The organism is Streptomyces venetus (assembly GCF_039540295.1).
GTDB classification, from domain to species: domain Bacteria; phylum Actinomycetota; class Actinomycetes; order Streptomycetales; family Streptomycetaceae; genus Streptomyces; species Streptomyces venetus.
In genome coordinates this window covers 230,686-287,028 of sequence record NZ_BAABET010000003.1, presented here as the reverse complement: position 1 = coordinate 287,028, position 56,343 = coordinate 230,686, and the positions used below count along the sequence as shown (strand labels likewise).

Annotated in this window: 54 protein-coding genes (1 of these 54 only partly in view); 39 read left to right on the top strand and 15 right to left on the bottom strand. The window is 71.7% G+C overall.

What is annotated here, in order from left to right; translation table 11 throughout:
- Window positions 1–270 precede the first annotated feature (270 nt).
- Window positions 271–687, top strand: coding sequence for a hypothetical protein (locus ABEA82_RS11055; RefSeq protein ID WP_345661216.1), 417 nt, complete (start codon window positions 271–273; stop codon window positions 685–687).
- Between the two features lie 129 nt (window positions 688–816).
- Here the strand turns inward: ABEA82_RS11055 and ABEA82_RS11050 are convergent, their stop codons facing one another.
- Window positions 817–3,129, bottom strand: coding sequence for a (Fe-S)-binding protein (locus ABEA82_RS11050; RefSeq protein ID WP_345661215.1), 2,313 nt, complete (start codon window positions 3,127–3,129; stop codon window positions 817–819).
- A 305-nt stretch (window positions 3,130–3,434) separates the two neighbouring features.
- Between ABEA82_RS11050 and ABEA82_RS11045 the strand changes: the two genes are divergently transcribed.
- The 7 genes from ABEA82_RS11045 (at window position 3,435) to ABEA82_RS11015 (ending at window position 11,396) form a co-directional block, all read left to right on the top strand.
- Window positions 3,435–4,466 (top strand): MraY family glycosyltransferase, encoded by a 1,032-nt coding sequence (locus ABEA82_RS11045; protein WP_345661214.1) that lies wholly within the window; start codon window positions 3,435–3,437, stop codon window positions 4,464–4,466.
- Window positions 4,467–4,560: 94 nt separating this feature from the next.
- Entirely contained in the window at window positions 4,561–6,402 is a 1,842-nt protein-coding gene (gene dnaK, locus ABEA82_RS11040; RefSeq protein ID WP_345661213.1) for a molecular chaperone DnaK, read from the top strand.
- Window positions 6,399–7,055 carry a nucleotide exchange factor GrpE gene (gene grpE, locus ABEA82_RS11035; protein ID WP_142161421.1) on the top strand — a complete coding sequence of 219 codons (657 nt, stop codon included), beginning with the start codon at window positions 6,399–6,401 and terminating at the stop codon, window positions 7,053–7,055. The genes dnaK and grpE overlap by 4 nt, the downstream gene beginning before the upstream one ends.
- A 36-nt stretch (window positions 7,056–7,091) precedes the next feature.
- A complete protein-coding gene (gene dnaJ / locus ABEA82_RS11030) occupies window positions 7,092–8,276 on the top strand; it encodes a molecular chaperone DnaJ (protein ID WP_345661212.1) in 1,185 nt (394 codons plus the stop codon).
- A gap of 5 nt (window positions 8,277–8,281) precedes the next feature.
- On the top strand, window positions 8,282–8,734 hold the full coding sequence (locus ABEA82_RS11025; RefSeq protein WP_003991778.1) for a heat shock protein transcriptional repressor HspR: 453 nt from the start codon (window positions 8,282–8,284) through the stop codon (window positions 8,732–8,734).
- 272 nt (window positions 8,735–9,006) lie between these two features.
- Window positions 9,007–10,116, top strand: a complete 1,110-nt coding sequence (locus ABEA82_RS11020; protein WP_425588507.1) for a sugar ABC transporter substrate-binding protein — start codon at window positions 9,007–9,009, stop codon at window positions 10,114–10,116.
- 242 nt (window positions 10,117–10,358) lie between these two features.
- Window positions 10,359–11,396 carry a helix-turn-helix transcriptional regulator gene (locus tag ABEA82_RS11015; RefSeq protein ID WP_345661210.1) on the top strand — a complete coding sequence of 346 codons (1,038 nt, stop codon included), beginning with the start codon at window positions 10,359–10,361 and terminating at the stop codon, window positions 11,394–11,396.
- On the opposite strand, the gene ABEA82_RS11010 is transcribed toward ABEA82_RS11015, so the two are convergent.
- Both ABEA82_RS11010 and ABEA82_RS11005 read right to left on the bottom strand, forming a co-directional pair.
- A complete protein-coding gene (locus ABEA82_RS11010) occupies window positions 11,359–12,345 on the bottom strand; it encodes a helix-turn-helix transcriptional regulator (RefSeq protein WP_345661209.1) in 987 nt (328 codons plus the stop codon). The genes ABEA82_RS11015 and ABEA82_RS11010 overlap by 38 nt on opposite strands.
- Complete coding sequence (locus ABEA82_RS11005) at window positions 12,342–13,361, bottom strand: helix-turn-helix transcriptional regulator (protein ID WP_345661208.1); 1,020 nt, start codon at window positions 13,359–13,361, stop codon at window positions 12,342–12,344. The genes ABEA82_RS11010 and ABEA82_RS11005 overlap by 4 nt, the downstream gene beginning before the upstream one ends.
- 301 nt (window positions 13,362–13,662) lie before the next feature.
- On the opposite strand from ABEA82_RS11005, the gene ABEA82_RS11000 reads away from it, so the two are divergent.
- Window positions 13,663–13,998, top strand: coding sequence for a hypothetical protein (locus ABEA82_RS11000; protein WP_345661207.1), 336 nt, complete (start codon window positions 13,663–13,665; stop codon window positions 13,996–13,998).
- 167 nt (window positions 13,999–14,165) lie between these two features.
- Here the strand turns inward: ABEA82_RS11000 and ABEA82_RS10995 are convergent, their stop codons facing one another.
- Window positions 14,166–14,582, bottom strand: coding sequence for a pyridoxamine 5'-phosphate oxidase family protein (locus ABEA82_RS10995; RefSeq protein WP_345661206.1), 417 nt, complete (start codon window positions 14,580–14,582; stop codon window positions 14,166–14,168).
- 139 nt (window positions 14,583–14,721) lie between these two features.
- Between ABEA82_RS10995 and clpB the strand changes: the two genes are divergently transcribed.
- Window positions 14,722–17,319 carry an ATP-dependent chaperone ClpB gene (gene clpB / locus ABEA82_RS10990; RefSeq protein ID WP_345661205.1) on the top strand — a complete coding sequence of 866 codons (2,598 nt, stop codon included), beginning with the start codon at window positions 14,722–14,724 and terminating at the stop codon, window positions 17,317–17,319.
- A 21-nt stretch (window positions 17,320–17,340) separates the two neighbouring features.
- Here the strand turns inward: clpB and ABEA82_RS10985 are convergent, their stop codons facing one another.
- A complete protein-coding gene (locus ABEA82_RS10985; RefSeq protein ID WP_345661204.1) occupies window positions 17,341–17,772 on the bottom strand; it encodes a hypothetical protein in 432 nt (143 codons plus the stop codon).
- Window positions 17,773–17,980: 208 nt separating this feature from the next.
- On the opposite strand from ABEA82_RS10985, the gene ABEA82_RS10980 reads away from it, so the two are divergent.
- On the top strand, window positions 17,981–18,508 hold the full coding sequence (locus ABEA82_RS10980; protein ID WP_053670429.1) for a YbjN domain-containing protein: 528 nt from the start codon (window positions 17,981–17,983) through the stop codon (window positions 18,506–18,508).
- An 80-nt stretch (window positions 18,509–18,588) separates the two neighbouring features.
- On the opposite strand, the gene ABEA82_RS10975 is transcribed toward ABEA82_RS10980, so the two are convergent.
- Window positions 18,589–19,899 (bottom strand): pyridoxal phosphate-dependent aminotransferase, encoded by a 1,311-nt coding sequence (locus ABEA82_RS10975; RefSeq protein ID WP_345661203.1) that lies wholly within the window; start codon window positions 19,897–19,899, stop codon window positions 18,589–18,591.
- A 128-nt stretch (window positions 19,900–20,027) separates the two neighbouring features.
- On the opposite strand from ABEA82_RS10975, the gene ABEA82_RS10970 reads away from it, so the two are divergent.
- From ABEA82_RS10970 to ABEA82_RS10880, 19 genes are all read left to right on the top strand, one after another.
- Window positions 20,028–20,321: a hypothetical protein gene (locus ABEA82_RS10970; RefSeq protein ID WP_345661202.1), complete on the top strand. Its 294-nt coding sequence runs from the start codon at window positions 20,028–20,030 to the stop codon at window positions 20,319–20,321.
- A 580-nt stretch (window positions 20,322–20,901) separates the two neighbouring features.
- A complete protein-coding gene (locus ABEA82_RS10965; protein WP_345661201.1) occupies window positions 20,902–21,429 on the top strand; it encodes a DUF2617 family protein in 528 nt (175 codons plus the stop codon).
- A gap of 122 nt (window positions 21,430–21,551) precedes the next feature.
- Window positions 21,552–23,210 carry a polyamine aminopropyltransferase gene (locus ABEA82_RS10960; protein WP_345661200.1) on the top strand — a complete coding sequence of 553 codons (1,659 nt, stop codon included), beginning with the start codon at window positions 21,552–21,554 and terminating at the stop codon, window positions 23,208–23,210.
- A gap of 115 nt (window positions 23,211–23,325) precedes the next feature.
- Window positions 23,326–24,738 (top strand): SRPBCC domain-containing protein, encoded by a 1,413-nt coding sequence (locus ABEA82_RS10955; protein WP_345661199.1) that lies wholly within the window; start codon window positions 23,326–23,328, stop codon window positions 24,736–24,738.
- 67 nt (window positions 24,739–24,805) lie between these two features.
- Window positions 24,806–25,594 carry an aldose epimerase family protein gene (locus ABEA82_RS10950; RefSeq protein WP_345661198.1) on the top strand — a complete coding sequence of 263 codons (789 nt, stop codon included), beginning with the start codon at window positions 24,806–24,808 and terminating at the stop codon, window positions 25,592–25,594.
- 10 nt (window positions 25,595–25,604) lie between these two features.
- On the top strand, window positions 25,605–26,153 hold the full coding sequence (gene pyrE / locus ABEA82_RS10945) for an orotate phosphoribosyltransferase (protein WP_030245666.1): 549 nt from the start codon (window positions 25,605–25,607) through the stop codon (window positions 26,151–26,153).
- Window positions 26,154–26,289: 136 nt separating this feature from the next.
- Complete coding sequence (gene fbaA, locus ABEA82_RS10940; RefSeq protein ID WP_345661197.1) at window positions 26,290–27,321, top strand: class II fructose-bisphosphate aldolase; 1,032 nt, start codon at window positions 26,290–26,292, stop codon at window positions 27,319–27,321.
- Window positions 27,322–27,386: 65 nt separating this feature from the next.
- Window positions 27,387–28,853, top strand: a complete 1,467-nt coding sequence (locus tag ABEA82_RS10935; protein WP_345661196.1) for an MFS transporter — start codon at window positions 27,387–27,389, stop codon at window positions 28,851–28,853.
- Between the two features lie 168 nt (window positions 28,854–29,021).
- Window positions 29,022–29,435 carry a DUF3151 domain-containing protein gene (locus ABEA82_RS10930; protein WP_003991808.1) on the top strand — a complete coding sequence of 138 codons (414 nt, stop codon included), beginning with the start codon at window positions 29,022–29,024 and terminating at the stop codon, window positions 29,433–29,435.
- 151 nt (window positions 29,436–29,586) lie between these two features.
- Complete coding sequence (locus tag ABEA82_RS10925) at window positions 29,587–30,417, top strand: tryptophan 2,3-dioxygenase family protein (protein WP_345661195.1); 831 nt, start codon at window positions 29,587–29,589, stop codon at window positions 30,415–30,417.
- The gene (gene kynU / locus ABEA82_RS10920) at window positions 30,410–31,606 is read left to right on the top strand and encodes a kynureninase (protein WP_345661194.1); all 1,197 of its coding nucleotides are present in this window, start codon (window positions 30,410–30,412) and stop codon (window positions 31,604–31,606) included. Before ABEA82_RS10925 ends, kynU begins: the two co-directional genes overlap by 8 nt.
- 126 nt (window positions 31,607–31,732) lie before the next feature.
- On the top strand, window positions 31,733–32,599 hold the full coding sequence (locus ABEA82_RS10915) for an alpha/beta hydrolase (protein WP_345661193.1): 867 nt from the start codon (window positions 31,733–31,735) through the stop codon (window positions 32,597–32,599).
- A 209-nt stretch (window positions 32,600–32,808) separates the two neighbouring features.
- Window positions 32,809–33,825, top strand: a complete 1,017-nt coding sequence (locus ABEA82_RS10910; RefSeq protein WP_345661192.1) for an alpha/beta hydrolase — start codon at window positions 32,809–32,811, stop codon at window positions 33,823–33,825.
- A complete protein-coding gene (locus tag ABEA82_RS10905; protein WP_345661191.1) occupies window positions 33,818–35,038 on the top strand; it encodes an acyltransferase family protein in 1,221 nt (406 codons plus the stop codon). Before ABEA82_RS10910 ends, ABEA82_RS10905 begins: the two co-directional genes overlap by 8 nt.
- Window positions 35,031–36,410, top strand: coding sequence for a sensor histidine kinase (locus ABEA82_RS10900; RefSeq protein WP_345661190.1), 1,380 nt, complete (start codon window positions 35,031–35,033; stop codon window positions 36,408–36,410). Before ABEA82_RS10905 ends, ABEA82_RS10900 begins: the two co-directional genes overlap by 8 nt.
- A complete protein-coding gene (locus tag ABEA82_RS10895; protein ID WP_345661189.1) occupies window positions 36,407–37,090 on the top strand; it encodes a response regulator in 684 nt (227 codons plus the stop codon). The genes ABEA82_RS10900 and ABEA82_RS10895 overlap by 4 nt, the downstream gene beginning before the upstream one ends.
- A gap of 98 nt (window positions 37,091–37,188) precedes the next feature.
- On the top strand, window positions 37,189–38,532 hold the full coding sequence (locus ABEA82_RS10890) for a sensor histidine kinase (RefSeq protein ID WP_425588506.1): 1,344 nt from the start codon (window positions 37,189–37,191) through the stop codon (window positions 38,530–38,532).
- The gene (locus ABEA82_RS10885; RefSeq protein WP_345661188.1) at window positions 38,529–39,194 is read left to right on the top strand and encodes a response regulator; all 666 of its coding nucleotides are present in this window, start codon (window positions 38,529–38,531) and stop codon (window positions 39,192–39,194) included. The genes ABEA82_RS10890 and ABEA82_RS10885 overlap by 4 nt, the downstream gene beginning before the upstream one ends.
- A gap of 64 nt (window positions 39,195–39,258) precedes the next feature.
- Window positions 39,259–40,461 (top strand): cytochrome P450, encoded by a 1,203-nt coding sequence (locus ABEA82_RS10880; RefSeq protein WP_345661187.1) that lies wholly within the window; start codon window positions 39,259–39,261, stop codon window positions 40,459–40,461.
- Here the strand turns inward: ABEA82_RS10880 and ABEA82_RS10875 are convergent.
- The 3 genes from ABEA82_RS10875 to ABEA82_RS10865 are packed head-to-tail and all read right to left on the bottom strand — an operon-like array spanning window position 40,445 to window position 43,246.
- On the bottom strand, window positions 40,445–40,669 hold the full coding sequence (locus ABEA82_RS10875) for a hypothetical protein (RefSeq protein ID WP_345661186.1): 225 nt from the start codon (window positions 40,667–40,669) through the stop codon (window positions 40,445–40,447). The genes ABEA82_RS10880 and ABEA82_RS10875 overlap by 17 nt on opposite strands.
- A gap of 49 nt (window positions 40,670–40,718) precedes the next feature.
- Window positions 40,719–42,353, bottom strand: coding sequence for an ABC transporter permease (locus tag ABEA82_RS10870; protein WP_345661185.1), 1,635 nt, complete (start codon window positions 42,351–42,353; stop codon window positions 40,719–40,721).
- On the bottom strand, window positions 42,350–43,246 hold the full coding sequence (locus ABEA82_RS10865) for an ABC transporter ATP-binding protein (RefSeq protein WP_345661184.1): 897 nt from the start codon (window positions 43,244–43,246) through the stop codon (window positions 42,350–42,352). The genes ABEA82_RS10870 and ABEA82_RS10865 overlap by 4 nt, the downstream gene beginning before the upstream one ends.
- A gap of 74 nt (window positions 43,247–43,320) precedes the next feature.
- Here ABEA82_RS10865 and ABEA82_RS10860 point away from each other — a divergent pair, with 74 nt between their 5' ends.
- A complete protein-coding gene (locus tag ABEA82_RS10860; protein ID WP_345661183.1) occupies window positions 43,321–43,818 on the top strand; it encodes a GbsR/MarR family transcriptional regulator in 498 nt (165 codons plus the stop codon).
- A gap of 53 nt (window positions 43,819–43,871) precedes the next feature.
- Entirely contained in the window at window positions 43,872–44,471 is a 600-nt protein-coding gene (locus ABEA82_RS10855) for a Uma2 family endonuclease (RefSeq protein WP_345661182.1), read from the top strand.
- Between the two features lies 1 nt (window position 44,472).
- Here the strand turns inward: ABEA82_RS10855 and ABEA82_RS10850 are convergent, their stop codons facing one another.
- The gene (locus tag ABEA82_RS10850) at window positions 44,473–45,336 is read right to left on the bottom strand and encodes a diacylglycerol kinase family protein (RefSeq protein WP_345661181.1); all 864 of its coding nucleotides are present in this window, start codon (window positions 45,334–45,336) and stop codon (window positions 44,473–44,475) included.
- Between the two features lie 184 nt (window positions 45,337–45,520).
- Between ABEA82_RS10850 and ABEA82_RS10845 the strand changes: the two genes are divergently transcribed.
- Window positions 45,521–46,804: an adenylosuccinate synthase gene (locus ABEA82_RS10845; protein WP_345661180.1), complete on the top strand. Its 1,284-nt coding sequence runs from the start codon at window positions 45,521–45,523 to the stop codon at window positions 46,802–46,804.
- A gap of 237 nt (window positions 46,805–47,041) precedes the next feature.
- On the opposite strand, the gene ABEA82_RS10840 is transcribed toward ABEA82_RS10845, so the two are convergent.
- From ABEA82_RS10840 to ABEA82_RS10830, 3 genes are all read right to left on the bottom strand, one after another.
- Window positions 47,042–47,692 carry a phospholipase D-like domain-containing protein gene (locus ABEA82_RS10840; RefSeq protein ID WP_345661696.1) on the bottom strand — a complete coding sequence of 217 codons (651 nt, stop codon included), beginning with the start codon at window positions 47,690–47,692 and terminating at the stop codon, window positions 47,042–47,044.
- Between the two features lie 121 nt (window positions 47,693–47,813).
- Complete coding sequence (locus ABEA82_RS10835; RefSeq protein WP_345661179.1) at window positions 47,814–48,515, bottom strand: GntR family transcriptional regulator; 702 nt, start codon at window positions 48,513–48,515, stop codon at window positions 47,814–47,816.
- A 118-nt stretch (window positions 48,516–48,633) separates the two neighbouring features.
- Window positions 48,634–49,989 carry an aspartate aminotransferase family protein gene (locus tag ABEA82_RS10830; RefSeq protein ID WP_345661178.1) on the bottom strand — a complete coding sequence of 452 codons (1,356 nt, stop codon included), beginning with the start codon at window positions 49,987–49,989 and terminating at the stop codon, window positions 48,634–48,636.
- Window positions 49,990–50,158: 169 nt separating this feature from the next.
- Between ABEA82_RS10830 and ABEA82_RS10825 the strand changes: the two genes are divergently transcribed.
- From ABEA82_RS10825 to ABEA82_RS10815, 3 genes are all read left to right on the top strand, one after another.
- Window positions 50,159–50,764 carry a type 1 glutamine amidotransferase family protein gene (locus ABEA82_RS10825; RefSeq protein ID WP_345661177.1) on the top strand — a complete coding sequence of 202 codons (606 nt, stop codon included), beginning with the start codon at window positions 50,159–50,161 and terminating at the stop codon, window positions 50,762–50,764.
- A complete protein-coding gene (locus ABEA82_RS10820; protein ID WP_345661176.1) occupies window positions 50,761–51,237 on the top strand; it encodes a MarR family winged helix-turn-helix transcriptional regulator in 477 nt (158 codons plus the stop codon). The genes ABEA82_RS10825 and ABEA82_RS10820 overlap by 4 nt, the downstream gene beginning before the upstream one ends.
- A 79-nt stretch (window positions 51,238–51,316) precedes the next feature.
- Window positions 51,317–53,269 (top strand): serine/threonine-protein kinase, encoded by a 1,953-nt coding sequence (locus tag ABEA82_RS10815; protein ID WP_345661175.1) that lies wholly within the window; start codon window positions 51,317–51,319, stop codon window positions 53,267–53,269.
- 89 nt (window positions 53,270–53,358) lie between these two features.
- On the opposite strand, the gene ABEA82_RS10810 is transcribed toward ABEA82_RS10815, so the two are convergent.
- Window positions 53,359–54,111: an SLATT domain-containing protein gene (locus ABEA82_RS10810; protein ID WP_345661174.1), complete on the bottom strand. Its 753-nt coding sequence runs from the start codon at window positions 54,109–54,111 to the stop codon at window positions 53,359–53,361.
- A gap of 303 nt (window positions 54,112–54,414) precedes the next feature.
- Between ABEA82_RS10810 and ABEA82_RS10805 the strand changes: the two genes are divergently transcribed.
- The 3 genes from ABEA82_RS10805 to ABEA82_RS10795 all read left to right on the top strand — a co-directional run bounded on the left by ABEA82_RS10805 (window position 54,415) and on the right by ABEA82_RS10795 (window position 56,101).
- On the top strand, window positions 54,415–54,756 hold the full coding sequence (locus ABEA82_RS10805; protein WP_003991834.1) for a YbaB/EbfC family nucleoid-associated protein: 342 nt from the start codon (window positions 54,415–54,417) through the stop codon (window positions 54,754–54,756).
- A 93-nt stretch (window positions 54,757–54,849) separates the two neighbouring features.
- Entirely contained in the window at window positions 54,850–55,449 is a 600-nt protein-coding gene (gene recR / locus ABEA82_RS10800; protein ID WP_003991835.1) for a recombination mediator RecR, read from the top strand.
- Window positions 55,442–56,101, top strand: a complete 660-nt coding sequence (locus ABEA82_RS10795) for a DUF5063 domain-containing protein (protein WP_345661173.1) — start codon at window positions 55,442–55,444, stop codon at window positions 56,099–56,101. Before recR ends, ABEA82_RS10795 begins: the two co-directional genes overlap by 8 nt.
- Window positions 56,102–56,130: 29 nt before the next feature.
- On the opposite strand, the gene ABEA82_RS10790 is transcribed toward ABEA82_RS10795, so the two are convergent.
- Window positions 56,131–56,343, bottom strand: the 3' portion of a protein-coding gene (locus tag ABEA82_RS10790) for a PhzF family phenazine biosynthesis protein (RefSeq protein ID WP_345661172.1). 624 nt of this gene lie beyond the right edge of the window; the window shows 213 of its 837 coding nt (coding positions 625–837); its start codon lies beyond the right edge, outside the window; it ends in the stop codon at window positions 56,131–56,133.

Below are 56,343 nucleotides of genomic sequence, written 5' to 3'. Positions count from 1 at the left end.
CTTCGAGACCTCCCTGGCGGACCTCGTGCAGTGCGGGAAGTGGACGCCTCCGCAGGTGCCGGCGATTACCTGGCCCTCCGCGAGAACAGTGCGTCTGAGTACCCGTGCTCATGTGCAGCGCTCGCCAGATCCGGGCCGCACGAGACGCCATGGGTTCTGCCTCGGTCGTTTTCAACCAAGTGACGCGGTGTCCCGGTCATCGCGAAATCCCAGGCCCGCGCCTTCCCTACCATCGCTGTCCCCTGCTGTCGCTTCAGGAAGGGGGCTGGAATGGCCGGCCACAGGCCTCGGGAGTCGGGTCGACGTTTCTCCACGCCCGGGAAGGCGGAACAGTCGTCGGCGCGGCATCGCCCGGGCCGGGAGGAGGACAACGAGGACAAGGTGCTGATGGCCCTCTTGTCCTTCCTGCAAAGGCTGCCCAAGCCCTACCGCGGGATTCCGCAACCATGGCACTTCATCGCCAAACTGGTGACGGTTGCCGTCTTCGCCTACGTCTTCTGGAACGTCATCGCCGCTGTCGTCAGCGCGATCGTGTCGTTCGTCCTCGTGGTGGCCTTCTGCGGCCTCACTCTGGCGGTACTCGTCGGCACGATCAAGTACTCCATGAGTGAGGAGGGCCGACGCGAGGAAGAACGCTGGTACGAGGAGAACGACCCCCGCGGGAACGGCCCTCGGGGCGCCCTCTAGACCACACACCGCCCCACGCCGACGCCCCAACGCCGACGCCCCTTGTCCCGATGGCTCGGGACAAGGGGCGTCGGAACAGACGGAACAGTCGGAGCGGTAGGAGCGGTCGCGACTACCCGCGGGAGTCGCCTACTTCACCGGCTCAGGCTCCGGCGCGTTCGCCGAGTCCGCCGTGCCCGCCGGCGGCTCGCCGTCGTCGTCGGCGTCCTCCGCCGGGACCGGCGTCTTCACCGAGTCCAGCAGCAGCTGGGCCACGTCCACCACCTGGATGGACTCCTTGGCCTTGCCGTCGTTCTTCTTGCCGTTGACGGAGTCCGTGAGCATCACGAGGCAGAACGGGCAGGCCGTGGAGACGATGTCGGGGTTGACCGACAGGGCCTCGTCGACGCGCTCGTTGTTGATGCGCTTGCCGATGCGCTCTTCCATCCACATCCGGGCACCACCGGCGCCGCAGCAGAAGCCGCGCTCCTTGTGGCGGTGCATCTCCTCGTTGCGGATGCCCGGGACGCTGGCGATGATCTCGCGCGGCGGCGTGTAGATCTTGTTGTGGCGGCCCAGGTAGCAGGGGTCGTGGTACGTGATGATGCCCTCGACCGGCGTGACCGGGATGAGCTTGCCCTCGTCCACCAGGTGCTGGAGCAGCTGCGTGTGGTGGATGACCTCGTAGTCGCCGCCGAGCTGCGGGTACTCGTTGCCGAGCGTGTTGAGGCAGTGCGGGCAGGTCGCGACGATCTTCTTGGCCGACTTGGGCTTCGCGGTCTCGGGGACGACCTTGCCCTCGTCGTCCGTCTCCTCGCCGAACGCCATGTTCAGCGCCATGACGTTCTCCATGCCGAGCTCCTGGAAGAGGGGCTCGTTGCCCAGGCGGCGGGCGGAGTCACCCGTGCACTTCTCGTCGCCGCCCATGATGGCGAACTTGACGCCCGCGATGTGCAGGAGTTCGGCGAAGGCCTTCGTGGTCTTCTTCGCGCGGTCCTCCAGGGCACCGGCGCAGCCGACCCAGTACAGGTACTCGACCTCGGTGAGGTCCTCGATGTCCTTGCCGACGACCGGGACCTCGAAGTCGACCTCCTTGAGCCACTCCAGGCGCTGCTTCTTCGCCAGGCCCCAGGGGTTGCCCTTCTTCTCCAGGTTCTTGAGCATCGTGCCGGCCTCGCTGGGGAAGGCGGACTCGATCATGACCTGGTAGCGGCGCATGTCGACGATGTGGTCGACGTGCTCGATGTCCACCGGGCACTGCTCGACGCAGGCGCCGCAGGTGGTGCAGGACCACAGGACGTCCGGGTCGATGACGCCGTTCTCCTCCAGCGTGCCGACCAGGGGGCGCTCGGCCTCGGCCAGGGCTGCCGCGGGCACCGAGGCGAGCTGCTCCTCGGACGCCTTCTCCTCGCCCTCCATCGTCTTGCCGCCGCCGGCCAGCAGGTACGGCGCCTTGGCGTGCGCGTGGTCCCGCAGGGACATGATCAGCAGCTTGGGGGAGAGGGGCTTGCCCGTGTTCCAGGCGGGGCACTGCGACTGGCAGCGGCCGCACTCGGTGCAGGTGGAGAAGTCCAGCAGGCCCTTCCAGGAGTACTGCTCGACCTGGGAGACGCCGAAGACGTCGTCCTCGCCCGGGTCGGTGAAGTCGATCGGCTTACCGCCGGACGTCATCGGCTGCAGGGCGCCGAGGGCCGTGCCGCCCGTCGCCTCGCGCTTGAACCAGATGTTCGGGAAGGCGAGGAAGCGGTGCCAGGCCACACCCATGTTGGTGTTCAGGCTGACCGTGATCATCCAGATCATGGTCGTGCCCAGCTTGATCATCGCGAAGAAGTAGACCAGGTTCTGCAGCGCCGTGACGCTCAGGCCCTTGAAGGCCAGGACCAGCGGGTACGAGGCGAAGTACGCGGCCTCGTAGCCCTCCACGTGGTGCAGTGCGCCCTCCAGGCCCCGCAGCACGTAGATCGCCAGGCCGATGGTGAGGATGACGTACTCGACGAAGTACGCCTGGCCCATCTTCGAGCCGGCGAAGCGGGACTTGCGGCCCGGGCGCGACGGCAGGTTCAGCAGGCGGATGACCATCAGCGTGGCGATGCCGAGGGTCGTCATCGCGGCGATGAACTCGATGTAGAGCTCGTAGGGCAGGAAGCCGCCGAGCACCGGCAGCGTCCAGTCGGCCTGGAAGAGCTGGCCGTACGCGGTGATGATGGTCGGCGGCAGCGTCAGGAAGCCGATCGCCACGAACCAGTGCGCGACGCCGACGATGCCCCACCGGTTCATGCGCGTGTGGCCGAGGAACTCCCTCACCAGGGTCACGCTGCGCTGGTAGGGGTTGTCGGTCCGGGCACCGGCGGGCACGGGCTGGCCCAGCTTGAAGTACCGGACGAACTGGCCGATCGCGCGTGCGAGCAGTGCGACGCCGACCACGGTCAGTACCAGCGACACGATGATCGCGGCGAGTTGCATGGGGGCTCCTCGGGCCTGCGAGGGGTTTCGTCGGGGCGACCTCTCGTTCCCGAAGGTTCCCCGAAATTACTAAGCGGTAACTTATGCAGTCCGTCTGAGACTACCCTCATCTTCTGTCGCACTGTAGCCAGCCCTGCGGTGATCTGCGTCGCTGAGGGTTGCCTGAGTGCCCGGACCTCGGAGCAGCGGGTCGAGGAGATTCGTGAAGGCTGCGGGGGCGTGCAACGGGCGTTGTTCCTGAGGCGATGTCCAGGATGATCGTGTTATTCCCGGCTGATCCCCTCATTCACCCCTATTTTGGAGCGGTGCTCTACGGGATCGCCGCCGCCGCAACCGCCCTCCTCCTCACCGCCCTGCTCACGGCCCTCCTCCGGGCCCCCGCCCGCCGGCTGCGCCTGTTCGACCGGCGGCGGCAGCGGGAGGTGCCGTTGTCCGGGGGGCCGGCCGTCGTGCTCGTCACCGGGGCCGTCGTGGGTGCGGGGCACTGGATCGGCATCGCGCCGCCGCTGGACGACGAGGTCCTGGAACTCCTCGTCGCCGGGGGCGTGGTCGCCGTGCTCGGGTTCGTCGACGACGTGTGGCGGCTGCGGCGCCGGGTGCTGGCCGTGGGTACGGCGGTGGCGGCGGCGTGTGTCGTGCCCTACGGGGAGACGGGGATCGGGAGCGGGCTGCTCGCCGTCGGGTGGGTGGTGTGTGCGACCTTGGGTTTCCGGGGGCTCGATCACGCCGACGGGCTCGCGGGAGCCGTGGGAGTGGTGACGGCCTTCGGCGCGGGGGCCTGTGCCGCCATCGAGGTGATGGACGGCATCGCCGTGCTGATGAGCGCGCTGGCCGCGGCGCTGACCGGGTTCCTCGTCCACAACTGGCATCCCGCGCGGGCCGCGCTCGGGGCCTCTGGGTCGATGTCCGCCGGATTCGTGCTGGCCGGGGGAGTCGTGTACGCGCGGGCCGGGCAGGGGCTCGGGGAGAGCGCGGGGGTGCTGTGCGCACTCACCGCCGTGGTGGGTGCCGACGCCGTACTGGTCCTGGTGGCGCGGCGGCTGGACGGGCGGGCCGTTCTGCGGAGCGGGCCGGACCATCTCGGGCACCGGCTGCGGCGGCTCGGGCTGACCGTGCACGGGGCGACGCTGCTGCTGGTGTTCGGCGCGTTCTCCGGCGTGCTCGTCGGGGTACTCGCGCACGCCGGCTGGGTCGGCACGGACGCCCTGTGGTGGGTGGCGGGTGTGGCTCTCGCCGTCGTACTCGCGCTGTCACGCGTTCGCGTGTACGGTCCCCGAAGCCCACGGCGTCCGGTATCGCCGCAGGTCAGCGCCCCGTTGCGTGTAAGGAACGGATAAGAGTTGAGCCTGCTCGACTCAGCTCTGTTGACCGGTCGGGGGCCGTCGTGCACACTTGAGTCCGTTCCACTCAAGTCAGCTGGAGGAATCAACCATGGCACGTGCGGTCGGCATCGACCTGGGCACGACTAACTCCGTCGTCAGCGTTCTGGAGGGCGGCGAGCCCACCGTCATCACCAACGCCGAGGGCGCCAGGACCACGCCGTCCGTCGTCGCCTTCGCCAAGAACGGTGAGGTGCTCGTCGGAGAGGTGGCCAAGCGCCAGGCGGTCACGAACGTGGACCGGACCATCCGCTCCGTGAAGCGTCACATGGGCACGGACTGGAAGATCGAGCTCGACGGGAAGCCTTTCAACCCGCAGCAGATCAGCGCCTTCGTGCTCCAGAAGCTGAAGCGTGACGCCGAGTCCTACCTGGGCGAGAAGGTGACCGACGCGGTCATCACCGTCCCGGCGTACTTCAACGACTCCGAGCGCCAGGCCACGAAGGAGGCCGGCGAGATCGCCGGTCTGAACGTGCTGCGCATCGTCAACGAGCCCACCGCGGCCGCCCTGGCGTACGGCCTCGACAAGGACGACCAGACCATCCTGGTCTTCGACCTCGGTGGCGGTACGTTCGACGTCTCGCTGCTGGAGATCGGCGACGGTGTCGTCGAGGTGAAGGCCACCAACGGTGACAACCACCTCGGTGGTGACGACTGGGACCAGCGCATCGTCGACTACCTGGTCCAGCAGTTCCAGTCCGGCCACGGCGTGGACCTGGGCAAGGACAAGATGGCCCTGCAGCGTCTGCGCGAGGCCGCCGAGAAGGCGAAGATCGAGCTGTCCTCGTCCACCGAGACCTCGATCAACCTGCCCTACATCACCGCCTCCGCCGAGGGCCCCCTGCACCTCGACGAGAAGCTCACCCGCGCCCAGTTCCAGCAGCTGACCGCGGACCTGCTGGAGCGCTGCAAGACGCCGTTCCACAACGTCATCAAGGACGCCGGCATCTCCATCAGCGAGATCGACCACGTCGTCCTGGTCGGCGGCTCGACCCGTATGCCCGCCGTCGCCGAGCTCGTCAAGGAGCTGACCGGCGGCAAGGACGCCAACAAGGGCGTCAACCCGGACGAGGTCGTCGCCATCGGCGCCGCCCTCCAGGCCGGTGTCCTCAAGGGCGAGGTCAAGGACGTCCTGCTCCTCGACGTCACCCCGCTGTCCCTCGGCATCGAGACCAAGGGCGGCATCATGACCAAGCTCATCGAGCGCAACACCACGATCCCGACCAAGCGGTCCGAGATCTTCACCACGGCCGAGGACAACCAGCCGTCCGTGCAGATCCAGGTCTACCAGGGCGAGCGCGAGATCGCGGCGTACAACAAGAAGCTCGGGATGTTCGAGCTGACCGGTCTGCCCCCGGCGCCCCGCGGCGTCCCGCAGATCGAGGTCTCCTTCGACATCGACGCCAACGGCATCATGCACGTGACCGCGAAGGACCTGGGCACGGGCAAGGAGCAGAAGATGACCGTCACCGGCGGCTCCTCGCTGCCGAAGGACGAGGTCGACCGCATGCGCCAGGAGGCCGAGCAGTACGCGGAGGAGGACCACAAGCGCCGCGAGGCCGCCGAGTCCCGCAACCAGGGCGAGCAGCTCGTCTACCAGACCGAGAAGTTCCTCAAGGACAACGAGGACAAGGTCCCGGGCGAGATCAAGACCGAGGTCGAGGAAGCCGTCGGCGAGCTGAAGGAGAAGCTCAAGGGCGAGGACACGGCCGAGATCCGCACCGCCACGGAGAAGGTCGCGGCCGTCTCGCAGAAGCTGGGCCAGGCCATGTACGCCGACGCGAACGCCGCGCAGGCCGCGGGCGGCCCCGCCGGTGACGCCGGTGCCAAGGCCGACGACGACGTCGTCGACGCCGAGATCGTCGACGAGGACCGGAAGGACGGTGCCGCGTGACGGAGGAGACCCCGGGCTTCGACGAGCAGCAGCCCGACGTCCCTTCCGGCGCCACCTCCGACGACGCCGAGCCGAAGGCCGCCTCCCCCTCCGCTGAGGAGGGGGCGGCCCCGGCCGGGGACACGGGCCAGGACGTGGCTCTGGTGGCCCAGCTGGACCAGGCCCGCACGGCGCTCGGCGAGCGCACGGCGGACCTCCAGCGCCTCCAGGCCGAGTTCCAGAACTACCGCCGCCGGGTCGAGCGTGACCGGATCGCGGTCAAGGAGATCGCCATCGCGAACCTCCTGACCGAGCTCCTGCCCGTGCTCGACGACATCGGCCGCGCGCGTGAACACGGCGAACTCGTCGGCGGCTTCAAGTCCGTCGCCGAGTCGCTGGAGAGCACCGCGGCGAAGATGGGTCTGCAGCAGTTCGGCAAGGAGGGCGAGCCCTTCGACCCGACGATCCACGAAGCCCTGATGCACAGCTACGCACCGGACGTCACCGAGACGACGTGCGTGGCGATTCTGCAGCCCGGGTACCGGATCGGCGAGCGCACCATCCGCCCCGCGCGGGTGGCCGTGGCCGAACCCCAGCCGGGGGCACAGACGGTCAAGGCGGACGAGTCCGCCGACGCCGACGACAAGGAGAGCGGTGGCCCGGACGAGGGCTGACGACATAGCGGACGAAGGGAAGGAGGGGCGTCGAGGATGAGCACCAAGGACTTCATCGAGAAGGACTACTACAAGGTCCTCGGCGTCCCCAAGGACGCCACCGAGGCCGAGATCAAGAAGGCGTACCGGAAGCTCGCCCGCGAGAACCACCCGGACGCCAACAAGGGAAACGTCAAGGCGGAGGAGCGCTTCAAGGAGATCTCCGAGGCCAACGACATCCTCGGCGACCCCAAGAAGCGCAAGGAGTACGACGAGGCACGCGCCCTCTTCGGCAACGGCGGCTTCCGCCCGGGGCCGGGCGGCGCGGGCGGCTCCTTCAACTTCGACCTGGGCGACCTCTTCGGAGGCGGCGCCCAGGGCGGCGGCCAAGGGGCCGGCGGCTTCGGCGGCGGTCTCGGTGACGTCTTCGGGGGCCTGTTCAACCGCGGTGGCGCGGGCGCGGGGACGCGCACGCAGCCGCGGCGCGGCCAGGACATCGAGTCCGAGGTCACGCTGAGCTTCACGGAGGCGATCGAGGGCGCGACCGTCCCGCTGCGGATGTCCTCGCAGTCGCCCTGCAAGGCCTGCTCGGGCACCGGCGACAAGAACGGCACGCCCCGGGTGTGCCCGACCTGCGTCGGCACCGGGCAGGTCGCCCGGGGCAGCGGCGGCGGTTTCTCCCTGACCGACCCCTGCCCCGACTGCAAGGGCCGCGGCCTGATCGCGGAGAACGCCTGCGAGGTCTGCAAGGGCAGCGGCCGGGCCAAGTCCTCGCGGACCATGCAGGTGCGCATCCCCGCGGGCGTCAGCGACGGCCAGCGGATCCGGCTGCGCGGCAAGGGTGCGCCGGGTGAGCGCGGCGGCCCGGCGGGCGATCTGTACGTCGTCGTGCACGTCGACTCCCACCCGGTGTTCGGCCGCAAGGACGACAACCTCACCGTCACCGTCCCGGTCACCTTCGCCGAGGCGGCCCTCGGCGGAGAGGTCCGGGTGCCGACGCTGGGCGGCCCGCCCGTCACGCTGAAGCTCCCGCCGGGCACCCCCAACGGGCGTACCATGCGCGCCCGGGGCAAGGGCGCGGTCCGCAAGGACGGCACCCGCGGCGATCTTCTGGTCACCGTCGAGGTGAGTGTTCCGGCGGACCTGACGGGGAAGGCTCGTGACGCACTCGAGGCGTATCGCGAGGCGACCGCGGGTGAGGATCCGCGGGCGGAGCTGTTCCAGGCCGCGAAGGGAGCATGAGTCAGATGGACGGTCGTCGACGCAATCCGTATGAACTGACCGAGGAGACCCCGGTCTACGTCATCTCGGTGGCGGCCCAGCTGTCCGGCCTGCACCCGCAGACTCTGCGCCAGTACGACCGCCTGGGCCTGGTGTCCCCGGACCGCACCGCCGGCCGGGGCCGCCGCTACTCGGCCCGTGACATCGAACTGCTCCGCCAGGTGCAGGCGTTGTCGCAGGACGAGGGCATCAACCTGGCGGGCATCAAGCGCATCATCGAACTGGAGAACCAGGTCGCCGCCCTCCAGGCCCGGGTGGCCGAGATGGAGGACGCGCTCGACGGCGCGGCGGCGGCCATGCGGCAGCGCGAGGCGGCGGTGCACGCGTCGTACCGCCGGGACCTGGTGCCGTATCAGGAGGTCCAGCAGACCAGCGCGCTGGTGGTGTGGCGGCCGAAGAGACAGCAGCAGTCCGACTGACGCGTACGCGTGAGTGAAAGGGGCCGGGAGGCAACTCCCGGCCCCTTTCGTCTGACCTGACCCGGTTTCGCCGGATCTCCTGTCAATGACTGACCGGTGCAGAGCACTTGGAGACGATTCCGCACCGTCTTCACAACCGTTGCGGAGCGTGGTGTTGTCATCTCGTTAAGTGCTTCCGCTTGACGCTGGGGGCCCGCTCCGCGTTGGCTTTTCAGTCACATGGGCCACAAAGCTGTGCCCACGTCCGAATCACACGCGAAGTGAGCTCCCGCATGCGTCGTCGTATCTCCATATCCGTGGCCGTCGCCACGATGTCCGTCACGCTCGCCGGCTGCGGCGTGCTCAACGCGACCGGGAGCAGCGACGACGCGAGCCCGGCGAAGGGCGACGACATCACGGTCGGGCTGCTGCTCCCGGAGAAGGCGAACACCCGGTACGAGAACTTCGACTACCCGATCATCAAGAGGAAGGTCGAGTCCCTCACCAACAACAAGGGCCGCGTCGTGTACGCCAACGCCGAGGCACGCGCCGGGCAGCAGGCGACGCAGATGCAGAAGATGATCGACGACCGGGTCGACGTGATCCTGCTGGACGCGGTCGACTCGCAGGCCATCGCGAGCGGCGTGAAGAAGGCCAAGGAGGCGGGCATCCCGGTCATCGCCTACGACCGGCTGGCCGAGGGCCCGATCGACGCGTACATCTCCTTCGACAACGAGCTCGTCGGCGAGGTCCAGGGGCGCACCCTGCTGGAGGCCATCGGCGAGGACGCGAGCCTCTCCGACAAGATCGTCATGATGAACGGCTCTCCGACGGACCCGAACGCCAAGCAGTTCAAGGCCGGGGCGATGTCCGAGCTGAACGGCAAGGTGACGATCGCGCAGTCCTTCGACACCAAGGACTGGAAGCCGGAGAACGCGCAGGCCAACATGGCCGAGGCGATCGCGAAGATCGGCAAGGGCAACATCGCCGCGGTCTACTCCGCCAACGACGGCATGGCGGGCGGCATCGTCGACGCGCTGGAGGCCGCGGGCGTGACCGAGCTGCCGCCGATCACCGGGCAGGACGCCGAACTCTCCGCGGTGCAGCGGATCATCACCGGCGAGCAGTACATGAGCGTCTACAAGTCGTACCCCCAGGAGGCGGAGAACGCCGCCGAGATGGCCGTGGCCAAGGTCCAGGGCCGCGACATCCAGTTCGCCGCCCTCACCCGCGACAAGGTCGACAGCCCCACGGACAAGGGCATCCCGGCCCAGCTCGTGCCCGTGGTCGCCCTCACCAAGGAGAACATCAAGGACACGGTCGTCGCCGACGACATCTACAAGCTGTCGGACATCTGCACGGCGCAGTACAAGGCGGCGTGCTCGGAGATCGGCCTGAAGTAGCCCCTCCGGCGGGCGGCGGCCGACGCCGCCCGCACCCCCCTCGGAGTCATCCGCCCCCGGCAGGACTCCGTTTCGGTCACCCCCCCGGCCCTTTGTTGCAACGCGACGAGCTGAGGCGTGGAGATACCGGTGTGTACCGGTGGTTTCCGGCGGTGGCGGCGCGGGGAGCCGTGTTGCGGAGCAGGTCCGGTCCGCGCATAGTTGCGCTGCGGAAGACGGCGAAACCGGGGGTGGGATGGGCGATGGCCGGGCACGGGGCGGAGGAGCATCCACACGGTGCCGACCGACTGTGCGGGGCCGGGGATCGCGTGTACTCCCGGGCCGTACGGCGGGGCCGTGTGCCGCGCCGGGACGCGGACCCGGTGCCCTGTCTGCTGGAACTCGCCCTGCTGCACCCGGACCCCGACGACATGGACTGGCTGGTGCCGACCTCCCCGCAGGAGGTCATGACCCGGCTGCTGCGCGGGATGTACGACGAGGTGAGCGCGAGTCAGCGGCGGGTGGGCTCGGCCGTGGCGGCCGTCGAGTGGTACGCCGGCCTCGGCCGCCAGGTGCGGCCGGACACGTCGGTGGCGGAGGGCCCGGCGATCCGGGTCCTGGACGGACTCGCCCGGATCCAGGCCGCCATGGACGAGGCCACGCAGGCGTGCACGACCGAGGTGCTCACGGTCCAGCCCGGCGGCATCCGGCGTGAGGCGGAACTCTCCGAGGGGCTCCACCGGGCGCTGGCCCTGCGCGGCCGCGGGGTGCGGATGCGGGACCTGTACACGCACGTCGCCCGGCACGGGCAGGGGCTGCTCACGTATCTGGAGCTGATGGGCGACGCGGTGGAGGCGCGCACGCTGGACGAGGTGATCGACCGGCTGATCCTGTTCGACCGGACGGTCGCCTTCATCCCCGCCAACACCGACCGCACGATGGCCCTCGAATTACGGCACCCGGCGATCGTCGAGTACCTCGTCACGGTCTTCGAGCGCCTGTGGCGCCTCGCCATCCCGCTGACCGCGCCGCTCCCCGACACCGGCATCGAGGGCATCTCCCACCGCGAGCGGTCGATCGCGGCCCTGCTGGCGGAGGGGCATCAGGACGCCGTGATCGCGGAACGGCTGGGGATCAGCGTCCGGACGTGCCGGGCCCACATCGCCCGGCTCTCGGAGACGCTGGGCGCGGCGAGCCGTACGCAGCTGGGTGTCCGCATCGCCCAGGCCGGCCTGGACGGCCCTCCGCGCTCCGGCGCGGCCGTCAAGGTTCCCGGTCGAGGATCCCCGAGCGTCCGATGAGAAACCCGAGCTGCGCCCGGCTCTGACTCCCCAGCGTCGCCGCGAGCTTGGCGATGTGGACACGGGCCGTGCGGATGTTCATACCGAGACGGTCGGCTATGACGGCGTCGGTGTGCCCTTCGACGAGGAGGGTGGCTATGGCGTGCTGGCGGGGGGTGATGCCGTTGTGGGACGGCCGGGGGGCGGCTATGGGGTACATGGGGGTGGCCAGGCGCCAGAGGCGGTCGAAGGTGGTGGCGAAGTGGTCCACGATGGCCGGGTGCCGGATCTCCAGGGCGAGTTTGCCGTCCTCGCCGGCCGGGACGAAGGCGACCGCGCGGTCGATGAGGATCAGGCGGTCGGGGACTTCGTCCAGCGTGCGGATCTGAACGTCGCCCTTCAGGCGCTCGCAACGGGCCGCGATGATCGGGAAGTGGCGCAGCGTGTGCGGGTACAGGGTGCGTATGCGGCAGCCACGGTCCAACGCGGCTTGGTCGCGGCCGAGGGACGCGGCGTCGGCGACCTGACCGCGTTCGCCGGTGAGTCCGGCCCGGGGCTGGACGGTGACCAGTTCTTCGGAGGCGTCGGCCATGGCCTCGGCGATCGCCCGGTTGATCGGTTCCGTGCCCGTGTGCAGCTGTAGCGTGCGGGTGCCGGTCGCCGCGAGAGGCGGGTCGGCGATCCGCATGAGCGAGCCGAACGTCTCGGCCAGCCGTGCCTCACGCCGCCGTTCGTCCGCGATCCGCTCCTCGTACGTCCGCAGCAGCCGGTGCAGCGCGACGACCGGCGCGACGGGCTCCAACTGAATCGGGTCGTCGACGGCGGGGCGCAACAGGCCCAGGTCGGTGAGGCAGGGGGCGGCCTGGGCATCCGCGGTCGGCAGCTGCCCCTGACGCAGGGCCCGTTCGTACAGCTCCGTGCCTGCGGAGCACAGATCTTCCTTGCCGTGCTCGTGGTGCGGCGCGCTCACTCGGGCACTTCCTCCCGCTCCAGGATCCCCGACTGCGCGATGAGGTAGCCGAGTTGGGCCCGGCTGCCGCTGCCCAGCAACGAAGCCAGCTTGGCGATGTGGGCCCGGCAGGTGCGCACGTTCATGCCCAGGCGACGGGCGATGGCCTCGTCGACGTGGCCCTCGACGAGGAGCTTGGCTATGGAGTACTGGATCTCCGTGATGCCGTCCGGCGCGATCTCGTAGGGAGTGGTCTCGCTCAGGGGAACCGCCCGGTTCCACATGAACTCGAACACCTTGATCAGGTACCGGATGATCCCCGGGTGCCGTAGCTCGAGTGCGACTTGCTGGTCGTCCCGGATGGGGATGAAGGCGACGGTCTCGTCGCAGATGATCAGGCGCTCCACGAGCTCGTCGATCGTGCGGTACTCCGCCTTGCCGTCGGCGAGCCGTGCGGAGTAGGTCAGCTGCTCCGGGTTGTACCGGGCCGTGTGCTGGTAGACCGTGCGAATCCGCACGCCACGTTCGATCAACGGCCTGTCGCGCTTCATCCCTTGCAGGAGGCTACGCTCGGACACGCGGTCACTCGGCTGGAGCGTGAGCATCTCTTTCTGGCACTGGGACGTGGCGATGTTCAGCGCGGCGTTGATCCGCTCGCCGCCCTCCAGGACGGTGATGGAGTCGCTGGTCGTGGCCATCTGGGCGCCGAGGGTCATGAACGGCTGAAAGATCTCCGCGACTGCCACCGCCCGTCGCCGGCGGTCGGCTATCTCCTGTTCCAGGGGGTTGAGCTGCCGGGAGAGGGCTACCACAGGGGGAACCGGGCGAAGCCAGGTCGGGTCGTCCGGATCGGGGTGGAGCAAGGCCAGTTCGATCAGGCACGGCGCGGGGTCCGCGTCCCTGCGCGCCAGACGTCCGGCACGCAGTGCCATGGTGTAAAGGCGGCCACCTTCCTCGCACAACTCGGTAATCGAATGGGGATGTGTCTCATTCGCCTGATTCGATCCCAAATTTCCACCCCCCAGGGTCCTGAACATGCAGGAACATGATGCATCGATTCTGTGGCCATGACGTGCCCGAATGAGCCATCGTCGTACCTGACGGGGGAAAAGGGGACCTTCAAGTGAGGACGAAGCCGACTATGTGCAGCAGAATGCTTCGCTCGGTGCTTGTCGCCGCCTTCTCCGTCGCTGCGGCCCTGGGTGCGCTGGGGGGCTTCTCCGACGCGAAGGACGAGGTACGGGCGAACAGCGTCTGGCCCTCGGTGGCTGTGAGCGCCGAGTCCGGCGGCGGAGAGAGCGCTTCGAGCCCCGGTGCTGAGGAAATCGGGAGCTGACCGTGACCACTCCACCCGACGACCGCTCCTTCCGCCGTGAAATGGCCACCGCCTACCGCTCCGGCTGGCACTTCATCGACCTGGTCACCGCCATCCCCCACGACGGTGACTCGCTGATGGTGACCGTGTTCGGAGAGCCGGTCGTCGTCACGCGGGACGAGGAGGGAGACGTACGGGCGTACCGGTGTCTGCGGCGGCCTCGGGGGGCGCCGCAGCCAGTGCGATGTGCCGTACGGTACGGAATGATCTTTGTGAACCTGGACCAGCGGGACCATCAGCAGGTGGAGGCCGACTCCCCTGCCCCGAGGACCATCTCTGCCACCCCCCGCAGTGCCTGACGCGATTCCCCCGTCGTAAAAGATCGCTCAGGTGCTTCCCCCCGCAGCGGCGTCACCGTGACCTGAACACGGTGACGCCGCTGCAGTTTGTGGAGACATTTCCGGGTATCGGCCCCGTCACGCTGTGGCTGGAAGCAGTCGATCAAGGGTGTGGATTTTCACTTGGGTCAACCCCGCCCCATCGCCCGCGTCAGCTCGATCTCGATCACCACGCGCGCCGGATTCGGCGACGGGTTCCTCCCGTAGCGCTCGGCGTAGCGCCGCTCCGCCTCCGCGACCCGTTCCGGCTCGTTGCGCACGAAGGCCCGGCCCTCCAGCGTCGCCCACCGGCGGCCCTCCATCTGGCAGACGGCGACCGCCGCCCCCTGCTCCCCGGCCGCCAGCACGTGCCGCGCCTTCGCGCTCGCCTTGTTGGTGATCACCCGAGCCAGACGGGCCTCGGGATCGTATGTGACTCCGACGGGTACTACGTGCGGAGTGCCGTCCGGGCGGGGAGTCGTCAGGGTGCACACATGCCGTTCCCGCCAGAAGCTGAGGTACTGAGCGTCAGGAGCGCCGGGATCCACGGAGTACTTGGTCGCCATGGACCGGAACTTAGCCGCTCCGCACCTCCCGGAATCGGCCTTGAGTGGAATAGACTCAACTTTGTGCACGTTGACCGAGTCAGGCTGACGGTCCTGTGGGACGTGGCACGCAGCTTCACGCAAGGAGGAGAACGCGAACGTGGACGCCGAGCTGACCAACCGGAGCCGGGACGCGATCAACGCGGCCAGCAACCGGGCCGTGACCGAGGGGCACCCCGACCTCACCCCCGCCCACCTGCTGCTCGCGCTGCTCCAGGGCCAGGACAACGAGAACATCACCGACCTGCTCGCCGCGGCCGACGCCGACCAGGCGGCCGTGCGCGAGGGAGCCGAGCGCGTGCTCGCGGGGCTGCCCAGCGTCACCGGCTCCACCGTGGCGCCGCCCCAGCCCAACCGCGAGATGCTCGCGGTCGTCGCCGACGCGCAGGCCCGCGCCAAGGAGCTCGGGGACGAGTACCTCTCCACCGAGCACCTGCTCATCGGCATCGCCGCCAAGGGCGGCGCGGCCGGCGAGGTGCTCTCGCAGCAGGGGGCCGACGCCAGGAAGCTCCAGGACGCCTTCCAGAAGACGCGGGGCCAGCGCCGGGTGACCACGGCCGACCCCGAGGGCCAGTACAAGGCCCTGGAGAAGTTCGGGACCGACTTCACCGCCGCGGCCCGAGAGGGGAAGCTCGACCCCGTCATCGGGCGGGACCAGGAGATCCGGCGGGTCGTGCAGGTGCTGTCCCGGCGGACCAAGAACAACCCGGTGCTCATCGGTGAGCCCGGCGTCGGCAAGACCGCCGTCGTCGAGGGGCTCGCCCAGCGGATCGTGAAGGGTGACGTGCCCGAGTCGCTGAAGGACAAGCGGCTCGTCGCGCTCGACCTCGGCGCCATGGTCGCCGGGGCGAAGTACCGGGGCGAGTTCGAGGAGCGGCTGAAGACCGTCCTCGCCGAGATCAAGGACTCCGACGGGCAGATCATCACCTTCATCGACGAGCTGCACACCGTCGTCGGGGCCGGCGCGGGCGGCGACTCCGCCATGGACGCCGGCAACATGCTGAAGCCCATGCTCGCCCGCGGTGAGCTGCGCATGGTCGGCGCCACCACCCTCGACGAGTACCGCGAGCGCATCGAGAAGGACCCGGCGCTGGAGCGGCGCTTCCAGCAGGTGCTGGTCGCCGAGCCGACCGTCGAGGACTCCATCGCGATCCTGCGCGGACTCAAGGGACGGTACGAGGCCCACCACAAGGTCCAGATCGCCGACAGCGCGCTCGTCGCCGCCGCCTCGCTCTCCGACCGGTACATCACCTCCCGCTTCCTGCCCGACAAGGCCATCGACCTCGTCGACGAGGCGGCCTCGCGGCTGCGCATGGAGATCGACTCGTCTCCCGTCGAGATCGACGAACTCCAGCGCGCCGTCGACCGGCTGAAGATGGAGGAGCTGGCGATCGGCAAGGAGACCGACGCGGCCTCCCGCGAGCGACTGGAGAAACTGCGCCGCGACCTCGCCGACAAGGAGGAGGAGCTGCGCGGCCTCACCGCCCGCTGGGAGAAGGAGAAGCAGTCCCTCAACCGGGTCGGTGAGCTGAAGGAACGCCTCGACGAGATCCGCGGCCAGGCCGAACGCGCCCAGCGCGACGGCGACTTCGACACCGCCTCCAAGCTCCTCTACGGCGAGATCCCCGCGCTGGAGAAGGAACTGGAGGCCGCCTCCGAGGCCGAGGAGGAGGTCGCCAAGGACACCATGGTCAAGGAGGAGGTCGGCGCCGACGACATCGCCGACGTCGTCGCCTCCTGGACCGGCATCCCGGCCGGGCGCCTGCTGGAGGGCGAGACGCAGAAGCTGCTGCGTATGGAGGACGAGCTGGGCAAGCGGCTCATCGGCCAGACCGAGGCCGTGCGCGCGGTGTCCGACGCCGTACGCCGCAGCCGCGCCGGCATCGCCGACCCCGACCGGCCCACCGGCTCCTTCCTCTTCCTCGGCCCGACCGGTGTCGGCAAGACCGAACTGGCCAAGGCCCTCGCCGACTTCCTCTTCGACGACGAGCGGGCGATGGTCCGCATCGACATGTCGGAGTACAGCGAGAAGCACAGCGTGGCCCGCCTGGTCGGCGCCCCGCCCGGCTACGTCGGCTACGAGGAGGGCGGCCAGCTGACGGAGGCGGTGCGCCGCCGCCCGTACTCCGTCGTCCTGCTCGACGAGGTGGAGAAGGCCCACCCCGAGGTCTTCGACATCCTCCTCCAGGTCCTGGACGACGGGCGCCTGACGGACGGCCAGGGCCGTACGGTCGACTTCCGCAACACCATCCTGGTGCTGACGTCGAACCTCGGCAGCCAGTTCCTGGTCGACCCGCTGACCAGCGAGGCGGAGAAGAAGGAGCAGGTGCTGGAGGTGGTGCGCAGCTCCTTCAAGCCGGAGTTCCTCAACCGCCTGGACGACCTGGTCGTCTTCTCCGCGCTGACCAAGCCCGAGCTGGAGCGCATCGCCAAGCTCCAGATCGACCGCCTGGCCAAGCGTCTCGCCGAGCGGCGCCTCACCCTCGACATCACACCCGAGGCCCTGGCCTGGCTCGCCGAGGAGGGCATGGACCCGGCCTACGGTGCCCGTCCGCTGCGCCGCCTCGTCCAGTCCGCGATCGGCGACCGCCTCGCCAAGGAGATCCTCTCCGGCGAGATCAAGGACGGCGACACGGTACGGGTGGACCGCTCCGAGGACGGTCTGCTGGTGGGACCGGCCACGGGCAAGACGCTGTAGCGGTCGCGCGGTACTCGGCGCTCACATGGTGAACGCCGAGTACCGCACCACCGCGGTCTCGGCGTTCTCGTACTCCACCCTCACCTGCACCACGTGCGCCTCGGCCGTACCGGGCAGGCCGTCCTCGTGGGTCACATCCAGACAGAGGGCCCCGCAGGGGCCGCCGGTCCGGATCTCCGGCGCGTCCGGGTACGTCGTGCGCAGCCAGTCGCGCACGTCCGCGCGCGGCATCCGCAGCACCGCCGCGTACGCGGTGTCGATGCCGTGTTGCACGGTGCAGTTACCGGCCTGGGCGGCCGCGGGCCGTTCGGCGCCGCCGAAGCGGAGCGCCTCGGCGCAGGGCACCGCCGCCCTGCCTCCCGCGCGCGGGTCGTCACCGTCCGACAGGGCCCACAGGAACAGGCCGACGACCATGCACCCGATGACGAGCACGGGCACGCCCAGGATCGCCATGACGAGACCCCACCGGGTACGTCCTCTGCCCGCTGTCACCATGCCGTCCGACCCCCTCCGTCCGCCGCCTGGAAGGACGGGATCCGGAGCCCGGAGGTTGCGGGTGACCGGATCGTGTCAGCCATGGGCTTAGCGGGGTAGTCGGGGCTTGCCACCCCCCGCCCCGCATGGGGGAGGATGGCGGAATCCGTACGAAGGGAAATTCACGGTGACCATCGACCCGTCCTCGATTCCGAACTTCGGGGGCCAGCCCGAGCCGCAGCCCGGCGGCCCGGCCGGCCCCGTCGTCCCGGATCAGGACCTCGTGAAGCAGCTCCTCGACCAGATGGAGCTCAAGTACGTCGTCGACGACGAGGGAGACCTCGCGGCGCCGTGGGAGCAGTTCCGCACCTACTTCATGTTCCGGGGTGAGGGAGACCAGCAGGTCTTCTCCGTGCGGACGTTCTACGACCGGCCCCACGAGATCGAGGCCAAGCCGCAGATCCTGGAGTCCATCGACGACTGGAACCGCCGCACCCTGTGGCCCAAGGTCTACAGCCACACCCACGACGACGGCACGGTCCGCCTGATCGGCGAGGCCCAGATGCTGATCGGCATGGGCGTGAGCCTGGAGCACTTCGTCTCCTCGACGGTCAGCTGGGTGCGCGCCGCGATCGAGTTCGACAAGTGGCTTGTCGAGCAGCTCGGTCTTGAGGAGGAGATCAACGAGGCGGAGAAGCCCGAGGACGACGAGTAGGCCCAGCCGGGCCCTTACGGCGCGTCGGCGCGTACGAACAGGTACGTGCTGCACGCGCCGTCACGCTTTTTCGGCGTCCGTCACGCTTTTCGGGCGCCCTTCACGCTTTCTCGGGCGCCCCCAGACCCCGGCGATGCCCCTCGCCGCCCCTCAGAGCCCGGCGTCGCCCCGCGAGCCCCGGGCGACGCCCCTCCCGTCCCGGAGACGCCCTTCAGCCGTCGCACGGCCTCCTCCAGCACCCCGGTCCGCTTGCAGAAGGCGAACCGTACGAACGGGGCGCCCTGCTCGCGGTGGTCGTAGAAGACCGCGTTGGGGATGGCGACGACGCCCGCGCGTTCCGGCAGGCCGCGGCAGAAGGCGAAACCGTCGCTCTCTCCGAGGGGACGGATGTCGGTGGTGACGAAGTAGGTGCCCGAGGGCTGGAAGACCCGGAACCCGGCCTCCTCCAGGCCCGCCGCCAGCAGGTTCCGCTTGGCGAGCATGTCGGCGCGGAAGTCCGTGAAGTACGACTCGGGCAGCGACAGCGCCTCGGCGACCGCGTACTGGAACGGGCCCGCCGAGACGTACGTCAGGTACTGCTTCGCCGACCGCACCGCCGTGACCAGCTCCGGTGACGCCGTCACCCAGCCGACCTTCCATCCGGTGAACGAGAACGTCTTCCCGCTGCTCGAAATGGTGACGGTACGCTCGCGCATCCCCGGGAACGACGCCAGCGGCACGTGCTCGGCCTCGTCGAAGACCAGGTGCTCGTACACCTCGTCCGTGACCACGAGCAGGTCGCGCTCCACCGCGAGCTCGGCGATCGCGGCCAGCTCCTCGCGGGTGAGGACCGTGCCGGTCGGGTTGTGCGGGGTGTTGATCAGCAGCAGACGGGTGCGGTCGGTGACGGCGTCGCGCAGTTCGTCGAGGTCGAGGCGGAAGCGGCCCTCCTCCTCGTGCGGGCGGAGCGTGACCGGCACCCGGCGCCCGCCCGCCATCGCGATGCACGCCGCGTACGAGTCGTAGTACGGCTCGAAGGCGATCACCTCGTCGCCGGGCTCCAGCAGGGCCAGCAGCGCGGCGGCGATGGCTTCCGTGGCCCCGGCGGTGACCAGGACCTCCGTGTCGGGGTCGTAGGACAGGCCGTAGCGCCGCCGCTGGTGCGCGGTGACCGCGGTGCGCAGCTCGGGAACGCCCGGGCCCGGCGGGTACTGGTTCCCGCGGCCGTCCCGCAGAGCCCGTACGGCGGCCTCCCTGACCTCCTCGGGTCCGTCGGTGTCGGGGAAGCCCTGCCCGAGGTTGATGGCGCCGGTGCTCAGGGCGAGGGCGGACATCTCGGCGAAGATCGTCGTCCCGAACTCGGCGAGCCGGCGGTTGAGGAGGGGGCGCGCACTGGAGGTCATGCCGGCCATCCTCCGCCGAAGCTCTGGAGTTCCTCAACTCTGCTTTGGGGCGAGCGGGGGGCGGGCATCCCCCGTTCACGCAAGAGCGAGGCGCCCACGGGGGGCCGCTTCGGGGGAAACGGAAGGAGGGTGAAGCCATGGTCGTCGGCATCATCCTGGCGGTGATCGCGGTCGTCTTCATCGGGGCGCTGGTGTCCAAGGCCCGCAGGGGCGGGACCGGCCGATCCGGGCGGACGACGCGTCGCGGGGCGTGGGCGTCCTCCGGTTCGAGCAGCAGCAGCGGCAGCTGGTGGGCGGGCGGGGGAGACTCCGGCTCGTCCGACGGCGGCGGGCACCACGGGGGACACTCCTGCGGCGGCGGCTCCTCCTGCGGGGGCGGGTCGTCCTGCGGCGGAGGTGGTGGAGGTGGATGCGGCGGCGGAGGCAGCTGAGCCACGCCGGCCGTCCCGACGGGAAAGCCGCATCCATTGAGCACATCCATCGACGCGGGGTCCGCACCTGGGGGCGGGCCCCGCGTTTCCCGTGCCGGGGTGCGAAGTTCCCGGCCGGCGGACACGTCGAACGCATGTCGGGTGCTCCGGGGTGTCGCCCGGCAACTTCGCATGTCTGTAGGACAACTGCGCCCGTGGCGCGACGTCCTCTGCCGTGACTCCGGCAACTGCGTTCGTCAAGAGGGCACTTCGGGGGCGGGTCCCCGACGCGGGCGCCGGTCCGGCCCGGCCCCGGGCGCCAGTCGTGGCACACCGGCGCACGCCTCCCCGAGACCGGCGCACGCCGTAGTTGAACAGTTGAGCTGTAGAGCCCTCTGAGGGATGGAAACCCTCCGAACTTGGGTAAAAACGCTGTGTCAGCGCCACAGTTCATGATTCCCTCTGACCACAACGCAGCCCCTCGGACGTCCTGCGGGCATTTCCTGAAACCGGCCGACCGGGTTGATTCGGGCCGACACCCCGGCGCGACCGGGGCGCAGCGGACCATCTCCCTCTCCTTGTGTGCCTGCGGAGCCGATCCATGCTCACGACCCTGAACACCTCCTACACCGACACGCGCGCGGCCGATCTCGCCTGGGCGCTGGGGCGCGAGCCGCTTCCCGCACTGGCCACGCTCGACATCGAACTGACGGGCACCAAAATGCAGTTGCGTCTCCTCGGCGCGTCCCACCAGGTGCTGCTGGAGGAGCGGCGCGGCATCTGCTCGGAGACGGTGGCGTGCATCCCGGGCAGCAGCACTCCGCTTCCGCTCGGCGTCGCCAAGCGGGTGGACGACTGGGAGTACGAGTTCGCGGCCCGGGTCGAGGTCCTCTCACCCGGCATCTTCGAGCGCCGTGCCCAGGAGTTGCTGGCCCTCGTCTCCGACCATCCGCACGGCCTGGCCGGCGTCTTCCCCGGCAGCCCGCACGCCTTCACGGCGCTGCTGGCCCAGCACCACGAGGGACAGGTGCACTGGCGGACCTGGCACGCCTACCCGCAGGACGGCCAGTTGGTGGCGACCCGCACCAGGGTGGGCGTACGGGTGCCGGCCGCGGCCGCCACCGGCTGAACCCGCTGCCGGGCCTTCCTCATTCGGCGAAACCCCCTCTCATTCCGACCTCGGGCCCCTGTAAACCAGCACCACACGTGTGGGTGACGAACCGCAGTCGAGGCGTGACGTAACGTCGCAGAGTGATCGAGCCGCACGTGCCCGCCCCGCCCGGTTCCCCGCCGCCCTGGACCACCCCGGGCCGCCCCGGCGGACCGGCGCGACTGCCCGTCCGGCCGGGCACCGGACGGTTCCTGGTCCTCTCGGGCGTGTTCGTCTGCGCGGCCTGCGGACTCGTGTACGAACTGGAACTGGTCGCCCTGGCCTCGTACCTGATGGGCGACTCGGTCACCCAGGCGTCGGTCGTGCTGTCCGTCATGGTCTTCGCGATGGGCATCGGGTCCCTCGCCGCGAAGCGGCTGCGCGGGCTCGCCGCGGCCGGCTTCGGCGCGCTCGAGGCGACCCTCGCCCTCGTCGGCGGGTGCAGTGCGATGGCCCTGTACGCCGTCTTCGCCTGGACCGGCGGTTGGGGCGGCGTGTGGGCCAGCGGGCCGCGCTGCCTCCTGGTCGCCTTCTCCCTCGCGACCGGACTGCTCATCGGCGCCGAGGTGCCGCTGCTGATGGAGCTGATCCAGCGCATCCGCCGCCAGGACGCGGGCGGCGCGGTGGCCGACCTGTTCGCCGCGGACTACGTCGGTGCCCTGGTCGGCGGTCTCGCCTTTCCCTTCCTCCTGCTGCCGTTCCTGGGGCAGCTGACCGGCGCGCTGCTCACCGGGGCCGTCAACGCGGTCGTCGGCGGTGCGCTGGTGCTCGGCCTGTTCCGCCGGGACCTCACCCGGCGCGCCCGCTGGCTGCTGCTGCTCTTCAACGCGTTCGTGCTCGCGGTCCTCGCCTCGGCGGCCGTCCTCGTCGACGACTTCGAGCGGGCCGCCCGGCACGCGGTCTACGGCGCGGACGTACGCGTGGCGCTCCAGACCGGCGTGCAGGAGGTGGTCCTCGCCGGCGGTACGGACGGGCGGTCCCTCGACATGTTCCTCGACGGCCGGCTGCGGGTCAGCGGGCGGGACGAGCTGCGCTACCACGAGGCCCTCGTGCACCCGGCCATGACCGGGCCGCACGCGCGCGTGCTGATCCTCGGCGGCGGCGACGGCCTGGCGGCACGCGAGGCGCTGCGGTACCCCGGAGTGGACCGGGTCGACGTCGTCGAACTCGACGAGGAGGTGGTACGGCTGGCCCGCACCGACCCGGCCCTGTCCGCGCTGAACCAGCACGCCTTCGGCGACGCGCGCGTGCACGTGACGACGCAGGACGCCTTCGGCTGGCTGCGCGGAGCGCCCGCGGCGGCGTACGACGTGGTCGTCTCGGATCTGCCGGACCCGGGCATCACGGCGAGTACGAAGCTGTACTCGCAGGAGTTCTACGGCCTCGCGCGGCGGGTGCTGGCGCCCGGTGGGCGGCTCGTGGTGCACGCCGGGCCCGTCGCGTCCCGCCCCCGGGTGTTCTGGACGGTGGAGGCGACGGTCCGTGCGGCGGGCCTGCGCACCGCCCCGTACGGCACGGGCGGCCGCCGTGCCGGGTTCGCCACCGTCGGGCCCGACCGTACCCCCGCCGACCGTCCCCGGGCGCCCCGGGACTGGGGTTTCATCCTGGCCGCCCGCACGGAGCCGCGTCCGCGGCTCGACCCGGGCGGTCCGCGGCCGTACGTCCTGACGGGCACGTCCCTCGCGGCGGGGGAGCGGGCGGCGCGGGAGACGCGGATCGCGGGGCTGCCCGCGTCGACGCTGGTGCACCCGCGCTACTGAGCGGGCCCGGGTGGGCCGGAGAGGGCCGGGGAGCGTACGCCCGGCGGGGGCGTCTCGGATACGAATCCCCAAGCCGGGGGTGCGTTTCGGGCTGTGCTGGGTAGAGTCCGTCCACATGGAGCACGAGGTGTTCGTTCCGGTCCCGGCCGAGCGGCTCAGAGAGGTGCTGGACGACCCCGCGCGGGTCGCCCGGGCGGTCCCCGGGCTCCAGCAGGATGCCGGCGCCGAACCCGTCGCCGGGCGGCTGAAGATCCGCGTCGGCAGCCACTCCGTCACCTACCGGGGTACCGCACGGGTCTCCCGGCGGGACGACGGGACGTACTCCGTCGAAGGCGAGGCGGAGGAGTCGCGTGGCAGCGGCTCGGTCACGCTCGCGCTGCGGATCTCCCTGCGGGAGGCGGAGGACGGCGCGACGGTCGTCTTCGAGGGGACGGCTGCGGCGGACGGGCGGATCGAGGACCTCCCGGCGGACCAGGTCGAGGGCGCCGTCACCCGGCTGCTGAACCGCTTCGTGGAACACCTCGCCGAGGCGGCCCCGGAGACGACCACGTCCCTCGCCACCCAGGACTACGAGCCCCGCGCCACGACGAACCACGAAACGACCCCGGACGCCGACGACGAGGCCCCGCCCCCACCGCCGCCACCGCTCGACGAGGCGCAGGGCTCCGACCCTGACGAGGGAGCCTCGGCCGCCGCCTCCGGCGACGGGGCGCCGGCCTCTGGGTCTGGCGCCGGGTCGGTGGCTCCCGGTTCCGGCGGTGAGGGTGCGGCTGCCGCTTCTGGCGGGGAGGCGCGGGCTTCCGGGCCGGGCGACGGGTCCTCGCCCCCCGGCCCCGGTGACAAGACTGCGGCCGCAGCCGAGGACGGGGCGCCGGCCTCTGGGTCTGGCACCGGGTCGGCGGCTCCCGGTCTCGGCGATGAGACTGCGACCGCCGGTTCCGACGCCCAGACTCCGACCTCCGGCCCCGGCGACGGGACTCCGACCTCCGGCCCCGGCGACGGGACTCCGGTCTCCGGCCCCGGGGACGGGACTCCGGTCTCCGGCCCCGGCGACGGGCCCTCGGCTTCCGCCCCTGACAAGGAGACCCCGGCCTCCAGCCCCGGCGACGGGCCCTCGACCCCCGGCCCCGGCGGCGATACCCCGTCCCCCGGACCCGGTGAGGGCCCCTCGGCCCCCGGCCCCGAGAACGAGCCCCCCGCCCCCGGTGAAGAGCCCACCTCACCCCCCGAGCCCCCTTCCCCCCGCGCAAGCGGCGCTTCGGTGTCGCCTCTGCGGCCTCGGGGCGAGGGGGTTGAGGGGGATGACGACGAGGACGAGGACGTTGCCGAGGCGGCGCATGCTCGGCGGACGATGATCGGGCGCAGTGCCGAGGAGGTCGATCACGCGCCGCCGCGCGGGCGGTACGCGCCGGTGCCCGCGCCGCAGACCGTCTCGGCTCCCGCCCCGCTGCGCTGGGCGGCCCCCGCGGCAGCGCTCGCGCTGGCCTCGGCCGTCGTGGCCGTCCGGGCCCTGCGCAGGCGCCGCTGAGACCCACCCGGCGAAAAACTTCCCGCACCGCACGAGGCCCTCTTGATCATCCCAGTAGGGTCGTCCCGTGAGTGACGAAGACATCACGCTGACCGCGGGCGACGCGGAGGTGACCGTGCAGCCGGGCAACGGCGGCCGGGTCGGAGGGCTGCGGATCGGCGGCGTGGAGGTGCTCCGGCAGGGGGAGCGGTTCGGCTGCTTCCCGATGGTGCCGTGGTGCGGCCGGATCCGGGACGGGCGGTTCCTCGACGGCGCCGCCGTGCGGCAGATGCCCCTCAACGCCCCGCCCCACGCCATCCACGGCACCGCCCGCGACAGCGCCTGGCGCACCGCCCGCACCAGCACGGCCGAGGCCGTCATCACCCACGAGCTCGCCGACCCCTGGCCCCACCAGGGCCGCGTCACCCAGGTCGTCGCCCTGACCGAGGACGCGCTGACCCTCACCATGTCCGTGGAGACGTACGACTCGTCCTTCCCGGCGCAGATCGGCTGGCACCCGTGGTTCAACCGGAACCTCGGCGGCGAGGACGTACAGCTCGACTTCGAACCCGCCTGGCAGGAAGAGCGCGGCGACGACCACCTGCCCACCGGCAACCGCATCGACCCGAAGCCCGGCCCGTGGGACGACTGCTTCGGGATGCCCGGCGGCGTCGACGTCACCCTGACCTGGCCCGGGCAGCTGGAGCTGAAGGTGGCGAGCCGCCAGGAGTGGGTCGTCGTCTACGACGAGCAGGAGGCCGCCGTGTGCGTGGAGCCGCAGACCGGCCCGCCCAACGGGCTCAACACCCTGCCGCGCCTGGTCACGCCCCTGGAGCCGCTGGAGGCCACCACGACCTGGAGCTGGCGCCGCCTCTAAGCTGGGCGCCATGACGGACACACGTGGCGCGCTGTTGCAGCAGATCAAGGACAAGGCCGTGGTGCACGGCAAGGTGACCCTGTCGTCGGGTCTGGAAGCCGACTACTACGTCGACCTGCGCCGCGTCACCCTGGACGGCGAGGCCGCCCCGCTGGTCGGGCAGGTGCTGCTGGACCTGACGGCGGAGCTGGACTTCGACGCCGTGGGCGGGCTCACCATGGGCGCCGACCCGGTCGCCGCCGCGATGCTGCACGCGGCCGCCGCGCGCGGGAAGCGCCTGGACGCCTTCGTCGTACGGAAGGCCGCGAAGGCGCACGGCCTGCAGCGGCGCGTCGAGGGGCCGGACATCGCCGGCCGCCGCGTGCTGGTCGTCGAGGACACCTCCACCACCGGCGGCTCCCCGCTCACCGCCGTCGAGGCCGTGCGCGAGGCCGGGGCCGAGGTCGTCGCCGTCGCGACGATCGTCGACCGGGCGACCGGCGCCGCCGAGAAGATCCAGGAGGGCGCCGGGGTGCCGTACCTCTTCGCCTTCTCGAAGGACGAGCTCGGGCTGGACTGACCAGGGCGTGGACGGTGGCCTGGACCTTCCGGCCAAGTCTGGAAAGATGGGGCCGACGATGACGTCGCACCCCAAGGTCTAGGTCAGGGCCGTAAAGAACGCAGTACGCCAACCCGCAGATACAAGGAGCGGACGCATGCCCATCGCAACTCCCGAGGTCTACAACGAGATGCTGGACCGGGCGAAGGCAGGAAAGTTCGCCTACCCGGCCATCAACGTGACCTCCACCCAGACCCTGCACGCGGCCCTGCGCGGATTCGCTGAGGCGGAGAGCGACGGCATCGTCCAGATCTCCACGGGTGGTGCCGAGTTCCTGGGCGGTCAGTACAACAAGGACATGGTCACCGGCGCCGTCGCCCTGGCCGAGTTCGCGCACATCGTCGCCGAGAAGTACCCGGTGAACATCGCGCTGCACACGGACCACTGCCCGAAGGACAAGCTGGACGGGTACGTACGCCCGCTGCTGGCGCTCTCCCAGAAGCGCGTCGAGGCCGGCCTGAACCCGCTGTTCCAGTCGCACATGTGGGACGGCTCGGCCGAGACCCTCGCCGACAACCTCGCCATCGCGCAGGAGCTGCTGGAGCAGGCCCGCGCCGCGAAGATCATCCTCGAGGTGGAGATCACCCCGACCGGTGGCGAGGAGGACGGCGTCTCCCACGAGATCAACGACTCCCTGTACACCACGGTCGACGACGCGATCCGCACCGCCGAGGCCCTCGGCCTCGGTGAGAAGGGCCGCTACCTGCTCGCTGCGTCCTTCGGCAACGTGCACGGCGTGTACAAGCCGGGCAACGTCGTGCTCCGTCCCGAGCTGCTGAAGGAGCTGAACGAGGGCGTCGCCGCCAAGTTCGGCAAGCCTGCCTCCCCCGGCCCCTTCGACTTCGTCTTCCACGGCGGCTCCGGCTCCACGGAGGAGGAGATCCGCACCGCCCTGGAGAACGGCGTCGTGAAGATGAACATCGACACGGACACCCAGTACGCGTTCACGCGCCCGGTCGCGGACCACATGTTCCGCAACTACGACGGTGTCCTGAAGGTCGACGGCGAGGTCGGCAACAAGAAGACCTACGACCCGCGCACCTGGGGCAAGCTGGCCGAGGCCTCCATGTCCCAGCGCGTCGTCGAGGCCTGCGGCAACCTGCGCTCGACGGGCACGAAGATCAAGTAGTTCCGGTTCGCGTGCGTTGAGCCCGGCACCTCCTGTGGTGCCGGGCTCTTCCGTATGCTCCCTGCATGCCCGATGTCCGGCTGGCCTCATCGCAGGGCAAGTGGATCCTGCTCACCACCATCCTCGGCTCCAGCATGGCGTTGCTGGACTCGACCGTCGTCAACGTCGCCCTGCCGCGCATCGGCCGTGACCTCGACGCGAGCCTGTCGGCCCTGCAATGGACGGTCAACGCGTACATGGTCACGCTGGCCGGGCTGATCCTGCTGGGCGGGGCGCTGGGAGACCGTTTCGGGCGCCGGAAGGTGTTCGTCGTCGGTGTCGTGTGGTTCGCGGCGGCGTCCCTGCTGTGCGGGATCGCGCCGAACGCCGGGGTGCTGATCGGTTCCCGGGCGTTGCAGGGAGTGGGGGGCGCGCTGCTCACACCGGGGTCCCTGGCGCTGATCCAGGCCTCCTTCCACCCCGACGACCGGGGCCGGGCGGTGGGCCTGTGGTCCGGCTTCGGCGGGATCGGCGCCGCCGTCGGGCCGTTCGTCGGCGGCTGGCTGGTGGACGGGCCGGGCTGGCGGTGGGTGTTCCTGCTGAACGTGCCGGTGGCCCTGGTGTGCGTGCCGGTGGCGCTGCGGCACGTGCCCGAGTCGGGCGGTGAGGGGGCCCGCGGCCGGTTCGACGTGCTGGGTGCGGTGCTGGGCGCGGTGGCGCTCGCGCTGCTGACGTACGCGTTGATCGAGGCCGGCGGGGACGGCCTCGTGGTCGCGGTCACGGCGGTGGGCGGGGTGGCCGCCGCCGTCGCCTTCGTGGTCGTGGAGCGGCGCCGGCCGGAGCCGATGATGCCGCCGGACATCTTCTCCTCGCGCCAGTTCACGGCGGTCAACCTCGTCACACTGTGCGTGTACGCGGCGCTCGGCGGGTTCTTCTTCCTCGCGGCTCTTCAGCTCCAGGTGGTCGTGGGCTACTCCGCCCTCGCGGCCGGTACGGCGCTGCTGCCGACGACCGCGCTGACGCTGCTGCTGTCGGCGCGCTCCGGGGAGCTGGCCGACCGGATCGGGCCGCGGGTGCCGCTCACGGTGGGGCCGCTGCTGTGCGCGGCCGGGATGCTGCTGATGTTGCGGGTCGGCCCCGGGGCGTCCTATCCGGCCGACGTCCTGCCGGCCCTGGTGGTGTTCGGGCTGGGCTTGGTGACGCTGGTGGCGCCGCTGACGGCGACGGTGCTGGGGTCCGTGGATGTCGTGCGGGCCGGGCTGGCCAGCGGGATCAACAACGCGGCGGCCCGGGCGGCGGGGCTGGTGGCGGTGGCGGCGTTGCCGTTGCTGGCGGGGATGGGGGAGGAGGCGTACCGGGAGCCGGCGGCCTTCGACGCGGCGTTCGGGCGGGCGATGGGGTGGTGTGCGGGGGCGATGGTGGTGGGGGCGGTGATCGCGGTGGCCACGGTGCGGAGGCCTCCGCCGGGGTGCAAGCGGCCGGAGTGTCTGCGGCACGGGGGTGTCACGGCGCCGCCGCTGGAGGGGGAGCCGGTGCGGAGGCGGCTCGGGTAGCTGCGGGGCGTTGGTGCCGAGGCCGGGGCGTGGCGCAGCCCGGCGTTGCGGGGTCCCGCTGCGCCCACCCTCCCCCAAGCTCTCGGCTTCGCTCGAGCAGGGGGGACCCCCATCGCCCCAAGCGGCACGACTGCCCGCAGCTGAGTGGGATGCCTCAGACTTGGGGGCATGTCCATTCATGAGAATCTGCTCGGGGGCCCGCCCCCGACCCACCTCCCCGATGACCCCGGGCCCCGGGAACTGCTCGCGTCGGGTGCCTCCCCGGTCGAGGTCGCGGCAGCGCACCCCACCTCCTCCCTCGCCTGGGCGCAGCTCGCCGACGAGGCGTACGAGCGGGGCGCGACCGTGGAGTCGTACGCGTACGCCCGTACGGGCTACCACCGCGGCCTGGACGCGCTGCGCCGCAACGGCTGGAAGGGCCACGGCCCGGTGCCCTGGGAGCACGAGCCGAACCGCGGCTTCCTGCGTGCCCTGCACGCCCTCGCCCGCGCCGCGCAGACGATCGGCGAGCAGGAGGAGTACGAGCGCTGCTCCCAGTTCCTGAAGGATTCCTCGCCGACGGCGGCGCAGGTCCTGGGCTGACGGCGGTCCGTGTGTGAGGTCCGTCCGTCCCGGGCGGGCGGGCCTTGCGGTTTCGGGGGACGATTGCGGAGTATGCCCTTGGGGACCGGGGCCCCCGTGTCGGATTCGGCAGGGGCGGACCGCTACCCGGAGTTATCTTCAGGAGACAGCGATGTCCCACGAGGCTCACGAGCCCGAGACCCCGCATCTCGATTTCGCCGGCACGACGCCGTACGAGGACTACGTCAGGGCGGACGTGCTCACCCACCTCCAGCACACCCTCTCCGACGACCCCGGAGAGATGGTCTTCCTGGTGACGTCCCAGGTGATGGAGCTGTGGTTCACCGTCATCGTCCACGAGTGGGAGACGGCGGCCAAGGCGTTGCGCGGCGACGACGTGCCCACCGCGACCGCCGCGCTCAAGAGGTCCGTACGCGAGCTGGAGGCGCTCAACGCCTCCTGGAGGCCGCTGGCACAGCTCACGCCGGCCCAGTTCAACTCGTACCGCAGCGCCCTCGGTGAGGGCTCCGGCTTCCAGTCGGCGATGTACCGGCGGATGGAGTTCCTGCTCGGCGAGAAGTCCGCGTCGATGCTCGTCCCGCACCGGGGCGCGCCGCGTGTGCACGCCGAGCTGGAGAAGGCGCTGCACGAGCCGAGCCTGTACGACGAGGCCGTACGGCTCCTCGCGCGGCGCGGGTACGACGTCCCGGAGTCCGTGCTGCGGCGTGACGTCGCGCTGCGCTACGAGCCGTCGCCGGAGGTGGAGGCGGCCTGGACGGCCGTGTACTCGGGTGACGAGAGCGACGAACTCGCCCGGCTCGGCGAGGCGTTGAGCGATGTCGCCGAACTGGTGTGGCGCTGGCGCAACGACCATCTGGTGGCGACCCGCCGCGCCATGGGCGCCAAGACCGGCACCGGCGGTTCCGCGGGGGTGGCCTGGCTGGAGAAGCGGGCGCAGAAGAACGTGTTCCCCGAGCTGTGGACGGCGCGGTCCTATGTCTGAACCCGTGTCCGAGCTCGCGGTGCGGGCGGAGAAGCTGGACGCCGCCGACGAACTGCGCGGCAGCCGGGACGCGTTCGTCCTGGACGACGTGACCTACCTCGACGGCAACTCCCTCGGCGCGCTGCCGGCCGTCGTCCCCGGCCGGGTCGAGGACGCCGTCCGCCGCCAGTGGGGCGAGCTGCGCATCCGCTCCTGGGAGGAGAGCGGCTGGTGGACCGCGCCGGAGCGGATCGGCGACCGGATCGCCCCGCTGGTCGGGGCGGCGCCCGGGCAGATCGTGGTCGGGGACTCGACGAGCGTCAACGTCTTCAAGGCGCTCGTGGGTGCGGTGCGGATGGCCGGGGACGGCCGCGACGAGCTGCTCGTCGACGCGACGACCTTCCCGACCGACGGGTACATCGCCGAGTCCGCGGCCCGGATGACCGGCTGCACGCTGCGGCCGGTGGCACCGGCGGACGTGCCGGGCGCGCTGGGCGACCGTACCGCCGCCGTGCTGCTCAACCACGTCGACTACCGCACCGGCCGGCTGCACGACCTGCCGGCGCTGACGGCCGCCGTGCACGCGGCCGGGGCGTACGCCGTGTGGGACCTGTGCCACAGCGCGGGCGCGCTGCCGGTGGGACTGGACGAGCACGGGGTGGACCTGGCGGTCGGCTGCACCTACAAGTACCTGAACGGCGGGCCGGGCTCACCCGCGTACCTGTATGTGCGCCGGGACGTGCAGGACCGTTTCGACTCGCCGCTGCCCGGCTGGAACTCGCACGCCGAGCCGTTCGGGATGCGCGGCGACTACGAGGCGGCCCCCGGTGCCCTGCGCGGCCGGGTCGGCACGCCGGACATCCTCTCCATGCTCGCCCTGGAGGCGGCCCTGGAGGTGTGGGACGGGGTGTCCGTCGAGGCGGTGCGGGCCAAGTCCCTGGCGCTGACGGACTTCTTCCTCCAGTGCGTGGCGGAGTACGTGCCCGAGGGCAGGGTCGAGTGCCTGACGCCGGTGGCGCACGGGGAGCGGGGCAGCCAGATCGCCCTGCGCTGCCACGACGCCGGTGCCGTGATGCGGCGGCTGATCGAGCGGGGGGTGGTCGGCGACTTCCGGGCGCCGGACGTCCTGCGCTTCGGCTTCACACCGCTGTACGTGGGCTTCGCCGACGTGGAGCGGGCGGCGCGGGTGCTGGCGGAGACCCTGGCCTGAGTGGCGCCGGAAGGAACGGCCCCCCGCCGCGGAGGCCGTTCCTTCCGGCGTGCCTGATACCGTCCCGGCCAACGGCGGCCGACCTGCGTGCCCGCCAGATACGTTTCATCGCTGAGAGGTTGGAGCATGACGGACGACGTCGCAGCAGCACGGGCCGCTGCCGAGGAGAGGTCGGTGTTCTCCCACGCGCCCGTCGACCCCGACGCCACCGCCGCCTACGGCGACCACCCCGACCAGGTGATCGACTTCTACGCCCCGCGCGAGGGCAGCGGCCCGGGCGGGCCCGCCCCGGTCGTCGTCGTGCTGCACGGCGGGGTCTGGCGGGCGCCGTACGACCGTCGTCACATCAGCCCCTTCGCGGAGTTCGTGGCCCGGCACGGGTTCGCCGTGGCCAGTGTCGAGTACCGGCGCGGTGGTGACGGCGACGGCGTCGCCGGGCGCTGGCCCGACACCCTCGACGACGTCGCCGCCGCGCTGGACGCCCTCCCGGCTTTCGTCCGGGAGCTGCTGCCGCAGGCCGACCCGCGCCGTACGGTCCTCACGGGCCACTCGGCGGGCGGGCAGCTCGCGCTGTGGGGTGCCGCCCGGCACGTCCTGCCGGCCGGCTCGCCCTGGCGCACTCCCGTCCCGGCGGCCCTGCGCGGTGTGGTCGCCCTCGCCCCGATCGCGGACTTCGCGGTCGCCGACAAGCTGGACGTGTGCGGCGGCGGTGTACGTCAGTTCCTGGGCGGGGACGAGTACTTCAGCGAGCGGCAGCCCTACGCGGACCCGGCGCTGCTGCTGCCCACCGGCATCGCCACCACCCTCGTGCAGGGCCGTTCGGACCTCGACGTGCCGCAGGCGGTCGCCGAGGCGTACGCGGACGCGGCGGCGAAGGCGGGGGAGGTGGTCGGGCTGACCCTGCTGGAGGAGGTCGGGCACTTCCCGCTCATCGACCCGGCGGCGGACGCGTGCGCGGTGGTGGTCGAGGAGATCGAGCAACTGGCCTGGTGAGCGGCGCTCTTGGCGGCACCCCTGAGGAGCCGTCCCGGTGCCGCCCCGGTGCCGTCCCGGTGCCGTCCCGGTGCCGCCCCGGTCATCCCCCTAGTACCTGAGAGCTACGCCGGAGATGGGTTCCCCAGTGTGACGCGGACGACGAGCCCCGCTCCATAGCTTTCCTTCCACGCGGACCCGATGGCCGGGTGCGGTGGAGGGGGACGGTCGTGAGGTTCGCATCGAGGTACCGCCGTGGCGAGGGGGTCCGGCGCCGCGCGGGCCGATGGCGCCACGCCGGACGGTGGCGGCGGGCCGCGCTCGCGGCGCTCGTCGCCGGTGCGGTGGTGCTCCCGCTCTCCGCGGCCGTGCGGCCTGAGATCCCGGCTCCGCCGCCCGCCTCGCTCGCCCCTCTCGACGCGTCGACGCTCGACGAGGCGTACGCGGCCAACCGTGCCAACGCCGCCGAGGCGGCCCGGACGGCAGCCGCCCACCACGACCGGGACCGCGCCGCGACGGACCGTTCCCTGGCCGCCCGGGCCCGGCATCTCCTCGCGTTCGACGGCCGCGGCTCCGGCCGGGTGACGGAGGTCCTGGGCGACCTCGCCCGGGCCGACCGCATCGCCGTCCTGGTCCCCGGCTCCGACACGAGCCTCGACACCTACGGCCGGTTCCGCGCGGCCGCCACCGCCCTGTACGGGCAGCTCGTCCGGCAGGCGCCGGGTACGCGCACCGCGGTCGTGGCCTGGCTGGGCTACGAGACGCCGGGCACGGTGAGCACGACGGTCACCACGACCGGCAGGGCGGAGCAGGCCGCCCCGCACCTGCGTGCGCTCGTCGCCGACCTGCGGGCCACAGCGGGCTCCGGATCGCGTATCTCGCTGCTGTGCCACTCGTACGGCTCGGTCGTCTGCGGCCGGGCCGCCGCCGGGCTCGCCGTCGACGACATCGCGCTCGTCGGCAGCCCCGGCACCGGCGCGGAGTCCGCCACCGCCCTGCACACCCGGGCCCGCGTCTGGGCGGCCCGGGGCGGCGACGACTGGGTGGCGAACGTCCCGCACGTCAGGACGAACCTGTTCGGGACCATCGTCGGCTTCGGCACCGACCCCGTCTCCCCGGCCTTCGGCGCCCGGGTCTTCACGGCGGGCGACGGCGGCCACAGCGACTACTTCCGCCCCGGCACGGCCTCCCTCACCAACCTGACCCGGATCGTTCTGGGCGAGACCAAGGCGGTGACCCATGACTGACACCGGCGTTCACGGCATGCGCGGCGTCCTGCGGCGCGGTGCCGGCCGTATCGACACGGCCACTCCTACGGCCACTCCGGCCGACCGCGACCGGGCTGTGGACGCCCTGCGCGCCGTCGCGGTCCTCGGGGTGGTGCTCGGCCACTGGCTGGTCACGGCCCTGGTCGCCGACGGCCCCTCCCTGCGCACCGCGAGCCCCCTCCAGCACATGCCCTGGCTCGCGCCCATTTCCTGGCTGTTCCAGACGCTCGCCGTGTTCTTCCTGGTCGGCGGCCATGTCGCCACCCGCAGCCATGCCTCGGCCCGCGCCCGTGGCGTCCCGTACCACCAGTGGCTGACGGGCCGTCTGAGCCGGTTGTTCAAGCCGGTCGCGGCTGTCCTCAGCCTGTGGACAGTGGTCGTGTTCGCCCTGCTGTTGTCCGGCGCCGAGTTCGGGACGGTGCGGACGCTGGTCAAACTGGCCCTGTCCCCCCTGTGGTTCCTGGTGGTGTTCGCCGCGCTGACGGCCGCGACCCCGCTGCTGACCCGGCTCAACCCGCTCTGGCCGCTGGCCGTCGTCCTGCACGTGGACCTTCTGCGCTTCGGCCTCGGCGGGCCCGCCTGGCTGGGCTGGGTGAATGTGGCGGCGGGCTGGCTGGTGCCCTACACGCTGGGCGCCGCCTGGACCCGGGGCGAGCTGGAGCGGCCTCGGGCGGGCTGGGTCCTGCTCGCCGGTGGCGCGGCGGCGACCGTGGCGCTGGTCGCGCTCGCGGGCTACCCGGCGTCGATGGTCGGCGTCCCCGGGGAGAGCATGTCCAACCTCGATCCGCCGACCCTGGCGGTCGTCACCTTCGGGCTGGCCCAGTGCGGTCTCGCCCTGCTGCTGCGCGAGCGACTGCGCCGCGCCATGGGCCGGCCCGTGGCGTGGGCGGCGGTGGCCCTCGTCAACCTCTCCGCGATGACCGTCTTCCTGTGGCATCAGACGGCCTTGATGGCCACCACGGCCACCGGCCTCCTCGCCGGCCGGCTCCCCGGCCTGCACACCCGGCCGGACGACCTCGGCTGGGTCGGGGCCCGGCTCCTGTGGCTGCCCGTGTTCGCCCTGGCGCTCGCGGTCTGCTGGGCCGCCTTCCGGTCCTTCGAGCAGGGCGGCGGCCGGGACCGCGCCTCGCGGGTGGTGCGGTCGCACCGCCCGTCCGGCCGGGGTACGGCGACCAAGGCGCGTCATGTCTAGGCTTAGCCGGGTGACGGACTCGGGGGTGGGCCGCGCGCTGCGCGCGCGTGTCGTGGGCTGGCTTCGGGTGCTGCGCGACGACCTGTGGACCGTCCGGGCGGATCCTCTGCCGCCCTCCACGTGGCTGCGCTGGCTGCCGCACGGCGTGCTGTGCCTGGCGGGGGTGCTCGGGATCACCCTGGGCGGCACGGCCGACATGCAGGACAACGGCCATCTGAGCTTCGGATCGGCCCTCCTGATCGCGGGCGCGCAGGGCGGCGCCGTGGTGCTGGGACTGTGGCGGCCGGTGCCGGCGTGGTGGCTGTCGATGGGCGCCTTCGTCACGGGCGCCTTCCTGCTCCACCGCCACCTGGGTATCGGCCTGGAGACCTACACCTGGCCCTGGACCGCGGCCGGGATCGTCGGCCTGCTGCTCGTGCTGCTGCTGCTCGCCCTGCGGGTGCCCACCCGGGCGGCGATAGCGGCGCTGGCCGTGACCGTGCTGGTCACCTTCGGCCTCGAGAGCCTGCTGACCGGGGAGGACTACGACGAGACGGGCGCGATCGCGGTCCCGCTGTCCGCCGTCGTCGTGGTCGTCGGCACCGCGCTGCGCGGCCGCCGCGAGGCCCGTGCGCAACTCGTCGAGCAGACCACGCTCACCGCCGAGGAGCGCACCCGGCGCACCCTGCTGGAGGAGCGCAGCCGTATCGCGCGGGAGCTGCACGACGTGGTGGCCCACCACATGTCGGTCATCTCCATCCAGGCCCAGGTCGCCCCGCACCTCGTCGAGAACCCGCCCGACGAGCTGCGGGAGAACCTCGCGGGCATCCGGCAGAACGCGCTGGAGGCGCTGACCGAGCTGCGCCGGGTGCTGGGCGTGCTGCGCTCGGAGCACCCCGGGCCGGGGGAGACGCCCGTCGGCCCGGGCGGCGACACCGTCGACCACGCCCCTCAGCCCACCCTCGACCGGCTCGAGGCGCTGGTGGAGAACACCCGGGCGGCCGGCCGTGAGGTCACCACCGAGATCAACGGCGAGCGGCGTCCGCTGCCGCCCGGCGTGGAGCTGTCGGCGTACCGGATCGTGCAGGAGGCGCTGAGCAACGTCCTGCGGCACGCGCCCGGCGCGAGCGCCAAGGTCCGCCTCACGTACCAGGCGGACGGTCTGGAGGTGGAGATAACCAACTCCCGGCCGACCGGGCCCGCGCCGCCGTCGACGGGGGCGGGGCACGGACTGCTCGGGATGCGGGAGCGCGTCGCGATGCTCGGTGGCACCATGACGGCGCACCCGTGGCACTGGGACGGCTTCAAGGTCACCGCGTTCCTTCCCGACACTCCGCCCGCCGACGGCCCGGGCACCGACCACCCCACGGCCCCCAGGAGAGGAACCTCATGACGAGCGGCACCGGCGACCCCATCCGGGTCCTCATCGTCGACGACCAGGCGATGGTCCGGCAGGGCTTCACCGTGCTGCTCGGCACCCAGCCCGACATAGAGGTCGTCGGCGAGGCGAAGGACGGTGAGGGCGGTGTCGCGAAGGCCGCCGAGACCGCCCCGGACGTCGTGCTGATGGACATCCGCATGCCCGGGATCGGCGGCATCGAGGCCACCGAGCGCATCACGTCCGCGCACCCGGACATCAGGGTGCTGGTGCTCACCACCTTCGACCTCGACGAGTACGTGTACGACGCGCTGCGCGCCGGAGCCTCCGGGTTCCTGCTGAAGGACGCCTCGTCCGACCAGCTCGCCGAGGCGGTCCGGGTGATCGCGGCCGGGGACGCGCTGCTCGCCCCGGGCATCACCCGCAAGCTGATCGCCGAGTTCTCCCGGCTGGACGACCGGCCCCGCACCCCGCTCAAGGAACGGATCGGTGACCTGACGGAGCGGGAGACGGAGGTGCTCGCCCTGATCGCGCAGGGCCTGTCGAACGCGGAGATCGCCCGGCACCTCTTCGTCGCCGAGCAGACGGTGAAGACGCACGTGGGCCGGATCCTGGTGAAGCTCGGTCTGCGGGACCGGACGCAGGCGGCGGTGTTCGCCTACGAGTCGGGGCTGGTGCGTCCGTCGGGGTACTGAGGGGCGGCCGGTGTGCCCCCGTAGTACCTGAGGGGGACTCCGTGGAACCCCTCTCACTGGGGACGACCGGGACCCGGGCCCCGCTTACCGTTCTGTACGTGACCGAGACGACTCACATGCAGACCACGCCGCCAGGGGGCGGGAGCAAGCCGCGCAGCCCGGAGTACCGGGTGGCGGTGGACTCCCTGCGCGGGCTGCGGCAGGACCTCCTCCATGACGCCTTCGCCTACCGGCCGCTGCCGGGCCGCCGCACGGACGGGCGGATCGTCCGCCGGCTGCCGGGCCGCCTGCGGGAGTACGCGACCTGGCTCCCGCACGCCCTGATCACCGCGGCGGCCCTGATCGCCCTGGCCTTCTCCACGGTCGACGCCAGCGGCCCGGGCCTGCTGCTCGGTCTGCTGTGTGCGATTCCCGTGCTGCTGACCATGGTGCGGCCGGTCGGCGCGTTCTGGGCGTCCATGGTCTCCACCCCGATCGCCTCCGTGCTGGGAGGCCGCTGGGGCGAATGGCCCTGGACGCCCGGCAGCTTCGTCTGCCATCTGACCGTGCTGACGGTCGTGGCGATACGCACCAGGCCGCGCACGGCGGCGTGGATGTGGGCGCTGACGGCGCTGTACGCCGCCCTCGCGGACACCGGCATCGGCCCCACCTACTACGAGTACGGCAGCAACTCCGGCGCCATGCTGGTCGTATCGGCCCTGGCCCTGCTCTGCGTCACCGTGTGGCACATCCGCCGCCACGCGGAGCAGGAGGTCACCGCCCAGCAGACGGTCACCGCGCACGAGCGTTCCCGCCGCACCCTGCTGGAGGAGCGCACGACGATCGCCCGCGAGCTGCACGACGTCGTCGCCCACCACATGTCGGTGGTCGCCATCCAGGCGGAGGCCGCGCCCTACCGGGTGGAGAACCCGCCGCCGGAGCTGGAGAAGGCGTTCGCCACGATCCGGGAGAACGCGGTGGCGGCCCTGACGGAACTGCGCCGCGTCCTGGGCGTCGTCCGCGCCGAGGACTACGAGGCCCCGGACGCCCCGCAGCCGACCCTCGCCGACCTGGAGGTCCTGCTGGCCAATGTGCGGGAGGCCGGGCTGAGCGTCGACAAGGTGGTGACCGGCGCGGTGCGCGAGCTGCCGCAGGGCGTGGAGCTGTCGGCGTACCGCATCGTGCAGGAGGCGCTGAGCAACACCCTGCGGCACGCGCCGGGCGCGACCGCCCGGGTCGAGATCGGGTACGTTCTCGGCGGCCTGGGCCTGCGCATCGTCAACGGCCCGCCGCCGAACCCGAGCCTGATCAAGCCCTCGCCCGGCGCGGGCCACGGCATCACGGGCATGCGGGAGCGCGTGTCGATGCTGAGCGGCGAGATGACGGCGGGCGCCACGGACGACGGAGGCTACGAGGTGGCGGTGTTCCTGCCGGTCGCCCTGCCGGACGAGGGTGACGCATGACCATCCGCGTGCTGATCGCCGACGACCAGATGATGGTGCGCGAGGGTTTCTCGGTCCTGCTGAACGCGATGCCCGACATCGAGGTGGTCGGCGAGGCGGTGAACGGCCGGGAGGCCGTCGCCAGGGTCCGCGAACTCGCCCCGGACGTCGTGCTGATGGACATCCGCATGCCCGAGCTGAACGGCATCGAGGCGACCCGCGAGATCGTCGCCGCCGACGGTGCGGCGAAGGTGCTGGTGCTCACCACCTTCGACCTGGACGAGTACGTGTACCAGGCGCTGCGCGCGGGAGCCTCCGGCTTCCTCCTCAAGGACGCCTCGGCCCGCCAGCTCGCCGACGGGGTACGGGTGGTGGCGTCCGGGGAGGCGCTGCTGGCCCCGTCGGTGACCAGGCGCCTGATCACCGAGTTCTCCAAGCTGTCCGAGACCCCGCGTCTCATGCCCTCCGCACAGGCGGCGTACGGGGATCTCACCGAGCGGGAGACGGAGGTGCTGGTCCTGATCGCGCAGGGCCTGTCGAACGCGGAGATCGCGGAGCGGCTGGTGGTCGCCGAGTCGACGATCAAGACGCACGTCAGCCGGATCCTGGTGAAGCTGGGGCTGAGGGACCGCACGCAGGCGGCGGTGTTCGCGTACGAGGCGCGGCTGGTGACGCCGGGCTAGCCGGGACGCCGCCCGCAGGGAACACCCCTGGTCAGTGAAGGGGATGTGGGGCTAGCGTCCCGGCATGGCTGCCTTCGACCCGTGGGACCCGGCGTTCCTCGCCGACCCGTATCCCGCCTATGCCGAGCTGCGTGCCCAGGGCCGCGTGCACTATTTCGAGCCGACGGACCAGTGGCTCGTCCCGCACCACGCGGACGTCTCGGCGCTGCTGCGCGACCGGCGCCTGGGCCGGACGTACCAGCACCGGTTCACCCACGAGGAGTTCGGCCGCACCGCGCCCCCGCCGGAGCACGAGCCGTTCCACACGCTCAACGACCACGGCATGCTCGACCTGGAGCCGCCGGACCACACCCGGATCCGGCGCCTGGTGTCGAAGGCGTTCACCCCGCGCACGGTGGAGCGGCTGAAGCCGTATGTGCGCGGGCTGGCCGACGAGCTGGCGTCGGCGCTGGTCGCGGCCGGCGGGGGCGACCTGCTGAAGGACGTGGCCGAACCCCTCCCCGTCGCCGTCATCGCCGAGATGCTCGGCATCCCGGAGTCCGACCGCGCCCCGCTGCGCCCCTGGTCGGCGGAGATCTGCGGGATGTACGAACTGAACCCGTCCGAGGAGACGGCGGCGAAGGCGGTCAGGGCGTCGGTGGAGTTCTCCGACTACCTGCGGGAGCTGATCGCGGCCCGCCGCGAGGAACCGGGCGATGACCTCATCTCCGGTCTCATCGCGGCCCACGACGAGGGCGACCGCCTCACCGAGCAGGAGATGATCTCGACGGCGGTCCTCCTGCTGAACGCCGGCCACGAGGCCACGGTGAACGCCACGGTCAACGGCTGGTACGCCCTGTTCCGCGACGAGGCGCAGCTGTCGGCCCTGCGCGCCGACCACTCCCTGGTCCCCGCGGCGGTCGAGGAGCTGATGCGCTACGACACCCCGCTTCAGCTTTTCGAACGCTGGGTCCTGGACGAGATCGAGATCGCCGGTACGACGATCCCGCGCGGCGCGGAAGTCGCCCTGCTCTTCGGCTCCGCCAACCACGACCCGACCGTGTTCAAGAACCCGGACCGCCTCGACCTGACCCGCCCCGACAACCCCCACATCTCCTTCAGCGCGGGCATCCACTACTGCATCGGCGCGCCGTTGGCCCGGATCGAGCTGGCGGCCTCCATGACGGCCCTCCTGGAGAAGGCCCCCGCACTCCGCCTCGCCCAGGAGCCCCAGCGGAAGCCGAACTTCGTGATCCGGGGTCTTGAGGGGCTCAGCGTCGCGGTCTGAGACGCCGGAGCAGGGCCCAGGACGCCAGGGCGGCGGCGACCCCGCCGAGGATCGCCAGCGGCAGTTCGGCGTAGAGCACGGACCAGTCCGGGGCCGCCTCGAACCGCCAGAGCCGCTTCCGGACGTCGACGGCCCACACCGCGAGTCCCGCGCCCGCACCGATGACCGCGGTCAGACATCCCGCCGCGGCCTGCGTACGTTGCCCCATGCCCGGCATGGACGTACGCGGGCCGCTTCGCGGTTCCCGGCTCCTCTGCTCAGGTCGTCATGTCCCGGCGCCGCAGCCCCGCCAGTCCGGTGGCCACCAGCACCACCGCCAGCCCCAGCAGGACCAGCACCGGCCCCCACTCCATCTGCCCGCCCGGCAGCTTCGGCAGATGCCCGAACGGCGAGACGTCCAGCACCGCCCGGGGTGCGTCCAGGGCCGGTCCGACCCAGCCGATCAGCAGGACCGCCCCCGCGACACCCCATGTCGCCACGGCCGCCCGGGGCACCACCCCGTGCAGCAGGACCGCCACTCCGCCGATCACCCACACCGCCGGCAGCTGCACCAGGCACGCCCCCAGGATCGGGCCGATCTCCTTGCGGTAGCCGACGGCGAAGCCGAGGCCGGCCAGGAGCATGATGAGCGCCGCACCGCCGAAGGCGATCACCAGGTGCCCGGCGGCCCAGCGGAGGCGGCCGACCGCGTTCGCGAGGAGCGGTTCCGCCCGGCTAGACGTCTCCTCGCCGTGCAGCCGCAGCACGGAGGCGACGATGTAGAGCGCCGCGACCAGGCCGAGCATCCCCACCATCGACGCCAGGAAGGCGTCCGTCAGCCCGGACTGCCCGCCCATCCGCTCGAAGATCCGCCGGGCGCCCTCGTTGTCGCCGACCAGGTCGGCCGCGCCCTCGGTCATGCCGCCGTAGACGACCCCGGCGAGGAAGAAGCCGATGCTCCAGCCCAGCACGCTGCCCCGCTGCAACCGCCAGGCCAGGGCGCCGGCGGTGCCCAGACGGCCGGTCGCCGGGCCGGGGCGGGTGGGCAGGAAGCTCATGCCGATGTCCCGGCGCCCGGCCAGCCCGTAGGCCACCGCGCCCTGGAGGCCGACCGCCCCGGCGAGCAGCGCCAGCACCCACCAGCGTTCGTCCGCAAAGGGCCGCAGGTACTCCAGCCACCCGAGCGGCGACAGCCACGTCAGCACCGACGAGCCTTCCCCGGTGCCGAAAGTCTGGGAGGTGCCCCCAGCCGTGCCCGAGTCGCCCGCCGCGCGGAGCACGAACGCGGCGCCCAGCACCGCCGACGTCAGCCCCCGGGCCAGCCGTGCGCTCTCCGTGAGCTGGGCGACGATCGCCGCCATCGTGGCGAAGACCATCCCCACCCCGGCGATCCCGAGTCCCAGGGCCAGGGCGCCGGTCGTGCCCTGGCCGGACAGGCCCGCCGTCACGAGCAGCGCCAGGGCCGCGTTCGCGACCGCCGCCGCCAGCAGGGCCGCCGTGAGGGAGGCCCGGCGGCCCACCATCCCGGACGCCACCAGCTCCTGACGGCCGCTCTCCTCCTCGTCCCGGGTGTGCCGTACGACGACCAGCAGGCTCGTCACGGCGGCCAGGGCGCCCACGTAGACGCCGACCCGCCAGGCCGTCAGGGCGCCCAGCGAGTCGCCGAAGACGGGGCCGATCATCGCGCGCAGCGAGGAGTTGGTCTCCATCTGGCGGATCAGGTCGGCGCGTTCGGCCGCAGTGCCGTACAGGCCCTCCAGCGTGCCGGGCATGGACAGGACCATCAGGGCGTTGACCCCGACCCACACCGGGATCATCAGCCGGTCGCGGCGCAGCGCGAACCGCAGCAGCGTGCCCGTACCGGCCAGTTGGCGGGAGCTCGCGGGCCGCACGGCGAAGGCGGTGGTCGTCATCGGGCGGCCGCCTCGTCCTGGTAGTGCCGCAGGAACAGCTCCTCCAGCGTGGGCGGCGTCGACGTCAGCGACCGCACACCCGACTCGCTCAGGGAGCGCAGGACGCCGTCCAGCCGGTCGGTGTCGACCTGGAGGCGGACGCGGCGGCCCCGCACGTCGAGGTCGTGCACACCGGGCAGCGCCGACAGGCCGTTGAGCGGGCCCGCGAGTTCGGCGACGACGCTGGTGCGGGTCAGGTGCCGCAGGTCGGCGAGCGACCCGCTCTCGACCGTACGGCCCTTGCGGATGATGCTCACCCGGTCGCACAGCTCCTCGACCTCGCTGAGGATGTGGGAGGAGAGCAGGATCGTGCGGCCCCGGTCGCGCTCCTCGGCGACGCACCGCTGGAAGACCTCCTCCATCAGCGGGTCCAGGCCCGAGGTCGGCTCGTCCAGGATCAGCAGGTCGACGTCGGAGGCGAACGCGGCGACCAGGGCGACCTTCTGACGGTTGCCCTTGGAGTACGTGCGGCCCTTCTTTGTGGGGTCGAGTTCGAACCGCTCGATCAGTTCCGCCCGCCGCCCCGCGTCCAGCCCTCCGCGCAGCCGGCCGTACAGGTCGATGACCTCGCCGCCGGAGAGGTTGCGCCACAGCGTCACGTCCCCGGGGACGTAGGCGATACGGCGGTGCACCTCGACCGCGTCCGCCCAGGGGTCCCGGCCGAGCACCTGCGCGGCGCCCGAGTCGGCGCGCAGCAGCCCGAGCAGGACCCGGATGGCGGTGGACTTCCCGGCGCCGTTCGGGCCGAGGAAGCCGTGGACCTCGCCGGAGGCGACCTCCAGGTCGAGCCCGTCGAGTGCGTGCGTCCGCCCGAAGGACTTGTGCAGCCCGGAGACGGTGATGGCCTTCGTCATGCTTCAGAACGTACGCTTCATTCAGAAATTTGTGAAGTTAAGGAAGCCTATGAATCCCGGATAGGATGAACCGCATGACGGAATCAGCCAGGAGCGCGCGGGACGCGGAGGCCGTGTCGAGGTTCGTCGAGTCCTTCGCGGCACAGCTCGTCGAGGCCGGGATGCCCCGGATGCCCGCCCGGGTGTTCGCCGCGCTGCTCTCCTCCGACGAGGGGTCGATGACCTCCGCCGACCTGGGGGACCAGTTGCGCATCAGCCCCGCCGCGGTGTCCGGGGCGGTGCGCTACCTGGCCCAGACGCACATGGTCTCGCGCGAACGGGAGCCGGGCTCGCGCCGCGAGCGCTACCGGGTGCGCGGCGACCAGTGGTACGAGGCCCTGACCAACCGCGAGGCCGTCCTCAAGCGCTGGGAAGGGGCCCTGCGGGAGGGTGTCACCAGCCTGGGCGCCGACACCCCGGCCGGCCGCCGCATGGCCGAGACGCTCGCGTTCTTCGAGTTCGTCGAGAGGGAGGTCGTCGACATGATGGAGCGCTGGCGGCTGTACCGGGAGAAGACGTTCGGGCCGGAGTGACCGGCTGACTACACTGAGTGGCGAGTGGTCCGCATCAAAGGGGAGGGCGCATCATGACACTCATGGCAGAGCGACCGGTGATGAGCGGCACCAGGCCTCACAGCGGCTTCGAGGAACTCTTGCACCTCCTCGACGAGCTGAACGTGCCCGACGGCTACAAGGCCGAGATCGTCAGGGGGAGCATCGTCGTGTCGCCGTGGTCGAAGGGGTACTACCTCGAAGTCATGGAGTTGGTCTGTGACCAGTTGCGGCCGCATCTGCCCAACGGGCACAGGATCAGTTACGGGCCGTTTCTGTACGTCTTCCCCGGCTTTGAGTCCGCCTACGGCCCCGACGTTCACGCAGCCCACCGTCACGCTCACCGGACCACGAGCAACCAGCTCGACGGCGAAGCCCTGTCCTTCGTGGCCGAGCTGACCTCCCCCTCCACCCGGACCGATGACCTCACCGACAAGGCCGAGGTCTACGGCAGGGCCGGTGTCCCCGTCTACCTGGTCCTCGACATGCAGGAGCAGCAGGCCATCGTCTACGGGTCCCCGTCGGCGAAGGGATACGAGCTCCGGCTCTCCAAGCCCTTCGGTGAGAAGCTCGACATCCCGGAGCCGTTCGGCTGCACCCTCGACACCGCCGGATTCCAGACTCCCGAGAGCTGACTCACTCCGCCGCCGGCACCGTCAGCCCCCAGGCCCCTTCCCGCACCCTCCACGTCCGGGTCCGGACCGGGCCCGAGACCACCGTGTCCGCCCGGTAGCGGAAGTGGGCGCCCGAGACGGTCACCGTGCGGCCCTCCGCCAGCAGGGGAGAGGCCTCGGCGCCGACCGACACCGGCCTGACCTCCACCGACGCGATCCCTGCGGGGCCGGGTGCCACCGAGACCGCCTCCACCGGCTGGTCGAGGTCGACGAGGGTCTCGCCGTCGACCTCGACCCGCAGCCGGGACGGGCCGGGTTCCGGTGGTGAGTCGAGGCGGGGCGGGCGGCCCGCCGGGACCAGTGTGCGGACCAGCGACTGGCAGGTCCGCAGCCAGGGGCGGCCCGGGACCGGCTCGGCATCCGGTGCCTCCGGTCCCGTCGGCAACGGCGGTATCCGCAGCGCGCCCAGCACCACCCCGTCGCTGTCGTCGACCATCAGGTCCATCCGCCGCTCGACCCCGTCGAGCACCGCCCGGGCCGCCGCCACCGTCCCCGGCGGCACCCCCAGCGAGCGGGCGAGGGACAGCGCGCTCCCGACCGGCACCACCGACAGTGCGCATCCGGCCAGCTCCCGGTGCCGGTGCAGCAGCGCCACCGCGCGGATCAGGGCCCGGTCGTCACCCACCACCACCGGGCGCCGCGAGCCCCGCCGGGCCAGCGCCCGGGCGAACTCCTCCGGCCCTTCCGGCAGGCACAGCTTCACCGCCGCACCCGCTCCGAGCACGTCTTTCGCGATCCGTACGGACTCGCCGTCCGACCGACGGGCGACCGGGTCGACCACCACCAGCAGCTGCTCGGACGTCGTGGAAGTCGCCACCTCGGCCATGCCTCGCTTCCTCGGGTAGCATCTTTGTGCAAGAGCCCCTTGCGCTATTGCGCCAGGGGCTTCGTCTATTCCGGGGCATCCGGTCCGACGGTTGGCGGCCAACGGCGGTCGCGGTGCACGCGGCGGAGACCTCCGCGTTCGCCCTCGACCATGGACATGCCCCGCCCGGAAGGGGTGTACGCGCGTGCCCGCACTTGTGCTGCTCGGTGCTCAGTGGGGTGACGAAGGCAAGGGAAAGGCCACCGACCTGCTCGGTGGTTCGGTGGACTATGTAGTGCGCTACCAGGGCGGCAACAACGCCGGCCACACGGTGGTCGTGGGTGACCAGAAGTACGCCCTCCACCTCCTCCCTTCCGGAATCCTGTCCCCCGGCTGCACGCCGGTCATCGGTAACGGCGTCGTCGTCGACCCGTCGGTCCTGCTCTCCGAGCTGAGCGGTCTGAACGAGCGTGGTGTCGACACCTCCAAGCTCCTCCTCAGCGGAAACGCGCACATCATCACGCCGTACAACGTCACGGTCGACAAGGTGACCGAGCGCTTCCTCGGCAAGCGGAAGATCGGCACCACCGGGCGCGGTATCGGCCCGACCTACGCCGACAAGATCAACCGCGTCGGCATCCGTGTGCAGGACCTGTACGACGAGTCGATCCTCACGCAGAAGGTCGAGGCGGCCCTCGACGTCAAGAACCAGGTCCTCACCAAGCTCTACAACCGGCGCGCCATCGCCGTGGACCAGGTGGTCGAGGAACTGCTGGGCTACGCCGACAAGCTCGCGCCGTACGTCGCCGACACCGTGCTGGTGCTCAACCAGGCGCTGGAGGAGGAGAAGGTCGTCCTGTTCGAGGGCGGCCAGGGCACGCTCCTCGACATCGACCACGGCACGTACCCCTTCGTCACCTCCTCGAACCCGACCGCGGGCGGCGCCTGCACCGGTGCCGGGGTCGGCCCGACGAAGATCAGCCGGGTCATCGGCATCCTCAAGGCGTACACGACCCGGGTCGGCGCCGGTCCGTTCCCGACGGAGCTGTTCGACGAGGACGGCGAGGCGCTGCGCCGTATCGGCGGGGAGCGCGGTGTCACCACCGGCCGTGACCGCCGCTGCGGCTGGTTCGACGCGGTGATCGCCCGCTACGCGACCCGCGTGAACGGCCTCACCGACTTCTTCCTCACCAAGCTCGACGTCCTCACGGGCTGGGAGCAGATCCCGGTCTGCGTGGCGTACGAGATCGACGGCAAGCGCGTCGAGGAGCTCCCGTACTCCCAGACCGACTTCCACCACGCCAAGCCGGTCTACGAGATGCTGCCGGGCTGGAGCGAGGACATCAGCAAGGCCAAGTCCTTCTCCGACCTGCCGAAGAATGCCCAGGCGTACGTGAAGGCGCTGGAGGAGATGTCCGGCGCCCCGATCTCCGCGATCGGCGTGGGCCCGGGCCGGGACGAGACGATCGAGATCAACTCGTTCCTCTAGTCCCACCTCGCCCCACCTCCACCGGCGGCCGGCTCTCTTGCGAGAGCCGGCCGTCGCCGTGCTGCGCCCCCGGGGTGAGGCCCTGCGCCTACGCACCGCCGAGCATGTCGTCCTCGTCGAAACCGAGTTCGTCCTCGATGCCCAGTTCCTCCGCCGCGTGCCACCGCAGGGCGTCGGGCCATGAGCCCGGTTCGCTCTGCCTGCCCACTCCGGGCCACGGGCGCGGGCGGGACCTGCTCAGCTGAACACGATCATCGACCCCTGCGCCAGGCTCCGCGTCACCGCCGCGTGCAGCCCCAGCCACACGTGGCGTTCGCGGGCGAAGGGGCTGGGGTCGTACGGGGCGGGGACGGCGGGTTCCTCCAGTTCCGTGGGGGCGAGCGGTGGCTGGGGGGCCGCCGGCGGGTTGGCCGGGTCGATGCCGAGGGCGGGGGCCACCACCTCCAGTTCCCGCAGCAGGGCGTGCGAGGAACCGAGGGGGCCGCCGCCCGCGAGCAGGTCGTCGTCGGCGAGCGGGCTGGGGAAGTCGACGGGGACGTACGCGCCCGCGTGGTCGTAGTGCCAGACCAGGTGCGACTGCTGGGCCGTCGACTCGAACATCTCCAGCAACTGCTCGTAGTCGCCGCCGAGTTCGTCCACGGGTGTCACCGGCAGGCCGCACACCTGGAGCAGGTAGGCGCGGCGCAGGAAGTGCAGCGCGTCGTAGTCGAAGCCCGCGACCGGGGCGACGTCGCCCGACAGCCCCGGCATGTACTGGTACACCGGCACCGGCGGCAGCCCGGCCTCGGCGAGCACCTTGTTGTATTGCGCGAGTTCCTCGGCGAACGGGTTGTCCGGCGTGTGGCACAACACGTCCACGAGCGGTACCAGCCACAGGTCACAGGCCAAAGAAGGCTCCTCGCTCAGCTCGGTGGTCGGGTGGCGCGGTGAGCAGAAAGGGTATCGGTGCTGCACGGCAGTGGCTCCTGTCGTGCATGTCCCATACCCAGACGAACGGGCGCGACGCGGGTCATCCGGAGGCGAGTCGCTCGATCAGGGCGATCGAGTGGGCGTTGTAGCCGGCGATGATCGACCGGGCGGTGACCGTGTCGCGGGCCCCCAGGGCGTCGACCAGCGAGGTGTGGCCGGTCCACAGCTCGCCGCGCAGGTCGCTGAGCCGGCGCAGGTGCTGCACCGCGCACACCCAGGTCTGGACGCGCAGCCGGTGCAGGAAGTCGCCCAGGTAGGCGTTGCCGAAGAGGGCGGTGAGCTCGCGCCAGTAGCGCAGGTCGTAGCCGATGAGCACGGTGAGGTCCCCGGCCGCGGCCGCCCGCTGCGACTCCTCGCCGCGCCGCCGGACCCCGGCGAGGGTGGCGGTGACCCGGGGATCGTCGGGCTGGAGAGCGGCGCGCTGCCCGGAGGTGAGGGCGTGGAACATCCCCTCGATGACGAGGTCACGGGCCTCGATCATGCCGCGGAAGTCCTCGACCGAGTACTCGTGGACCCGGAAGCCGCGATGCTGGTCCGCGTCGAGGAGCCCCTGCGCGGAGAGGTCGACCAGCGCCTCCCGTACCGGCGTGGCGGACACCCCGTACTGCTCGGCGATCTCCTTGACCGTGAACTCCTGCCCCGGCTGGAGCCGCCCGGCCAGCACCTCGTCACGAAGGGCGTCGGCGATCTGCTGCCGCAGGGTGCTGCGCGTCACGGAGCCGTTGCCGGTGCTGGCGGGCATGGTCAGGGCGTCTCCCTCGTCGCGTTCGGGTGGCGTGCACGTATATGTCTACGAGCACGTCACCTTACGCGTTCGAACACGCCGCGAGGTTGTCCGTTACTGACGGGTTTACAGATGTTTACTGCGTGTATTCGTCCGCCACGGAGAGCGCGGCGTCGAGCACCCCGAGCCCCTCCTTGAGCTCCGCCTCGCCGATGTTGCACGGCGGCACCACGTGGGTCCGGTTCATGTTCACGAACGGCCACAGCCCGCCGTCCTTCGCGGCGGCGGCGAAGGCGGCCATCGGCGCGTTCGCCTCCCCGGCCGCGTTGTAGGGCACCAGCGGCTCCCGGGTCTCCCGGTCGCGGACCAGCTCCAGCGCCCAGAACATGCCGGTGCCGCGCACCTCGCCCACGCTCGGGTGCCGCTCGGCGAGCGCCCGCAGTTCCGGTTCGAGGACGGAGGCGCCCAGCCGGGCCGCGTTCTCGACGATGCCCTCCTCCGCCATGACGTTGATCGTCGCCACGGCCGCCGCGCAGGCCAGCGGGTGCCCGGAGTACGTCAGACCGCCCGGGTAGGGCCGCTTGCCGAAGGTCTCCGCGATGGCGCCGGAGATCGCGACACCGCCGAGCGGCACGTACCCGCTGTTCACGCCCTTGGCGAAGGTCAGCAGGTCGGGCGTGACGTCGAACAGGTCCGCCGCGAACCACTCACCGGTCCGTCCGAACCCGGCCATGACCTCGTCCAGGACGAAGACGATCCCGTACTTGTCGCACAGCTCGCGCACCCCCGCGAGGTAGCCGGGCGGCGGGACCATGATCCCGGCCGTCCCCGGGATGGTCTCCAGGATGATCGCCGCGACGGTCGAGGGTCCCTCGAAGGCGATCGTCGTCTCCAGGTGCTCCAGTGCCCGCGCGCACTCCTGCTCCTCGGTCTCGGCGTAGAAGCGGGTGCGGTAGAGGTAGGGCGCCCAGAAGTGCACGACCCCGGCCGTGCCGCTGTCGGAGGCCCAGCGGCGCGGGTCGCCGGTGATGTTCACGGCCTGCTGCGTGCCGCCGTGGTACGAGCGGTACGCCGAGAGCACCTTCGGGCGGCCGGTGTGCAGGCGCGCCATACGGATGGCGTGCTCGACGGCGTCGGCGCCGCCGTTGGTGAAGAAGATCTTGTCCAGGTCGCCCGGGGTGCGCTCGGCGATCAGCCGGGCCGCCTCGGACCGTGCCTCGATGGCGAACGCGGGCGCGAAGGTCGTCATCGTCGCGGCCTGCTCCTGGATCGCGGCGACGACCTTCGGGTGCTGGTAGCCGATGTTCGTGTAGACGAGACCGCTGGAGAAGTCGAGGTAGCGCCGGCCGTCGTAGTCCCAGAAGTACGACCCCTCCGCCCCGGCGACGGCGAGCGGGTCGATGAGCTCCTGCGCGGACCAGGAGTGGAACACGTGGTCACGGTCGGCGGCCTTGACGGCGGCGCCGGCTTCGGGGTTCGGCTGAGGGGTCATGCGGGCGAGCGTAGGCATGCGGGGAGCGGGCGGGAAATCGGCGTCGTGTGTGAGGTCTGGGCGTTTCCGCGACAGGTTGTCGACGGGAAGGTGGCGCCCGGAGGACCTATTGACAACATGCTGTCCAATCGACAGCATGTTGTCATACACGGGATCCTCAGGAGGCGCCATGAGCAGCAAGCCCGTCCATCTCGCCGTCTACGACACCCTCGCCGACTGGGAGACCGGCCACGCCACGGCCCAGCTCGCCCGCTCCGGCCACCCGATCCGGACCGTCGGCCCCTCCACGGACCCGGTCACCAGCATCGGCGGGCTGCGCATCCAGCCCGACCTCGCCCTGGACGACGTCCGGCCCGAGGACAGCGCGCTGCTGATCCTCCCGGGGGCGGACCTCTGGGACACCGGCGAGACCCTGGCCCCCTTCGCCCGCGAGGCCCGGCGGTTCCTCGACGCGGGCGTGCCGGTCGCCGCGATCTGCGGAGCCACCGCCGGACTGGCCCGCGAGGGACTGCTCGACGACCGGGCCCACACCAGCGCCGTCTCCTTCTACCTGGCCGCGACCGGCTACGCGGGCGGCGAGCGGTACGTCGAGGCCGACGCCGTCACCGACGGCGGCCTGGTCACGGCCGGTCCGACCGAACCCGTCGCCTTCGCCCGGGAGATCTTCCGGCTGCTCGGGCTGTACGAGGAGGACGTGCTCGACGCCTGGTACCGGCTGTTCCACGACTCCGACCCGGCGGCGTACCCGGTACTGGAGAAGGCCGGGGCGCTGTGAGCCGGGAGCGGCAGGACCTGTTCAGCCGCAGCGCCCTCGGGGCGTTCCGGCTGAACGGCCAGTTCCTCGCCGTGGCGGAGGAACTGGCCCGGCCCGCCGGGCTCACCGCCGCCTGGTGGCAGGTGCTCGGCGCGGTCCTCGGCGAACCGCTGCCCGTCTCCGGCATCGCCCGCGCGATGGGCATCACACGGCAGAGCGTGCAGCGCATCGCCGACCTGCTGGTGCGGCGCGGGCTCGCCGAGTACCGGCCGAACCCCGCGCACCGCCGCGCCAAGCTCCTCGCGCCGACCGAGGAGGGGCGTGCGGCGATCGCCCGTATCGGCCCGGGACACGCGGCCTTCGCCGACCGGCTGGCGGAGGAGTTCGGGGAGGCGGAGCTGGCGGAGGCGGTGCGGACGCTGGAGCGGCTGTCGGCGGTGCTGGACCAGGTGGGGCTGCCCGGAGACGGGCCCCCGCCCGTTACGGAACCGTAGACGTCGCCCAGGTCACCCCGCCCCGGCCCCGCACTATTCTCGATCTGTTGCTCACGTGTGGGGGGAAGGCGGCTGAGCGATGGAGAAACTGGGGGCCGGGGATCCACTGAGGATCGGTGCGTACCGGCTGATGGCGCGGCTCGGTGCGGGGGGCATGGGGCAGGTCTATCTGGCCCGTTCCGAGCGGGGCCGTACGGTCGCGGTGAAACTCGTCCGTGAGGAACTGGCCGCGCAGGAGGAGTTCCGGGAGCGGTTCCGGCAGGAGGTCCAGGCCGCGCGGCGGGTCGGCGGGTACTGGACGGCGCCGGTGCTGGACACGGACACCGAGGCGGCCGTGCCCTGGGTCGCCACCGGGTACGTCGCCGGACCGAGCCTCCAGCAGGTCGTCGGGCACGACCACGGAGCCCTGCCCGAGCGGACCGTCCGCATCCTCGCGGCCGGGCTCGCGCACGCGCTCAAGGACATCCACGCCGCCGGCATCGTCCACCGCGACCTCAAGCCGTCCAACGTGCTGGTCACCATCGACGGCCCGCGCGTCATCGACTTCGGCATCGCGCGGGCCCTGGAGACCGTGACGGACGGCGGGCTCACCCGCACCGGGGCGCTCGTCGGATCGCCCGGTTTCATGGCGCCCGAGCAGGTGCGGGGCGACCGCATCACACCGGCGTGCGACGTCTTCTGCCTCGGCTCGGTCCTCGCCTACGCCGCCACCGGCGCCCTGCCCTTCGGCACCGCGGGCAGCGGTGTGCACGCGCTGATGTTCCGTATCGCCCAGGAGGAACCGGACCTGGAGGGCGTCCCCGAGGGCATCGCCGACCTGGTGCGCGACTGTCTGCGCAAGGATCCCGCCGCTCGCCCGTCCCTCGACCGCGTCCTGGAACGCACGGGCGCGGACGACACCGTCTCCGACGGCCGCGCCCTCGACCCCTGGCTGCCCAGTGCCCTCGTCGCCCAACTCGGGCGGCACGCGGTGCGGTTGCTGGACACGGAGGGTCCGCAGGGGGGCGGCTCCGCCGGGGGAGCGGATTCTCCTGAGCCTCCTGGTGACCGGCACGGGGCAGGCCCCGACGAGAACCCCGGCCCCGACGCGACACCCGAACACGCCCCCGCCGCCGACGAGTCGTCACCGCACACCGCGCCGCCGGAACCGCCTCCGCCGGGCCGCCCGGGGGAGGGCCCGCCGCTGAACCATCTGCCCACCATGGTCGTGGGCCAGGGCACCCCCGCCCCGGCGCCGTCCCCCGCCCCGAGCACCCCGCCCCACCCGCAGACGCCCCCGCACCCGCACCCGGCGTACGGCTACCCCCAGCAACACCCGCACCAGCAGCCGCAACAGCACCCCCAGCCCGGCATCCCGGGGGCAGCCCCGGCGTACCACCCCGGCTACGGCGGCCTCGGCTCCACCCCGCCCTACGGCCCGCCCCCGTACGGCACGGCCCCGCCGTACGGCCCGCCCCAGGAGCCGCCGAGGAGCGGCCGGTCCACCGCGCTGCTCGTCGTGATCGCCCTGGTCGTCGCGCTGGCCGCGGGCGGATCGGTGTACGCGCTGATGCGGGGCGGCACCGGCGACAAGGCCGCCGACGACCCCACTCCCTCGCGCAGTGCCGGCACGCCCCAGGCCGCCGGCCCGTCCCCGGCGTCCTCGCAGCCGGGCGACCCGTCCTCACCGGTGAACGGCACGATCCCGACCGGATACCTGGGCACCTGGACCACCACCATCGACAACCCCGACGGGCAGCACACCCGCAGCCTCACCATCCAGCAGGGCGAGCCCGGCGACACGGTCCTGTCCCTCGTGGCGGACGGCCCCACGAACGGGGGCGGCACCTACCACTGCGTCTTCGAGGGCGAACTGACCGACACCCCCGACGCCGACGGCCCGCTGCGGATCGGCCCGTCCACCGTGACCGTCGGACAACCCCGCACCGCCTGCACCCCGGGCGCGGCGACCGAGGTCACCCTCCAGCCGGACGGCACGCTCCAGCGAGTGAACACCAGCAGCGGCGAGAAGCTGACGTACACCAAGCAGTGACCAACTCGCCCTTCCTGGAGAGCTGTTGAACGTCCGGTGGGGTCGAGCGTCTCGGCCCCACCGGACGTCGGAGGCGGATCACCGCCACGTCACCTGGGCTCCGGCGGCCGCTGCCGGGGCATGTTCGGCCTGGCGCTCCCGGGCGGCGCGGAGAACCGCCCGTTCACACCCCCCACCTCGGCCCCTCGCCCGCTCCCGGAGAACACCACCGCCTGCGTCCCCGCCGGGGCGGCCCTGCTGCGGAACTCCCCGGCCCACTCCGCCGTCTCCCCCCGCACCAGCTCGCTCAGGTCCTCGGAGAACCTCCGCAACACCCCGAGACACCGCTCGGCAGCCTCACCGGCCGTCCCCTCCGTCGGGCCCAGGACCTCCCGCACACTCTCCGCCGCCCAGTCGAACTGGAGCGCCTGCAACCGCCGCTGCACGGCCTGCGCGGTGGCCACGTCCCGCATCCAGCCCGACGTCACCCCGAAGTACCGGTCGGCGGCGACGCACGCCACCCCCAGCAGCAGCGCCAGACACCCCCAGGGCGCGATACCGCCCGCGGCGCCGGTCAGGTCCAGCAAGGGCAGCGCGACCCCGATCACCGCTCCGGCCGCCGCCCCGCAGCGCAGCGCCCGCGCACCCCGCCGCTTCCACACCCGGTCCTCGAGGTACCAGGCCGCCGTCCGCAGCGCCCCGAGCTCCACCCAGCGGTACAGCTCGTCCAGCCGTGCCGCCGGCTCGCCCCAGTCCCCGAGCGGAAAGGGCCGCCCGGTCAGATCGCCCGGCCGCAGCCGGGCCGCCCCCTCGCCCCGTCCGTCCTGCGGCGGCCCCTCGGGCTGCATCTCCGGCTGACCCACCCGGCACTCCCTACTGACCACGCTGCGTGACAAACGACACACATGACGCATAAGTCGCATAAGACGCACGCGTCGCTCCTGACCCACACGACACGGAATGCCTGCCTCCTGACGCGCCGGACCCTTCCTACCCCTCAGCCGGTGGCGAAGATGTAGCTTTCGCCGCTTTTCCGCCCGGAAGTATTCCTTGATCGGTTATCGGGCGCGAGCGGAACTCACTCGAAAGAGTGCTGGGGCGACGGCAGGCTCGACCACGTAGGCTCGTGCCGAACGGGAAAACCCGTACCGAGCAAGGAGCTGATCGTGATCCCCGGTGGTGGCCAGCCCAACATGCAGCAGCTGCTCCAGCAGGCCCAGAAGATGCAACAGGACCTGGCTCAGGCGCAGGAGGAACTGGCGCAGACGGAGGTCGACGGAAAGGCGGGCGGTGGCCTCGTGACCGCGACCGTCACCGGCGCCGGTGAACTGCGCGCCCTGAAGATCGACCCGAAGGCGGTGGACCCCGAGGACACCGAGACCCTCGCCGATCTGGTCGTGGCGGCCGTCCAGGCGGCCAACGAGAACGCGCAGGCGCTCCAGCAGCAGAAACTGGGCCCCCTCGCGCAGGGTCTGGGCGGCGGCGGCATCCCCGGCCTGCCGTTCTGAAACGCCTACCGCCTTCCTCCGACGGGCGGCTGACAACTACGGTACGTACGGGACGGTGCGTACCGACCTCGAGGACCCAGGAAGGGCAGTCCGTTGTACGAAGGCGTGGTCCAGGACCTGATCGACGAGCTGGGGCGGCTGCCCGGCGTCGGTCCGAAGAGCGCCCAGCGGATCGCCTTCCACATCCTGCAAGCGGAGCCGACGGACGTACGACGGCTCGCCCAGGCCCTCATGGAGGTCAAGGCGAAGGTCCGCTTCTGCGCGACGTGCGGCAACGTCGCGCAGGAGGAGCTGTGCAACATCTGCCGCGACACCCGGCGCGACCCCGCGGTCATCTGCGTGGTGGAGGAGCCGAAGGACGTCGTGGCGATCGAGCGCACACGTGAGTTCAGGGGCAGATACCACGTACTCGGCGGCGCGATCAGCCCGATCGACGGCGTGGGGCCGGACGACCTGCGGATCAGGGAACTCCTGGCCCGCCTGGCCGACGGCACGGTCACGGAGCTGATCCTCGCCACCGACCCGAATCTCGAAGGCGAGGCGACAGCCACGTACCTCGCCCGCATGATCAAGCCCATGGGCCTGAAGGTCACCCGCCTGGCCAGCGGCCTCCCGGTGGGTGGTGACCTGGAATACGCGGACGAGGTGACTCTCGGCCGCGCCTTCGAGGGGAGACGACTCCTAGATGTCTGACGCCACGCTGCACGCGACCGACCAGAACCCGGACGACTTCGCGGTCCAGATCGCGGACCAGATCGAGAGTTTCCTGGTCGCCGTCACGGAGGTCGCGAAGGGCGACGAGCCGGAATCGGCGGTTCCCTTCCTCCTCCTGGAGGTCTCCCAACTCCTCCTGGCGGGCGGCCGGCTCGGCGCGCACGAGGACATCGTGCCGGACGAGCGCTACGAGCCCGACTCGGGCCCGGAGCCGGACGTGGACGAGCTCCGGGAGAACCTGGTCCGCCTCCTCGACCCGATCGACGTCTACTCGGAGGTCTTCGACCCCTACGAGCCCCGCAAGGCCCCGGTCCCGGCCCGCATTTCCGACGACCTGGCGGACGTCATCACCGACCTCCGCCACGGCATGTCCCACTACCGCGCGGGCCGCACCACGGAGGCCCTGTGGTGGTGGCAGTTCTCCTACTTCTCCAACTGGGGCTCCACCGCCTCGGCGACCCTCCGGGCCCTCCAGTCGGTCCTCGCCCACGTCCGCCTCGACCAGCCCCTGGCCGAACTGGACGGCCTGGACACGGACCAGGGCATGGGCGACGACACCCTGGAGTTCGAGGCGGGCCGGGTCATGGCGGAGGAGATCGCCCACCCCTTGGGCATCCGCCCCGCCAAGTAGCCGCCGGCGACTGGAGTGTTGGGGGCCGCTCAGAGCCGCACGGCCGCGCCGGTCACGCCGATGCCCGACTCCGGCTCCGCCGGTACCGTCACCGTGATCGTGCTCGCGCGTCCCATGTCCACGCCCTGATGGATCGTGAGGGTGGTGGGAGGGGAGACGAGTCCGAGCTCGCGCAGGTAGCCGCCGAACGCGGCCGCCGCCGCCCCCGTCGCCGGATCCTCGACCACGCCGCCGGGCGGGAA

Coding starts and splice junctions, on each gene's coding strand:
- ABEA82_RS11055 (WP_345661216.1), top strand. CDS start 271: ATGGCCGGCCACAGGCCTCGGGAGTCGGGTCGACGTTTCTCCACGCCC.
- ABEA82_RS10930 (WP_003991808.1), top strand. CDS start 29,022: ATGTCCATTCATGAGAATCTGCTCGGGGGCCCGCCCCCGACCCACCTC.
- ABEA82_RS10835 (WP_345661179.1), bottom strand. CDS start 48,515: ATGCCCGCCAGCACCGGCAACGGCTCCGTGACGCGCAGCACCCTGCGG.
- ABEA82_RS10815 (WP_345661175.1), top strand. CDS start 51,317: ATGGAGAAACTGGGGGCCGGGGATCCACTGAGGATCGGTGCGTACCGG.
- ABEA82_RS10995 (WP_345661206.1), bottom strand. CDS start 14,582: ATGGCGACCAAGTACTCCGTGGATCCCGGCGCTCCTGACGCTCAGTAC.
- ABEA82_RS10825 (WP_345661177.1), top strand. CDS start 50,159: ATGAGCAGCAAGCCCGTCCATCTCGCCGTCTACGACACCCTCGCCGAC.
- ABEA82_RS10850 (WP_345661181.1), bottom strand. CDS start 45,336: ATGGCCGAGGTGGCGACTTCCACGACGTCCGAGCAGCTGCTGGTGGTG.
- ABEA82_RS10915 (WP_345661193.1), top strand. CDS start 31,733: ATGACGGACGACGTCGCAGCAGCACGGGCCGCTGCCGAGGAGAGGTCG.
- ABEA82_RS10970 (WP_345661202.1), top strand. CDS start 20,028: ATGGTCGTCGGCATCATCCTGGCGGTGATCGCGGTCGTCTTCATCGGG.
- ABEA82_RS10955 (WP_345661199.1), top strand. CDS start 23,326: ATGGAGCACGAGGTGTTCGTTCCGGTCCCGGCCGAGCGGCTCAGAGAG.
- ABEA82_RS10885 (WP_345661188.1), top strand. CDS start 38,529: ATGACCATCCGCGTGCTGATCGCCGACGACCAGATGATGGTGCGCGAG.
- ABEA82_RS10900 (WP_345661190.1), top strand. CDS start 35,031: ATGTCTAGGCTTAGCCGGGTGACGGACTCGGGGGTGGGCCGCGCGCTG.
- ABEA82_RS11020 (WP_425588507.1), top strand. CDS start 9,007: ATGCGTCGTCGTATCTCCATATCCGTGGCCGTCGCCACGATGTCCGTC.
- ABEA82_RS10795 (WP_345661173.1), top strand. CDS start 55,442: ATGTCTGACGCCACGCTGCACGCGACCGACCAGAACCCGGACGACTTC.
- ABEA82_RS10880 (WP_345661187.1), top strand. CDS start 39,259: ATGGCTGCCTTCGACCCGTGGGACCCGGCGTTCCTCGCCGACCCGTAT.
- ABEA82_RS10855 (WP_345661182.1), top strand. CDS start 43,872: ATGACACTCATGGCAGAGCGACCGGTGATGAGCGGCACCAGGCCTCAC.
- ABEA82_RS10875 (WP_345661186.1), bottom strand. CDS start 40,669: ATGGGGCAACGTACGCAGGCCGCGGCGGGATGTCTGACCGCGGTCATC.
- ABEA82_RS10985 (WP_345661204.1), bottom strand. CDS start 17,772: ATGGCGATCCTGGGCGTGCCCGTGCTCGTCATCGGGTGCATGGTCGTC.
- ABEA82_RS10935 (WP_345661196.1), top strand. CDS start 27,387: ATGCCCGATGTCCGGCTGGCCTCATCGCAGGGCAAGTGGATCCTGCTC.
- kynU (WP_345661194.1), top strand. CDS start 30,410: ATGTCTGAACCCGTGTCCGAGCTCGCGGTGCGGGCGGAGAAGCTGGAC.
- ABEA82_RS10860 (WP_345661183.1), top strand. CDS start 43,321: ATGACGGAATCAGCCAGGAGCGCGCGGGACGCGGAGGCCGTGTCGAGG.
- ABEA82_RS10965 (WP_345661201.1), top strand. CDS start 20,902: ATGCTCACGACCCTGAACACCTCCTACACCGACACGCGCGCGGCCGAT.
- ABEA82_RS10830 (WP_345661178.1), bottom strand. CDS start 49,989: ATGACCCCTCAGCCGAACCCCGAAGCCGGCGCCGCCGTCAAGGCCGCC.
- dnaK (WP_345661213.1), top strand. CDS start 4,561: ATGGCACGTGCGGTCGGCATCGACCTGGGCACGACTAACTCCGTCGTC.
- ABEA82_RS10865 (WP_345661184.1), bottom strand. CDS start 43,246: ATGACGAAGGCCATCACCGTCTCCGGGCTGCACAAGTCCTTCGGGCGG.
- ABEA82_RS10925 (WP_345661195.1), top strand. CDS start 29,587: ATGTCCCACGAGGCTCACGAGCCCGAGACCCCGCATCTCGATTTCGCC.
- ABEA82_RS10895 (WP_345661189.1), top strand. CDS start 36,407: ATGACGAGCGGCACCGGCGACCCCATCCGGGTCCTCATCGTCGACGAC.
- ABEA82_RS11025 (WP_003991778.1), top strand. CDS start 8,282: ATGGACGGTCGTCGACGCAATCCGTATGAACTGACCGAGGAGACCCCG.
- ABEA82_RS10870 (WP_345661185.1), bottom strand. CDS start 42,353: ATGACGACCACCGCCTTCGCCGTGCGGCCCGCGAGCTCCCGCCAACTG.
- ABEA82_RS11005 (WP_345661208.1), bottom strand. CDS start 13,361: ATGTTCAGGACCCTGGGGGGTGGAAATTTGGGATCGAATCAGGCGAAT.
- ABEA82_RS10975 (WP_345661203.1), bottom strand. CDS start 19,899: ATGGCCGGCATGACCTCCAGTGCGCGCCCCCTCCTCAACCGCCGGCTC.
- fbaA (WP_345661197.1), top strand. CDS start 26,290: ATGCCCATCGCAACTCCCGAGGTCTACAACGAGATGCTGGACCGGGCG.
- ABEA82_RS11015 (WP_345661210.1), top strand. CDS start 10,359: ATGGCCGGGCACGGGGCGGAGGAGCATCCACACGGTGCCGACCGACTG.
- dnaJ (WP_345661212.1), top strand. CDS start 7,092: ATGAGCACCAAGGACTTCATCGAGAAGGACTACTACAAGGTCCTCGGC.
- ABEA82_RS11050 (WP_345661215.1), bottom strand. CDS start 3,129: ATGCAACTCGCCGCGATCATCGTGTCGCTGGTACTGACCGTGGTCGGC.
- ABEA82_RS10905 (WP_345661191.1), top strand. CDS start 33,818: ATGACTGACACCGGCGTTCACGGCATGCGCGGCGTCCTGCGGCGCGGT.
- pyrE (WP_030245666.1), top strand. CDS start 25,605: ATGACGGACACACGTGGCGCGCTGTTGCAGCAGATCAAGGACAAGGCC.